The organism is Rahnella sp. CJA17(1/100), from assembly GCF_963881615.1.
In the GTDB taxonomy this organism is placed as follows: domain Bacteria; phylum Pseudomonadota; class Gammaproteobacteria; order Enterobacterales; family Enterobacteriaceae; genus Rahnella; species Rahnella aceris.
This window is the reverse complement of the sequence record NZ_CAWOJA010000033.1, coordinates 57672-115342: the sequence shown is the minus strand read 5'-3', so window position 1 is coordinate 115342 and position 57671 is coordinate 57672. Positions and strand designations below refer to the sequence as shown.

Here is a 57671-nt window from a genome sequence, read left to right as displayed (position 1 = left end):
CCACCAGACCGATGGCGATCATCCAGCCAAAATCGGCATTCATCTGCGACGCCAGCAGCATCGGGACCGGCCCCGGAAGCAGGAAACACGCCGCTGCCGCGACACCGGCAAATAACGGGATCGCCAGCCTGACGATGTTGCCGTCAGTACGGCGCGCCACCGCGAACACGATGCCAATCAGCAGCACAATCGCCACATCGAAAAACAGCGGCAAGGCGCAAACCAGCCCGGCAATCCCTAGAGCATAATGGGCTTTGTTTTTGCCAAAACGATTCAGTAAATGGGCCGCAATTTGGTCAAGTGCGCCGACTTCATGCAGAATCTTGCCGAACATCGCGCCCAGCGCCACCACAATCGCCAGAAAACCCAGCGTGCTGCCCATGCCTTTCTGCATGGTGTCGGCAATGGTATTGACCGGCATGCCGGAGAAAATCCCGGCGGCAATCGACACCAGCATCAGCGCGACGAACGCGTGCATACGCACTTTCATCACCAGGAAAAGCAGCAGCAACACGGAGCCCGCTGCAGTACCGACTAAAGTCACTGTATTCACGCGCAATGCTCCTGTTGCTGAAAACTACGGATGTGTTGCAGGGTCTCTGCAATCACCGCATCAAGCGGCTGATGAATGCCGATGGTGATCACGTCACTTTCTTCAGCGCCAGGTTGTTCGAGTGCTGCAAACTGTGAGATCAGCATCTGCGATTTAAAAAAGTGCCCTTTGCGTGCGGCCATGCGTTCTTCAATGACCGGGAATTCACCCTGTAAATAGATGAAAGACAGGTTGGCGTTACCTGCGCGCAGACGATCGCGGTAACGTTTTTTCAATGCCGAGCAGATGATGACCGACACACTATTGGTACGCTGCATGGCAAACGCGGCATCATTGAGGGCGGCCAGCCACGGCGCACGGTCGTCATCATTGAGGGCGTCCCCGGCGGCCATTTTCAGGATATTACTGCGGGGATGTAAGAAATCGCCGTCAAGAAAACCGGCGGAAAGCTGGTGTGCCACGGCGTTGGCGACGGCTGATTTTCCGCTGCCTGATACGCCCATAAACACATAAATTCGGTTCTGATCATTGTTCACGGCTGCGCTCCTCGACTGGTTAAAAAAACGCGAAAGACGGGTCAGTGGTTTTATTCGTTACGTCCACCCTGTTCATGTTTATCCGCAATGTTACCGGTAACATGTTATCGGTAACATTATCAGAGGCTTTTTCACCCGTGACAATCTGCCTGTGCAGGGGAAAAGCATAAATGTGATCTGCTTCAAAGTTAATTATTAGCAATGAAACATATTTCGGACGGGGGGTTAACAGATGGATAACATGCGCAGGCGAAACGAAAAATATGTGATTGCTATTACTGTGTACAAAACCTCCCGGCACAAAAGACTAAAAAACGCACCGGTTGCTTAATTTTTTCTTTCCGCCTTGTAATTATTGACTTCCTTGTCTATTACTAAATGGCAGTGATAACTCACTCTTTTAAACAGTGAGTTATTGATTAACAGGGTTTCACTAAATAAACAGCTTTCTATTACTTTCTTTCAATTTACTGGGCAATTTAAAATCTGAGGCTTACATGAAAATATCTAAAGCTCTGCTGGCAGTGGCTGTGATGGGTTGTGTCTCTTTCAGCACTTATTCTGCTGAATTAATGAAGAAAGTAGATTTTGAAAAAGTGGCTTCTGAGTATACCAAAGTCGGCTCTGTGACCACCTCAAATAAAACCTCGCAGTCCGGCGCCATTGAAGATCTTTCTAAGAAAGCCGATAAAAAAGGCGGCGATGTGTTTGTATTAACCTCCGGTAATACCAACAATAAAATTCACGGTACTGCTGACGTTTATAAGAAAAAATAAGTATTTTGTTTTCTGCACAATAAGCAATAAAAAGAAGCCTGCAAATTTGCGGGCTTTTTAATGGACGATTATGCTGATAACAGTGTCTTGTTTCCGGCTGTCCGCCGGACTTTTGCTTCCTCTTAATGAAAGGGAAATATTATGCTGCTGTCGGCTCCGCTGATGCTGGTTATTATCGGGCTGGGATCGTTACTCGCTCAGTGGCTGGCCTGGTTGCTGAAAATCCCCGCCATTCTGCCTTTGCTGCTGCTCGGCGTGGTGCTCGGACCGGTGACGCACCTCGTTATGCCCGATGTCCTGTTTGGCGAGTTACTGTTTCCGCTGGTATCGATATCAGTGGCGATCATTTTGTTCGAAGGCGCGCTGACGCTCAGACTTGATGAAGTCCGCGGTCTCGGCGGCGTGGTTCGCAATCTGGTGACGACAGGCATGCTGGTCACTTTCGCGGTTATCAGCCTCGCCTGCTGGTGGCTGCTCGGGTTTGAGCCGGAACTGGCCGCGCTGGTCGGTGCGGTAACCGTGGTGACCGGCCCGACGGTGATTGCGCCGTTAATGCGCGTGGTACGCCCGAACGCAGCGATTAATCAGGTTCTGCGCTGGGAAGGGATTGTGATTGACCCGGTGGGCGCGATTTTCACGCTGCTGGTATTCGAATTTATCACCCTGCGCCAGCACGCTGAATCACTGATGCATCTGCTCTGGACGCTCGGCGAGACCCTGGCTGTCGGTCTGGTGCTCGGCCCGGTGTTTGGTTATGTGCTCGGCGTGGCCCTGCGCCGCGTGTGGATCCCCGCCTATCTGCAAAACCTTGGCGTACTGGCGGTCATGCTGACGGCTTTTGGTCTGTCCAACGCCATTGCCGATGAATCGGGCATGCTGACCGTCACCGTGATGGGCATCTGGCTGGCGAATATGCGCGATGTGGATACCACCGACATTCTGGCGTTTAAAGAGGAACTGTCGGCAATCCTGATTTCCGCGCTGTTTATTATTCTGGCCGCCCGGCTGGATATTGAGGCGCTGATTGCCATGGGCTGGCCGCTGATTGTTTTGCTGCTGGTGGTACAATTTGTGGCTCGCCCGCTGTGTATTGCCGTGTCGACCTGGCGGTCATCACTGCACTGGCGCGACCGGCTGTTACTGTGCTGGATAGCGCCGCGCGGCATCGTCGCCGCCGCCGTCAGTTCCCTGTTCGCCCTCACCCTGCAACGCATGAATTACCCGCAGGCCGACAAACTGGTGACCGTGGTATTTGCGGTGATTATCGGCACCGTGGTGCTGCAAAGCCTGACCAGCCGGGCGATTGCGCGCGGGTTACGCGTTCAGCAAAAAGCCCCGCGTGGCGTGCTGATCATTGGTGCGAACGGCGTGGCCAGAATGCTGGCAAAAGTGCTGATGAAACAGGATATTCCGGTGCGGCTCACCGACAGTAGCTGGGAATATTACCGGCAGGCGCGGATGGACGGCATTCCGGCGTATTACGGTAACGCCTGGTCTGAACATGCGGAAAATTACCTGGATCTGAGCAGCACCGCGCAGGTACTGGCACTGTCACCGAACCGCCATCAGAACGCGCTGGCGGTATACCATTTCAGCCATATTTTTGGCCGGGAAAAGGTGTTTGCCGTGCGTTCAGGTGCGGCGCCCAAAGGCGGACGCTCCAGGGAAAGCAGCCGTTTTCAGCGCCACGAAGTGCTGTTCAGCACCGAAGCGACCTATTCAAAACTCAGTTCTTTGATTGCCAGAGGCGCGGTGATTAAGGCCACGCAACTGAATGAAAGTTTTGGCTGGATTGATTATCTGGAGAAGAACAGTGGCGTGCTGCCGCTGTTTGCCGTGCGCGAAAACCATTCGCTGACAATTTTGAAGGAAGGCAATATTCCGCCGGTGCCCTGCACCCTGATTGCGCTGGTGAACGGCGAGTCATAAGAAAATCCACGCTTTCACGTGGATTGAGTTTTGCGGGAAACCGGATGTCAGAAAGGCCTGATTATCGCCAAAATACCAATGAGGATCACACCGACAATAATCACCGCGCTGGCGTTGCGCACCAGCGCGAAATCTTTCACCGGCTGACCGGTGGCGCGACGACGTAAATCGCCGGAAAGCAGCCCGTGCAGCGCGGAGAGAACCAGCACCACCACCATTTTTATCAGCAGCCAGGCATGGGGGAATTTGCCATAACTGACGATCATCACGATGCCCGCCACCCACAGCAGGATCATCGCCGGGCTGGTGACACTGCGCGTCCATTTGCGCACGGTTTCCAGTAACAACGTCTGCCCTGCACTTCCCGCAGTACCGGATGTCCGCGAACAGGCCATCGACACCAGCGCCATCGCCAGCATGCCGCCAATCCACAATACGCCCGCAATCACGTGCAAGGCGTTGAGCCATTCATGAAGCATTTTTATCCCTCCGGAAGTTAACAATAATTCTGCCTGCCGCAGATGACCTCAACCTGCTGTCTCTCCACAACTTTTAGCGGATTATGGCGGTTTCCCACACGAAAGGCACGGTTAAGTCGTCACTTTTTCTTATTCTCAGCCGGTGTTTACATTGAGTAGGTAGACTGGTATACCTACCAGCAAGATGAACAACACGAGTAAAAAAGATGTCCACCACAGACTCCTCTCCTGAAAGCGCCCGCGACCGGCTTCTCGGTGCCGCCCGGGTTCTGTTTTATAACAACGGCATTGCTGCGACCGGGATTGACGCAATCATCAAACGTGCCGGTGTCGCCAAAAAAAGCCTCTACAACAATTTCGAATCCAAGGCCGAACTGGTCGCAACGTACATTGAAATACGTCATGACGAATGGCTGGAGCTGTACGCCCGGCGTGTTGAAAAAGCCAAAACACCGAAAGAAAAAGTGCTCGCCGTGTTTCAGGCGTATGACGATCACGCTGAATTTGCCTATGAGCACGGCTTTCGTGGCTGCGGGTTACTGAATGCCGCCGCCGAACTGCCCGCCGGAGCGCCCGGCAGGCAGGCCGTGCGCGGGCATAAAGAACATGTTGAAGCTATCGTGACCACGCATCTTCTCGAACTGTTCCCCACTGACGAGGCCAAAGCCCATCTGATGGCGCGGCATTTTTCATTTTTACTGGAAGGCGCGATTTCGCGTGCAGGTCTGGAAGGCAACGGTCAATGTGTCCGTCAGGCGATGGACATGGCGACCTCAATGATGGAGGCGCCATGACGATAACGCCTCGTGAACGCATGACGGGCGTACTCGCCGTGGTATTTGCTTCCGTTCTGTGGGGATCGACCGGCACGGCGGCGACATTTGCGCCCGACGTCAGCCCGCTGGCGATCGGCGCAGTGGCCATGGGGCTGGGCGGATTGTTGCAGGCGCTGATTTCCGCCAGAAGGATAGTCACCAGCCGGGTAACTCTGGTGAACAACGCACGCATGTTATTTACCGGCGCACTGGCGGTCGCGGTTTATCCGCTGGCGTTTTACGCCTCGATGCACCTGGCGGGCGTCACGGTCGGTACCGTGATTTCCCTCGGTTCTGCGCCGCTGTTATCCGCACTGATTGAATATTATCTCGACGGACAACGTCTCACCCGCCGCTGGATGACCGGCGCCGCCATTGGCGTGGCGGGTATGGTGTTACTTTGCGTCGGTGAAAGTGGCAGTCACTCCACCGCCGGTCAGGGCGACCACGCGATAGCCGGTGTGGTACTCGGGCTGATTGCCGGACTGACCTACGCGCTTTATGCCTGGGCGGCGCGTCATTTAATGCAGCGCGGCGTCCCTTCCCGCGCGGCAATGGGCGCCACGTTCGGGCTGGGCGGTTTACTGCTGATGCCGGTGCTGTGGGTGACCGGCGCGCCCCTTCTGGCGTCATGGAATAACGCCGCGGTCGGCGCGTACATGGCGCTTATCCCGATGTTTGTCGGTTATGTCTGTTTTGGTTATGCCCTGGCACGCATTCCGGCCAGCATGGCCACCACCATCACCCTGCTGGAACCGGCGGTCGCCGCCGTGCTGGCGGTGGTAATTGTGGGCGAACGCCTGCCGCCGCTGGGCTGGACAGGTATCGGGCTGGTGGTTGCCTGCCTGATTTTTATCACCGTGCCGCTGAAAAGACGCGCAACCTTACCGGTTTCTGCCTGAAAAAATGGCTCCCGCAGGAGCCACTTTTGTCTTCATTGCTGCGACAGATTACACCGCCGCAGGCGCGGTCAGGGAAGCCATATCAATCACAAAACGATAGCGCACATCGGCTTTTTCCATACGCTCAAACGCTTCGTTAATTTCATCCATGCGGATCATTTCACAATCCGGCAGAATGTTTTTCTCAGCACAGAAATCGAGCATTTCCTGCGTTTCACGGATGCCGCCGATTGGCGAACCGGCCACGCGACGACGGCCTAACAACAGCGGTACGGTGTTGAATTCTTCCATCGGCCCGACCTGCCCGACCAGCACCAGCGTACCGTCCACATCCAGCAACGGCAGGTACGGCGTGACGTCATGTTTGACCGGCACGGTATCGATGATCAAATCAAAATGATCGTGTGCCTGCGCCATCGCGTCGCTGTCGGCGCTGACCAGCAGACGGCTTGCACCTAATTCCAGCGCATCGGCTTCTTTGGCATTTGAACGGCTCACCACCGTAACATCTGCACCCAGACCGACCGCCAGTTTGACCGCCATATGGCCCAGACCGCCCAGACCAATCACGCCCACACGGCTGCCCGGCCCGACGTTCCAGGTTTTCAGCGGCGACCAGGTGGTGATACCGGCGCACAGCAGCGGCGCGGCTTTGGAGAGATCCAACCCTTCCGGCATACGCAGACAAAACTCCTCGCGCACCACTAAATGCTTGGAGTATCCGCCCTGCGTCGGCTCTTTGGTGAAACGATCATAACCGGCGTAAGTCCCGGTGTTACCTTCGCGGCACAACTGTTCTTCACCTTTTTTACACTGATCGCATTCCTGACAACTGTCTACCATGCAACCGACGGCAACATGATCGCCTGGTTTGTAGCGGGTGACGCCTTTACCGATACTGGTGACACGTCCGACGATTTCATGGCCGGGAACAATCGGATAATAGCTCCAGCCCCAGTCATTTCTTGCGGTATGTAAATCGGAATGGCAAACGCCGCAATACAGAATTTCCATTGCGACATCGTTATCACGCAGGCCGCGGCGTTCAAACGTAAACGGCGCCAGCGGTTTTTTAGGATCGTAAGCAGCAAATCCAACAGTTTTCATCAGTAAACTCCTGAGTCGTTAATGACCCGTTAACTATAGAATTTACCGCTGAAGTCACAAGCCACAGTCCTCCTGAATCCTTGCCTGATCCTGTTCAGTTTATTTCTTAAAGCTGCCGAACATTTTGTAGCGCCCGCCCGGATACAACAGCCGGGCGCAGGTCACCACTTTTTCATGGTGCCAGGTGCGACGCAGGGTTTGCAGGCACGGCTCGGTCTGATGAATATTCAGCAGGCGCTGTTCGTCGTGACTGGCCATCACCGCTTCAATGGTATGTTCGCCCGCCGTCAGCGGTGCCAGTTGGGTCAGATAGGCGAAAGGCGTGGTTTTAGTGAAATCCTGGTGTAAATACAAGGGGGCGATGTCCGGATTCACCAGCCGGTCTTCCAGTTGCACCGGAATGTCATTTTCGTAATGCACAATCACCGAATGAAACAACACCACGCCGGGCAGCAGCATAAATTTCATCGCCATGCTGTCACCGGCACTTTGCTTACCCAGTTGCAACACGCGGGAGGTATGAAAGTGCCCGCGGCTCTTAATTTCGTCAGAAATGTTATTCACTTCCAGCATCGGCGTGAACGCTTTCATTTCATTGACAAAGGTGCCGACGCCCTGCAAACGCAGCAGATAGCCCTCCGTGGTTAACTCGCGCAGTGCCCGGTTTATGGTCATCCGGCTGAACCCCAGCTCGGCGACCAGTTCACTTTCTGACGGCACGCGCTGATGCGGTTGCCAGTGTCCGTGCAGGATCTGATTAATGATCCCCTGTTTCACCTGCTTATACAGCGGAGAAGGCTCGTCTCCGGCGTCCGCAATGATTTCTGATAGCGTTCTGTTTAATGACATTATTCCTGCCTTGTATGTCGCACGGCGCACGGCGGCTCGCGTATTTTACCGGACGTTATTTACCGGTAAACGCCGCCAGTTCTTTCGCCGCCAGTGCACGCATGCCTTCGCTGCGGTCGTCACTGGCCGCTATCAGGGCCGACAACGAACGTTCATAACTGATGCCCGCCGTTAAGCCCATATCGAAACTCGCCAGCACGGCTTTTTTGGCCATCTTAACGGCGAGCGGTGCGGCACGGGAAATATTCTGCGCAATCTTTAACGCCTGTTCCGTTAACGTTTCCGGCGTGGTGATACGGCTGATCAGTCCGGCGGCCAGCGCTTCTGTGGCGGTGATTTTTCGCCCGGCGAGGATGATTTCCATTGCCAGTGATTTCCCCACCGATTTAACCAGCCGCTGCGTGCCACCCGCGCCGGGGATAATCCCGATGTGCGTTTCCGGCAGCCCGATGATGGCCGTGTCATCGGCAATCACGATATCGCACAGCAACGCCAGTTCCAGCCCGCCGCCCAGTGCATAACCGGATAACGCCGCGACAACCGGCGTTTCAATGGCGGCAATCTGATCCCACTTTTCACTGAAACCACTGGTGTAAAGGGCTATCGCTGAGGCGGTGGCCAGCGTGCCGGTATCGGCACCCGCAGCAAACGCACGCGCGGAGCCGGAAATCACGATGGCGCGGATCTGTTTATCACCGTCCAGTTCGCGCATTTTCTCCAGCAATTGCGTCAGCATTTCTGCACTCAGCGCGTTAAGTTTTTCCGGCCGGTTAAGAATGATATGCGCCACGCCCTGATGACGTTCACAGCGGATAAGTTCGCTCATGGTTTTTGCATCCCGCTGATGGCAAGGATTGTGGCGTTTCGGTGCGCGAGACCTTCTTCAATAGCCTGCGCCGTCCACGGATAAAACCCGGCGCCGGTTTTGGTGCCCAGATTGCCCTGCTCAATTTGCGCCAGCAACCACGGCGGCAGCTCCTCGTCGCGCGATAAGGCTGGCAGTAATATCGCGGCGACATTTTTCACCGTGTCCAGTCCGGCAAAATCCATCAGCTTCATCGGCCCCATCGCCGACCAGCGCGGGGCGAGCGTACTTTGTACAGCGAAGTCCACGTCTTCGATGCTGGCAATTCCGGCTGTGACCAGATGCAACGCCTCACGCAGCATGGCATATTGCAACCGGTTGACGATAAAACCCGGCGCTTCTTTATGAATGGTCACCGTCTGTTTACCCAGTTGCTGACAAAGCGCATCGGCCTGCTGACGCGTATTTTCATGGGTTTGCGGTCCGCAGACAATTTCCACCATCGGCATCACATCCGCCGGATTAAACCAGTGCAGGCCGATAAAGCGCGACGGCAGCGCCAGTACGCTGGCAATCTGCCCGACCGGGACGCTGGAGGTGTTGGTGGTCAGCAGACAGTCGTCGCTGACATGTTTTTCGATCTCCTGGAAAATCTGCTGCTTAAGCGCCAGCACCTCAGCGATATTCTCCGAAACAATCTTCGCGTCTTTCAGACATTCCGCCATGGATGTCGTAAACATGACCGACGCCGCCAGCCCGGCGTCGATACTGTCGATCACTTTGGCCGCTTTGTGCAGCGAGTTTTCAGTGCGTGAATAAAGCGCCACCTTAAAGCCGCTGGCGGCAAATACCGCAGCGATCCGCGCGCCCATCGTGCCCGCGCCAATGACTGCAACCTGCGTTGGTTCCATATTATCTGCCTCCGGTTAAATGACGCCCTGTTGCGCAAGTGTGTCCATCTCCTGCGAAGACAGCCCCAGTTGTGCACTGAGAATGGCGCGGGTGTGCTCGCCAAGCTGTGGCGGCATTAAATCGGGTAGCTGGTTCATGCCGCTCAGCTTCACCGGCTGCGGTAAGATACTGATTTCACCGGCGACCGGATGCATCACCTGATGCAGTAATCCGCGTTCGGCGGCATGCGGGCTTTGCAGCAGTTCATCCAGCCCCCAGACCGGTGCGGCGGGAATACCACCGGCATCGAGCAGGGCGAGCGCCACGACCACCGTTTTGTCGTGCAACCACTCTTCAATCAGCACCCGTAATTCGTACTGATGTTTCAGGCGCTGCGGATCCGTCGCAAAGCGCACATCCTGTACGATTTCCGGTTTGCCAATGGCCTGTGCCAGACGGAGGAACAGGCTGTCATTGGCGACGGCAATCACCAGATAACCGTCTGCCGCACGGTAGCTGTCCATGGGGGCGCTGATCGGATGTGCATTGCCCAGTCGCCCGGCCAGCGGCATACCGCCCAGCAGTTGTGTCAGCGAGACCATTTGCATCGACACCATCGCATCAAGCATCGCGACATCCACATGTTGCCCGAGGCCGGTAATGCCCCGTTGCAGCAATGCCGCCAGAATGCCCCACGAACAGTACAGACCCGACACCACATCACCAATCGCATCCCCCACCCGCGTCGGTTCGCCGTTTGCCCAGCCGGTGACCTGCATAATGCCGCCCATCGCCTGGATCACATGATCGTAAGCGGCTTTATGCGCCAGCGGTCCCTGCTGACCAAAACCGGAAATACTCGCATACACCAGCTTCGGATTGAGCTTCTTTACGGCGTCATAATCAATGCCCAGTCGGGTCGTCACACCGGGCCGGAAATTTTCCACCAGCACATCCGCGCTTTCGATCAGTTGCTCCAGCACGGCCCGGCCTTGCGGTGATTTCAGGTTCAGCGTCAGGCTTTTTTTGCCGTGATTAAGCAGCATGAAATAGGTGCTTTCGCCATTAACATGCGGGGTGAAATCACGGGAATCGTCACCTTTACCCGGCATTTCAATTTTGATCACTTCCGCACCCAAATCATTGAGCAACGAAGCGCAGTAAGGCCCGGCCAGCACGCGGGAAAGGTCGAGCACTTTGATCCCTTCCAGCGGCCGGGATGTCGCTGATACACTCATGCGGTTTCTCCCTCAACGGTGTCTGCGAAAATCAAAGGTGTCAGCGCGCGCAAGATATCGCCCTGTTTGATGAGCTGGCGGATGGCCAGCATATCCGGATACATTTCCTCGTCACTCTGCCGGAAGGCCACCTGCTCACGCACCAGAGACAGCACGGTTTCCGTGCCCGCCGAGGCGCGCAGTGGCCGGTGGAATTCCACCGCCTGCGTGGCACACAGGATTTCTATCGCCACGATATCAATGGCATTTTCAACGGCATCAATAGCATTGCGTGCCGCCGTCACGCCCATGGAAATATGATCTTCCTGTCCGGCACAGGTGGACACGGTATGCACACTGGCCGGTGCTGCCAGCGCACGGTTTTCCCCTGCCAGCGCGGCCGCTGCATACGGCGGGATCATCATCCCTGAATGCGCCCCGCCATTGGCCACCAGAAAAGCCGGCAATCCGCTGAGATGGCTGTTCGTCAGACGGTCAGAACGGGCCTGCGAGCCGGTGCTGAGTTGTGCAATGGCAATCGCCAGCGCATCCAGACACAGCGCCACCGGCGCACCGTGCCCGTTGCCGCCCGGCAGTACATTCAGCTCGCCGTCTTCGACCATAAACACCGGATTATCCGTGACAGAATTCACTTCCGTGGTCAGCGTTTTCAGGCAATAACTCAGCACATCCCGCGCCGCGCCGTGCATTTGCGGAATACAGCGCAGGCTCAGCGCGTCCTGCACGCGAAAATCACGGTATTTATCGAGGATCTCACTGTCACGCAGTAAACTGCGCAAAATCCGCGCGGTTTCCTGCTGACCGTCGTGCGGGCGCAGCGCATGAAGGCGGGCGTCATACCCGCGGATGTTCCCCTTCAGCACTTCCAGGCTCATGCCACCCGCGGCATCCGCCACCGGCAGCAATTCGCGGAAAGTTTCCGCCGCCAGACAACCCAGGGCAGTGATTTCATACGTACCGCTGACCAGTGCATGGCCTTCGCGCGGGCCGGGAATGCGCACGGCAATCCCCGCCCGTTCCAGGGCTTCCCGTGCCGGTAACAGTTCGCCCTGATAGAACGATTTTCCATAGCCGAACACCGACAGCCCGATATGTGCGGTGGCAATCAGATAGCCGACCGATCCTTTGGCGGGTGACCACGGCGTCACCCCCTTGTTGAGCATATCGGCCATCGTCTGCACCAGCGCCGGGCTGACGCCGCTGAATCCCTGCAACAGGGATTTCATCATCACCGCCATCATCGCCCGCACTTCATGCTGCGCCAGAACCGGCCCTGTACCGCAGGCATGGCTTTTCAGCATATTGAGTTGCACGTCGGAAATTTGCTCCGGCGACAGGCGCTGAGTGACCAGGTCGCCCACGCCGGTGGTCAGGCCGTAAATCACTTTATTGTCAGCAATTGCCTGCCTGATTTTCTCGTGCACGATCAGCATGGCGTCTGATGCTGACGGGTCCGGCAGCACCGGCGCCCCGTAAGCGATATCGGCGATGTCACGGACGGAGGTTTCCGCCGTGCCTAAGATGACAGTGCGCGTCATCATTTATTCAGCCCGTGCCCGGTCAGCCACTCTTTTGCCACAGCATCCACGCTTTCGAAATTCGCCAGTTTGCCGTTCATCACGATCAAATCGCTGGTGGTCAGTTGCCTGGACACATTGTTCAGCGTGGTTTCAACCACTTCGCTGGCTTTGTCTTTTGCAATCAGCGGCACGATGTTTTGCGCCGGGAATAAGTGTTTGGAATCTTCCAGTGCCACCAGATTCTTGGTTTTCATCGCCGGATCGGTTGAGGTCATGTCCGCGACCTGAATCTGATTGTTGGTCAGCGCTGACAGCGTCAGCGGACCCGCGACGTCGAGCACTTTGAAGTTCTTAAAGGTCAGGCCGTAGACTTCGTTCAGCCCTTTCACACCTTCACGACGGGTTTTCCATTCTGCCGGGCCGCCCAGTACCAGCGTTTTCGCCACCGGCGCCAGGTCACTGATATCTTTCAAATTGTATTTTTTGGCAGTTTTTTCAGTCACTGCCAGCACATCGCTGTCCTGCGCCGCAGAAATATCCAGCATTTTGATTTTCTCAGGCAGCGCTTTCGCCAGCGCCGCCGCCACATCTTCAGCAGAATGCGCCTGGGTTTTTTCGTCGAGATAACTCAGCGTGGCACCGCTGTATTCCGGGATCAGGTTGATTGAGCCGTCAAGCAGTGCAGGCATATACACCTCACGGCTGCCGATATTAAGTTTGGTTTCCACCTTGACGTTTTTCGCCGCCAGCGCCTGCTGATAAATAGTGGCAATCAGCTGGCTTTCCGGGAAGTCCGCCGAACCGATAATAATGGTGCCACCCGTCTCAGCCGAGAAAGCGGCAGGGGCGTGCACGACGGCAGCAGAAAACAGGGCAACGGCGAGCAGATTTTTCAATTTCATTTTTGTCAGGCTCCGGAATGAGTGAGTAGATAATTCAGTTATTCGATAAAGGAATTGTTTTTTTACGGCGGCGTTCACGCTGCCGTAATCCTGGTGAAACAATGAAACGAATTAAAAAAGAGAAAAATACATCAACCAGTAACGCTAATATTCCCACCATAAAAGCACCCGCAACCATTTGCGGATAATCGTTCTGCGCACGGCCATCAATAATCAGCCGTCCTAACCCCCCAAGCGAAACATACGCAGCAATCGTAGCCGTAGACACAATTTGCAGCGCAGAGCTGCGGATGCCGGATAATATCAGCGCCATTGCACAGGGTATTTCCACCGTCAGCAGTAATTTCAGCGGTGAATATCCCATGCCGGTTGCGGCGTCAATAATCGCCGGATTAATCGCCCTGATGCCGGAATATACCCCCATCATGATGGGCGGTAATGCCAGAATGATCAGCACAATCAGACAAGGCACAATAAAAGCCAGGTCTGATTCAAATACCGGCCCGAACAGAATTACCAGTAAAATGATCAACCCGAATGAAGGCAATGCGCGCATGGCATTGGCGCTGCCGATTAATAACATCGCGCCTTTGCCGGTATGACCGACATAACATCCAATCGGGAAAGCAATAATCACCGCAATAAACAACGCTTCAAAGCTGTAAATCAGATGCTGAAATATCAGCACCAGCAAGCCGTCATCGTTGAGCCAGTGACCGGAGTCCAGCAACCAGTTAATCATTTCGCATTCCTTTTCGGTTGCCAGGTGGTCATTTTATTGCCGGTGCGCAGCACCAGATTATCCAGCAGCAGCGCCAGCACAATGCACAGGAAAATACCGGCAATAATCGGCGTCAGAAAATGTAGCTGGAAACCCTGGGTAAATAACGCCCCCAACTGCGGCATGCCGACCAGTGCTGATATCGACACAATACTGACGTTCGATACCACCACCACCCGCATACCTGCGGCGATTACCGGCACAGCCAGCGGTAATTCCACGCTCAGGAAACGCTGTAATGGCCGGTAGCCCATGGCGACAGCGGCCTGATGGGTTTCATGTGGAACAGAATCCAGCCCGTCGCACACGGTACGGATCAGCAGCGCAAACGCATAAAGTGTCAGGGCCACCACGACATTCACGGTATCCAGAATTTTCGTGCCCAGCAGACCGGGTAATAAAACAAATAATGCCAGGGAAGGAATGGTATAGAGCAATCCTAATACATTGAGAATGCCGTCTTTAAATTTTCCGCAGCGGTGCAAAACACCCCCGACCGGAATAGCCAGTGCCAGACCGATTAATACCGGAATAACAGACAGGTAAACATGCCAGCCGAGCAGCGTTAATATATTTTCCCGCTGCTGAAATAACCAGTCAAAACGCATGACATTACCTCACAGCACGGGAATGAGAAAGTGAAAACACCTGTTCGATATTTGCTGTACCCATAAAGCGCTGCTGTTCATCAACCACGATACCGCGCTGACAGGGAGAACTTAATACCGAATCCATTAACTGACGCAGCGTGCCATTTTTCGGCGCAAAGGTGCTGCCGAGATTAATATCTTCCGGATCCACGGTGGTTTTATTTTGTGTCACATCATACCAGCCGAGCGGACATTCATTTTCAACCACCAGTAACCAGGCACTTTCTCCGGCAAGGGATCGGGCTTCGCTGACGGAAATACCCGGCGCGATAACAGGTTCTTTCGTCAGGCTGATATTATCAGGGATCATATCGAACGAAAGTTTACGGTATCCGCGGTCACGGCCAATAAAGTCAGCGACAAACGCATCCTCCGGTTCATTAAGTAATTTCACCGGTGACGCGATTTGCGCCAGACGACCACCGGGGCGGAAAACCGCAACCTGGTCGCCTAATTTCATCGCCTCATCAATATCGTGCGTGACCATAATAATGGTCTTGCCGATTTCACGTTGTAATCTTAAAAACTCATCCTGTAACTGTTCGCGCACCACCGGATCGACGGCGCTGAAAGGTTCGTCCATCAGCATAAATTCCGGGTCCGATGCCAGCGCACGCGCCACGCCGACCCTTTGTTGCTGACCACCGGACAACTGCCACGGATAGCGCTCCGCCATCGTCAGCGAAAGCCCGACCATTTCAAGTAATTCGAGGGCTTTTTTACGCGCTGCCGTGCGTGTCGCACCGTTGAGCAGCGCGGTGACCGCAATATTGTCCTGCACGGTTTTGTGCGGAAACAGCCCGGCGTTCTGGATCACATAACCTATTTTGCGGCGCAGTTTAACCAGATCCATCCCGGCGGTCGGCTGTCCGTTCAGCAAAATGTTGCCTGAAGACGGCTCGGTTAACCGGTTGATCATGCGCAGTGAAGTGGTTTTGCCGCAGCCCGAAGGCCCGACCAGCATAGTAATTTGTCCCGTCGGCGCACTGAACGACAGCCTGTCTACAGCCACCGTCCCATCTGCGTAAAATTTGCTTATGCTCTCAAATGAAATCATTACGTTTCCAGCCACATTACGGAGTGTTTTTCATAAGGCGCCTGCGTGTGATTATTTTGCAGACCTGACATGTACTAACTTGTATGTACAACCTAGCAAGCAGGATGCCAACTTCTCTGTGCGGGTGAAAAGCCACGGATTACGGCGGATGGGATGTGCCGGGGGGTAAAAAGTGAACGGAAGATGCGGTTTTTTTGCACCAGAAACAAACACTCCGCCCCATTGCGGTGCGGAATGTTTTACTTTCTGGCTACAGGCTGTTTACGACTTTCGCTCTGACAACTGACTCAGCCACTGACTGCGATATTCAGAAGGCGAACGGGCGGTGCTTTTGCGGAAAACCCGGCAGAAATAGTTGCTGTCAACGAAGCCGCTGCTGGTCGCCACTTCTTTGATTTTCAGTTCATAACCTTTAAGCAACAGTTTAGCCTTTTCCAGGCGGACGTGATTCAGATACTCGCTGAAGCCGATATCTCCGGATTTACGAAACAAATGAGACAGATAATTCGGCGTGATATGGAAACGCTTTGCCACGTTTTCGCGCGTCAGCGGCAGTGAGGCATTCTCTTCAATATACTTTTTGATTACTTCAAACAGCGCCCCGCTGCGGGTAAGGATCTGCGCCCTGTTAGCGAGTTGTTCCTGACAATGACTTAACAGTCCCGCTACAACGCAGCGCGCGGTTTGCTGGTCGTCAGGACTGGAGACAATTTCATTCATCGCCTGCAACAGAAACGAGCCTACACGCGGGCCAAGGCGGGAAACACTTTGTTTATCCGTGCCGGTAAATGTCACGCCATCCCAAAACTGTAAACTGAACCCCAGTTTTTCTTTGCTGAACAGAACACTCAGCACAATCGCGGGCTTGTCCCACACCATCAGATTCCATTTTCCCCCCGGAATATACAGCGCATCACCCTGCCTGAGCAGCCCTTTGCCTGCGGCAATGCTGCGATCGCGGACTTCGCCTTCAACGACAAATTCAATACGGGGAAAACTGACCACGGAGGCCAGTTCAGGCGGCGGCTGGGAATTATCAGGAAACCTGACAGCAAACACATCACTGCCGGACACCGATCGGAACAGTGTTTCTATCACGTCTTGCAGCATGGCAGTCTCTCAGAGGTTTTCTCTTCATCATAACATACACGTAACACATACGCGGTGATGCGGCCAGCCACACTGTGACCGCCCTCTGATGTCCGTTATAAAGGCCAGTAAAAATGCTATAAAAAAAGCCTGACCGGCAGGCCAGGCCTGGGGAAAACAGAAATTCAGAGCACGTCGAGCAACCATTTCTGCGCAGGCGTCAGGCGGCTTGCCGTTTCCGGCTTCAGCCATTTACGCTGATCCTGCTGCTGCGCATCCGCGCGGTCGATATACAAACTGTGCAGCACGCGGCGACGGGTGCCGATACGGTTATTGGTGCCGCCGTGCCAGGCGTGAGCGTTGTAAATCATCACGCTGCCCGCCGGTGCTTCGAACACCACTTCATCAGGATGCGGTAATTCAACATCCGCCAGCACATCCTCCGGCAATTCCGGGCGGTGATGAGTGCCGGGAATAATGCGCGGTGCGCCGTTGGCGGCACTCAAATCGTCAATCGCCACGATGGCATTGACCAGATGGACTTTCGGAAAATCCGGACGCGGCTTTTTCCAGTCAGCATGCAGCGGCTGATGGCCGCCCCGGTGCAGCGCTTCGCGTCCGTTGAGGCTCGAAACCTTAAACGCGCCACCAAAAATATGATGACAGACGGACAGGATCAGCGGATGCGACCACACTTTTTCCCACACGGTACCTTTGTTGATCATGTTGGCGATACGGGTCGCGGTGGCTTCCTGATGGTGTTCGACGGCGAGATTATCGCCCTCTTTGTCCACCAGCATGTCAAACGCTGCGCGCATCTCTTCCAGCCAGTCTTTGTCGATAACATTATGAATAACAAGGTATCCGCGCGTCTCCAGCTCGTCAGCCTGCGCCGGAGTTAACGGTTGTGTTGCGCCCAGCGCTGCAAGATATTGCTCAGATGAATGATTCATTTTCCGCCCCTTCAGTTAACGTTTGCGTAACATAAAAGTACGGCAGTTTTTATAGGAAAAAACGATGCAAATCCTACAAAACACTGGATTTATGTATGATCGCCCAAAAAGTGTGACGCAGGTCTGCTAACCTCTCCGGTGCTTATCTCAGGCCGATACCAGCAGTTGTGCCTTTAGCCTTTCCTGTAAAAAGTCGAGAAATACCCGGGTGACTTCGCTGCGCTGACGGTGCTGCGGATAAATGGCATGCAGGCTGAGTGAGCCGGGATGAAATGCATCCAGTACGCGAACCAGTGCGCCATATTGCAGCGCCGGTCCGACGATAAATTCTGGCAGTAATACCAGCCCGAGTCCGGCGACGGCCGCATCGCGCAGCACTTCGCCGTTATTGCTGACAATTGGCCCGCGCACATCAAACAGACGACGTTTGCCCTCCAGCTCCAGCTCCCAGCCGGTCTGCCCTTCGCGCCCGTAACGCAGGCAATGATGGTTGAGCAAATCCTCCGGCGTTTCCGGCGTCCCCTTACGCTGAAGATATTCCGGGCTGCAGCAGATCACCCGCTTCAGTTCGCCAAGCCGTCGCGCCACCAGCGAGGAATCCGCCAGATTACCAATGCGCAGCGCGATGTCGAAACCTTCACCCACCAGATCGACATAGCGATCGACCAGTTCTACCTGAAACTGAATCGCCGGATGCTGACCTAAAAACTCGGCAATCAGCGGCGAAAGGTGGCTGATACCAAACGACATCGGAATGCTGATGCGGTAAGTTCCCTGAAGCGCCTGCCGCCTGGGCGACACCGCCCGTTCGGCCTCTTCGATATCGTCGAGGATGCGCTGTGCATGTTGCGCGAACAACTGGCCGGACTCGGTCACCGACAGCTTGCGGGTATTGCGGTTGAGCAGCCGCGCATGTAAGCCAGCCTCCAGCGACGCCATGCGGCGACTGACATATTGTTTTGAAAGCATCAGTTGTTCAGCCGCCGTGGTAAAACTCCCCGCTTTTACCACGGCAATAAAAATACGAAGATCTTCTGTCTGCATCTTATCCGCACCCTTTATTCTCACGCCATTTATTGTCAACCAAAACGTGACAGTGATAGTCAAACAACCGCATTGTTGAGCAAATTAGTTTACGTGTATTCTCTGTTCATCGGAAGGGCAAACGCACTTCCCCCCTGACAAACTGAGGAGCACATCATGATCGAACAACGTCTCTCTGAACAACGCGGATTGGGTGACCACGGCTGGTTGCATTCACGTCACACCTTCTCCTTCGCCAGTTACTGGGATCCAAAACAGGTCGGCTTCTCAGACCTGCTGGTCATCAACGATGATCAGGTTGCACCGGGGCGCGGCTTTGGGGCGCATCCGCACAGCAATATGGAAATTATCTCTTATGTGCTGGAAGGCGCGCTGGAGCATAAAGATTCAATGGGCACCGGTTCTGTGATTGTCCCCGGCGACGTGCAGCTGATGAGCGCCGGTTCCGGTGTGACGCACAGTGAGTTCAACCACTCCGGTGACGAAAAGGTGCATTTCCTGCAAATCTGGATCGTGCCATCTGAAAATGGGACCAAACCGGGTTACCAGCAGGTGTCTGTGCCTGAAGCGGAAAAACGCGGCCAGTTCCGCCTGATTATCTCGCCAACAGGTGACAATGGCTCACTGAGCGTGCGTCAGGACATGAAGATTTACGCGGGTTTCTTCGACGGTGCGGAACAGGCCACGTTCGACCTTGACCCTGACCGTTATGCCTATGTCCACGTGGCACGCGGCAGCATCAAAGTGAACGGCATTGAATTCAGAACCGGTGACGGTGCACGTATCCGTCAGGAAGATAAACTCACCTTCACGGACGGCGACCAGGCAGAAGTCTTACTGTTTGATTTGCGTCCGGTGGAAGTGAATCATCCGACCCGCTGATTGTCTGACACGCTAACTGAAAGTGTTTAAGCAGGCGTATTACCGGTTTTTCGGCAATGCGCCTGCCCTTTTATTATCTTCGTCCTCACGGACAAAAAAAGCCTGCTGTAATCCTCTTCTACAGAGGGTTTTCTCTGGAAAGCATCTCCCATCTATGTCGTTATCCAGTTGGTTTATAACCCTTCCTTACGTTATATTCGCCTCGTCGCGTCAAAAATACGCGGCTAGGTTTCGCAGCCTGAATACCACATCGGAAATACATATGTAATAATTATGTATTTGCCTCCGTACACCTGTCAGATACAGATGCTTGTAATTTGTACATCCTATGGTGACTCAGGCAAGGCAGCCTCCGGGCTGGCCGGCTTCCGATGTGACCGGTACTGCGAACCTTGTCTGAGCCACCACCAAAAGAGTTTCGCAGCTCCGGTGGTGGTTAACTATCACATCGGAGAATACCTATGAAACTGCCCCATAGTCCGACTTTCCTGCCGTTTCCTACGTCGTACATCCAGCAGCATGAGGGAGAAATCCTGATTAATCAGGACTGGCACCCCGCTGACATCATTGCTGCACTGCGCAAAAAAGGCACCACCTTGTCTGCGGTTTCACGCGCTGCGGGTTTATGTTCAACCACATTAGCCAATGCGCTTACCCGCCCCTGGCCAAAGGGGGAATTGCTGATAAGCCAGGCTATCGGCGTGCCACCTTCGATTATCTGGCCAAGCCGGTATTTCGATAAGCGCACAATGCAATTTGTTGAACGTCCATTGCGCACGCCCGGTAAGAAACCCCCGTCAGACGAATAGCATAAACATCTCCGGGCGTTGTAAAGACGCCCTTTTTCTTCCTCTCCCTGCTAACTCCCTGAGTTCGGCACATCGCAGCCGTGATTAACGTCAGGCTCGGGCAGGCTGTTATGGCTTTCCATCAGCCCCCTGTCGGATCAACCCCCATGCCACACAAACGCAATCCTGCGGCCTGACGGTAAAAAACCCGGTAAACAAACTGCACATCATCTGGTTTATGACTGCGCCATGCAGGCGTTTGAAAAACAGCCATCTTTTAAAATTGTTCTGCTTGCACATCCGGTGCTGGCGGCCAATATTACTGAACGGGATCTTGACCACTGGTGAGATCCGGCTCATTACACCGGCCGCGCCGCGCAAAAAGTTGATGAGGTCATCCGCTTTGCCGTGCAGTCCGGTCATCTGACTTCTTCTGAGGGATCCGGGTTATGACACAACATTTCAGGCGGCTGACGCTGGATGATAAACACGATTATCTGGCGCTGATGCTGGACGCTTATGCGCCAATCAAAGCACTCGGGATTCAGTTTGATGCTGCCACCGCCGATCTGGCAAGCGTGACACAACATCTCAACGATCATGCAGTGTTTGCGCTCTTTGATGACCAGCGGATGGTGGCTTCGGTCACCCTGCGCTTCCCGTGGGGTGCAATGCCGGGACTCATAGGCCTGCCGCATATTGGCTGGTTAGGCACGCATCCGGATTACGCCGGTCAGCGTCTCGGCAAAAAGCTGCTGGACTGGCTGGAAGACAACATTCTGATCCGCGAACTGAAAGCCCCGGCTTACTCGCTCGGCACCGCCACCAGCCATCCGTGGCTGCGTGACATGTACCTGAAACTGGGTTTTCAGCCGGTCTTCGAAAGAGACATCGGCAAAGGACACACCACGCTGTACATGAAAAAAATTCTCGATGAAAAAAGCCACGCCCGCTGGCTGGAACGTCAGGAAAATTTGTTATGAGCCGCACCGCCATGCTGACGAAACGGATTGTCAGCGCGGTTTATAACCTCGTCCGGCGGTATTAGTGAAAGAGCCCGGGGGATCTTGGGGGGCGGCGGCAGGCCGCCCCCCAAGTCGGTGTGGGCCGACGCCCACGGTTTTGACTTTGAAGTTAACGCCCGTATGGGCGGCCACCCCACCCCCTATTCCATCTCCCGCAACTGCATAGCAACTATTGTTGTTTTACATCCTTTGTTCCTGACTTTAATAATCGTTGTTAACGATGTGTTGTGAACAACAGGAACTGGATATGAGCCACGTGATCCGCCTTGCTCAGGAGTCTGAAGCAGCGGCGCTGCACAGCCTTTTGCAAAAGGCTTACGAGCCGCTGCTGGAACATAACATTCATTTCACCATCACCCGCGCCAGCGTTGAAGACGTGCGGGATGTTATCCGCAATGAAACCACCTATGTGCTGGAAAACGACGGCGTACTGACGGCGACGCTGACCACCCTTTTTTTGTGGACACCGGCAAAAAATCATCTTGCACCGTGGCCGTTTGTGCACTGGTTTGCGGTGGCAGAACATGCCAAAGGCCAGGGATTTGGCAATGAAATTATCCGCTACGTGGAAGAGACGTTTTTGCGTGACACGCTGAAATCACCGGCGGTGTATCTGGCAACGGCGGTGAAACATCCGTGGCTGACCGGGTTGTATCAGCGACGGGGTTATGAGCCATTTCATACCGCGACCAACCCGCTGGGTGTCGAACTGGTCTATCTGCGCAAAATTCTCAACCAGCAGGCATTCGAAGCACAGGAGCAGGCGCCGCTGGTGCGCTCCATCGCTGAATTACGCACGCTGGTTTAACGGCGGCTGAATAATATATTCTTAAGGATGAAACAATGAGTCAGAAAAAACAAATACGCCTGGGTGCCATTATTCAGGGCGCATCCGGAAATATGTCTGCATGGCGTCATCCGGATGCGGTTGCTGATGCCAGTATTAATATTCAGTTCTGCCAGCAATTAGCGCAACGAGCTGAACAGGCTAAATTTGATTTCTTATTTGTCGCCGACGGACTTTATATTACTGAGAAATCTATTCCGCATTTCCTCAACCGTTTTGAACCGATTACCCTGCTTTCTGCCCTGTCGCTGGTCACCCGCAAAATCGGACTGGTCGCCACCTTATCCACCTCCTACAGCGAGCCGTTTACCGTCGCGCGTCAGTTCGCCAGCCTCGATCATCTGAGCGGTGGCCGGGCGGGCTGGAACGTGGTGACCTCGCCGCTGGAAGGCTCGGCGAAAAACTTCTCCCGCGATAAGCACCCGGAACATGACGAGCGTTACCGCATCGCCAGTGAATACGTCAGCGTGGTGAAAGGGCTGTGGGATTCCTGGGAAGAAGATGCATTTGCGCGCAACAAAGCCACCGGCCAGTTCTTTGTGCCGGAGAAACTGCACACACTCAATCATCACGGCAAATACTACTCGGTGCAGGGGCCGCTGAACGTCGGACGCTCCCCGCAGGGCCGTCCGATCGTCTTTCAGGCCGGGGCGTCGGAACAGGGCAAAGCCTTTGCTGCCGAAGCCGCTGACGCCATTTACACCCGTCAGGAAACCCCCGAACTGGCCCGCGCATTTCGTCTCGATGTACAGCGTCAGCTGGTGGAAAACGGCCGTGCCGCCGAAGACATCCGCGTCTTTCAGGGCATCAGCGTGATTATCGGTGAGTCGCCTGCCGATGCTGAACGTCGATATCAGGAAACCGCCCAACTGGTGACGCTGGAAAGCGCGCTGGATTATCTTGGCCGCTACTTTGAGCATCACGATTTTGCGCAATACGACCCGGATGCGCCATTCCCGGACATCGGCGATTTGGGGCAAAACAGCTTCCGCAGCACCACAGATGAGATCAAACGCAACGCCCGCGAACGCGGATTAACCCTGCGTCAGGCCGCACTGGAAGCCGCGACACCACGACCGACCTTCTCCGGTACCGCCGAAGATGTCGCCGACGGTCTGGAACACTGGTTTACCTCAGGTGCGGCCGACGGTTTTATCGTCCGGGGCGGCACCCCGACGGCGTTTGATGATTTCACCGACCGTGTGATCCCGATTTTGCAGGCGCGGGGATTGTACCGGACGGACTATGAGGCACAGACCCTGCGGGGGAATCTGGGGTTAAGTGAGCCGGAGAATCAGTTTGTTTCTGTGCGGGACGCCGCACTCGCGTCTTAAAATCAATCTTCACATAAAGACCTTGGGTTGCCACCCAAACCGGCCCTAAGGTCAACACCTTGGGTTGCCACCCAAACCGGCCCCAAGAGGCGCCTATCGCCGCGCCTCTTAGGAATCTCCGGCTCTTTCACTGCGCGCTCCGCTCGCTGGCTATGTTTCAGGTATCGCAGCGACAGGCTGGAAAGCTTGCCGCTTTGCGGTTCCTTCACTCGGTCCTGGAGCCTCTGGTCTCCAGGCCGCTCCGTTCAGCAAGCTTTCTGAATCGCCCGCACGATCTTAAATTCAAAGACAGAATGTTGTGATCTTTTAGAAAAGTGGATTGGCGTGATCAAAATTCAGCTGAACGGAGCGGCTTCAAGACCTATGGCTTGAAGACCGAGAGAAGGCAGTGCGAAGCACCTGAATTTGCGCCACTGACTAGTGCACCAGAACATGTCCGTCATACCCGCGACAGCGCGAAGTGAAAAAAGCGCGGAGTCCAGAGGCCCGCGCGTTACCGGGTCTCTGGTCGGTGTGGGCCGACGCCCACGACCTTGACCTTGAGGCCAGTTTGGGTGGCAACCCAAGCTGTTGACCTTTGAGCCCGAGTGGGCGGCGATCCCAAGGTTCTGTCGGTGTGGGCCGACGCCAGCAACCCTGAATTTGAGGCAGTCACTCAAAAAACAGATATCGATAGCGAATTATATTCTCCTTCATTTTATTTCGGCCATGCCACTCATTTACTAAGTCATTTATTGTTTCTGATAAGCAAATATTGTGATTTTACAACTTAGCAACCTGACATTAATAATCCCTTCAGCCGCGCAGAATAACGCGGCGCTATTTATTGAGTTCATTCGAATAATTCATGGCTTATTACCTGACGGGAAATGTATGAAATCCTCTGTTAATGTTCGTTCTCTTTCTGCGCTCGCGCTGTTAGTGCTTTCCTCCGGCCAGTCGCTGTATGCCGCTGAACAACCTCAACAAGGCGGGAATCTGACGTGGGGCGTGGAAACCGAACCCAATACGCTCAATCCACAGCTAAACGGCCAGTCAAAAGCGGAACTGATCCTGCGTGTGGCCTATGAATCGCTGTTAGCGCGCAAGCCCGACGGTTCGTACATTCCGTGGCTGGCGACCGGTTATCAGGTGTCTGACGACGGCAAAACCTACACGTTTACCCTGCGCGATGACGTGAAATTCTCTAATGGCGAGAAATTTAACGCCGCCGCCGTGGCCGAAAACTTTCGTCATGCACAGGATCCTGCGTACTGCGCAGGGTCAAGTATTTGCGCGCTGGCCGGGCGAATTGCCAGTGTTACCACACCGGATGAGCACACCGTCAGCATTACGTTGAAAGACGTTTACAGCCCGTTCCTTTCTTTTGCTTCCGGCCTGAAGCTGATTTCGCCTTCTTCATGGACTTCACCGCAGCTGAAATCCGGTGGTACAGACATCGCGGGTACCGGGCCATTTATTCTCAAACGCTATGAGAAAGGCCAGCAGATTGAATATGTGCGCAACCCGGATTACCGCTGGGCGTCGGCGAATGCGAAACATCAGGGTCCGGCGTATCTCGAAGGGATCACGTACCGTTTCCTGCCGGAATCCTCAGTGCGTACCGGCGCGCTGCTGTCCGGTCAGGTGGATGTGATTGAAGGCGTTTCCGGTAACGATGCCGGTGAGTTCAAAGACAATCCTGATTTTTCTTATCAGCACGCACTCAATACCGGCACGCCGTATTCTCTGTTCCTCAACGTCAAATATGGCCCGACGCAGGACGTCAAAGTCCGTCAGGCGATTTTACAGGGTCTGGATATTTCACCGATTTTGCAGTCGATCTATCGCGGCGAACGGACGCGTGTCTGGGGCATTACGTCGCCGGTCGATCCGTTGTATGACGCCAGCCTGAGCGGTAAATATGGCAATAATCCGGCGCTCGCAAACCAGTTGCTTGATGAAGCAGGCTGGAATACCAAAGGCGCTGACGGCATCCGAACCAAAGACGGCCAGCCACTGAGCATTGAGATTATTCAGGCGCAGGCGACCGTCCGTGACCAGCGCGACGTGTTGTTGCAGGCGATACAGGCGCAGGCGCGGCAGCGGCTGGGCGTGGATCTGAAAATCCGTTATGTCGATTCCGGCACCTATACCGAAGTGCGTAAAACCGGCCAGTTCGGATCGATTGCCAACTCCAATACCGACACCGACGGCATTGATATCGAAAATCACTATCTGCCCGTCAATGGCGGCGGTGCGATCAACTACAGCCGCACCGATGCACCGGAAATTATTCCGCTGCTCAAAGGCGCGTCGCTGACGCTGGATAACGCACAGCGCAAAACCTTCTACGGTCAGTTGCAGAATTTTGCGGTGTTGCAACAGGCACTGGCGATCCCGCTTTACGAGCCGGAAGACCAGATTGCGGCAGCGTCTTACGTTCACGGTGTCGGCTTCAGGCCTTTCAAACAGATGCCTGAAAACGCCTATGACGTCTGGCTGAGCAAGCATTAATCAGAAGTAAGGAATCAGAATATGTCGGCTGAAACTGCATTTATTTCTCCCCGTCGCCCTGAGGCCAGACCGTCATGGCGCGGGCGGATCATCCGGCGGATACTCACCGGCATACTGGTGCTGTGGGCAGCGGTTACGCTGTCGTTTATCAGCGTTTACCTCGCGCCCGGCGATATCGTCAGTTTGCTGATGGGCGAACAGGTGCATACACCGGCGATTGAGGCGGCGATCCGCGCCGAATGGGGTCTGGATCAGCCGTTGTATCTGCAATATCTGCATTACCTGTGGCGCGTATTGCACGGGGATTTTGGCCGTTCGTACATGCTCAATACCGACGTCAGTTCGCTGGTGCTGTCGCAGTTGTGGCCGACGCTGAAACTCACCGGTCTGGCGCTGGTGGTCAGTCTGGTGTTTGCCGTGCTGATGGCGGTCACGACCGCGCATCGTCGCCGGGGGCAACGCATCGCCGGTTTCATCGAACTGGTTCTGGCGTCCACGCCCTCTTTCTGGCTTGGCATCGTGCTGCTGTTTATCTTCAGCTTTACCTTGCGCTGGTTTCCGGTCGCCGGTGACCGCAGTTTTTCGTCGCTGGTGTTACCGGCGTTCTCCCTCGGACTGGCGCAGGGCGCGGTGGTGTCGCAGGTGCTGCGACGCGGGCTGGAAGATGCGCTTGATGAGCCCTTTGTTCTGACGCTGCGCGCCTGGGGTCTGGGCAACACTGTCATCCGTTTACGCCATGCGCTGCGCCACGCCGCGCTGCCTGCCGTCACCCTCACCGGCTGGCTGATTGGCGGTCTGCTCAGCGGTGCGGTGATCACCGAACAGGTGTTTGGCCGTCCGGGGCTGGGCAAAATCACCGTCGATGCCGTGCTGGGTAAGGATTTGCCGGTGGTGCTGGCGGTAGCGATTTTCTCGGCGCTGGTGTACGTGGTGCTCAGTACGCTGGTGGATATTTTGTACCTGTTTATCGATCCGCGCTTGCGCGACGCGCCCGCTGCCGGGGAGGAAAACGCATGAGTCAGATTCTGCTTTCCGGGCGCAATACACGCCGTTTCTCTGCCGGTGTTTTGCTGGCAGCCGGTTTTATATTTCTGGTACTGCTGGCGGTTGTCTTCCCCGCGTTACTCACGCATTACGATCCGCTCAATGCCGATCCGGTTAACGCACAGCTTGCACCTTCCGCCAGTCACTGGCTGGGCACCGATCAGTTAGGCCGCGACGTGCTGGCGCGTATCATTTATGGCAGCCGTTATTCCCTGCTGATTAGCCTGGCGGCGATGGTTGTCGCGGTCAGTATCGGCACCCTGCTTGGCCTGCTGGCGGGTTTATTCAAAGGGCCGCTGGATGAGCTGATCAGCCGCGCGGTGGACGTGGTTTCAGCCTTTCCGGATTTGCTGCTGGCGCTGATGCTGATTGCCTTTACCGGTCCCGGCACCACCAATCTGATTTTCGCACTCGGCGTGGCGTCAGTGCCCCGCTTCACCCGCGTAGTGCGCGCGCAAACCTTTCTGGTGATGTCTTCTGGTTATGTCGAACAGGCGCGCACGCTGGGACTGAAGCGTCACGTTTTGGTCTGGCGGCATGTGTTGCCGCACGCCATTGCGCACGTTCCGGCGCTGGCGACGCTCGGGCTGGGCACGGCGATTATCGGCACCGCCGGGCTGAGTTTTCTCGGTATGGGCCCGCAACCGCCGACCGCCGAATGGGGGCTGATGCTGGCCGAAGGCCGTAATTATCTGCGTAATGCCTGGTGGATTGGCGTCTGGCCGGGCGTGGCAATCACCCTGACCGTGATTTCAGTCAACACACTCGGGCGTTACTGGCAGGCCACTTTTGAAGGAAAACGTCCATGAGCGACGAACTGTTTATTGATATCCAGAACCTGTCGATTTTCTTTCCGTCGGCAAAGGGTGAAAAAGCCGCTGTGAGCGGGCTGAATCTGCAACTGCGTCGCGGGGAATCCGTGGCGTTTGTCGGTGAATCCGGCTCAGGGAAAACCGTGACAGCCCGCAGCCTGCTTGGCTTACAGGATGGCAAAGCGCGTATTACTGCCGATCGTTTTGTGATTGGCGGTGAAGACATGCTTGGCGCCAGCCAGCGGCGCTGGCGTAAAATTCGCGGCAGCCAGATTGGCTATGTATTGCAGGACGCGCTGGTGTCGCTCGATCCGTTACGGCAGGTCGGGCGGCAGCTTCGCGATGCGCTGACCGCCAGCCGCAAAACCGATCCAACGTTGCTCAGCGGGCAGGTGATCACCTCCCTGAAATCGGTCGGATTTCCCGATGCGCAAAACCGTCTGAGTGCCTATCCGCATCAGCTTTCCGGAGGGTTACGTCAGCGGGTTTTGATTGCCACCGCACTGGCCGGAAATCCCGGTTTACTGATTGCCGATGAACCGACCACCGCGCTGGACATGACGGTGCAAAAACAGATCCTGGATTTGCTGCAACAGCGGCGCGATAAAGGCGAAAGCCTGCTGCTGATCAGCCACGATTTGTCGGTGGTCGGGCAACTGGCCGACCGTATTCTGGTGATGCATCAGGGCAAAGTCGTTGAGGAAGGTCGCGGCGAAAAGCTGCTGTCCGCGCCGGACCATCCCTATACGCAACAGCTACTGGCGGCGGTTCCGAGTCCGGCGACGCGCGGGTTTAAGCTTTCCGGCAAACGTGGTGAACCGCTGCCTGCACGCAATATTTCCGTCACAAATCCGGTGCTGGAAGCCCGACACCTCAGCAAAGCGTACGCCGGTAAAACTGTGGTCAGTCACGTCAGTCTGCAACTGTTTGCCGGTGAAACGCTGGGCATTGTCGGCGAATCTGGCTCAGGGAAAACCACGCTGGCGCGGATGATCCTCGGGCTGACCGAACCGGTATCCGGCACGATAGAAATTCAGGGGCAACGCTGGAGCCAGGTTCCGGAAGCGCAGCGCAGACTGCAACGGCGCGGTATTCAGCTGATTGCTCAGGATCCGCTGAGTTCATTTGATCCGCGCTATAACGTGGAAAAAATCATCGGCGAAAGCCTCGACAGCGTGGGCATTTTTGGTGAAGAACGGCGCAACCGCGTCCGTCAGTTGCTGGATGAAGTGCAGCTTGGCGACAGTTTTCTGCACCGTTATCCGCGTGAACTGTCAGGCGGACAGCGTCAGCGTGTGGCGATTGCCCGTGCCTTTGCGCCAAATCCGGCGCTGCTGGTGGCCGATGAACCGGTCAGCGCGCTGGATGTTTCGATTCAGGCGCAGGTACTGGATTTGCTGGCAAAAATGCAGGCCGAACACCGCACCGCACTGTTGTTTATCTCGCATGATTTAGGCGTGGTGCATCATCTGGCTGACCGGGTGATGGTAATGAAAGACGGCAGCGTCGTGGAGCACGGAAAGGTCGATGATGTGTTCCACCGCCCGGTGCATCCGTGGACGAAAAAGCTGATTGATGCGCTGCCGGTTGTCAGTTCAAACCGGCACAATAAAGATTATCCGCTCCGGCATTACGCATAATGTCAGCAAAAGACAATAACCGCATTGTCACCGTAGTTTTCCGCTGCAAAACCCCCGCCCGAAACAGGCGGGGTTTTAGTTTACGTCCGCAAACCCTGACGACGTTTTATCGATTTACCCGCCAGATACGCCAGCGTCACACACAGCAGGTAATACATCAGCCCGACCAGCAGGAAGATTTCTGCCGGGTAAATTTGCACCCGGTTGTTCACCTGTCCGGCCACCGTGGTGAGTTCCGGCACGTTGACGATAAACGCCAGCGACGTGTCTTTCACCAGTGAGATCAGCAGTCCGAGATAGGACGGCAGCAGATTCGGCCACGCCTGCGGTAACAGCACGAACAACAGCACTTTGCCGTAGCTCATGCCTGACGCGATCCCCGCTTCGGTTTGCCCGCGCGGCAAGGCTTCCAGACCCGCCAGCGTCGAATGCATCACCGCCGCCGAGGTAAACCAGGCCAGTGCCAGAATCACCGTCAGCGGACCGGGGATCGATCCGCCAAACACCACCGGCAGCAGGAAATACAGCCAGAAAATCACGAAAATCAGCGGAATTCCGCGGATAAATGACGCCCAGATAAACAGAATTTTTCGCGTCCTGCCGCCGAAACGCCACGCCAGTGCCGCCATCAGAACCCCGGCCAGTAACGCCAGAACGCCCGCCGATGCCGCCATGATTAATGTGAGCAACACCCCGCCCGGCTCACCGTCAGCCAGTCTTCCCCACAGCAGATAAGTGAAATTATCCTGCAAAACAGACCCGTCAAATTCCATCGCGGGTTTCCTCCGTCATTGCCGCCTGCGGCCTGCGCTGCGGACGTTTCGGACCAAACGCCGTCATCAGCCCGCCGAGGATCAGCCCGAGCGCCAGATACAGCAATGTCCCGACCGCAAACCCTTCGAAGGCGTGTGCGTTATAGCTTTCAATCTGACTGACCTGATACGTCAGTTCCGAAAAACCGATGCCGGTCGCCAGCGAGGAAAGCTTCATCAGATTCAGATACTGGCCGGTGACTGGCTGCCACGCATTGGTCAGCGCCTGCGGCAAAAGAATGGAAAGCAGCAATGTCTTGCGGCTAAACCCCTGCGAAATCGCCGCTTCAGTCTGGCCTTTGGGCACGGAATTCAGACCCGCCTGCACTTCTTCCACCAGAAACGCCGCCGTGAACAGCGCCAGCCCCCAGGCCGCACACAAAAATTCCGGCGTCAGCCAGGCAATGTTGCCCGGAAACGTCGCCCACGGATGATTGTCGCCAATGTAAAAACGCCAGCTTTGCGGCAGCGCGCCATACGCCGCGAAATACCAGAACAGCAGTTGCACCAGCAGCGGCGTGTTACGGAAAACAGAGACAAACGCCGCCACCGCGCCGCGTGCAATACGCGAGGTACTCAGGCGCAGCGCAATCAGCAGCACAGTCAGTAACGTAGCGATCAGACTGCCCGCCAGGCTGACATACAGCGTGGTGAGAAAGCCGGAGATAATCCATTGCAAAGGCTGACCGCTCAGCACACCCGCCCAGTCAGGATGCCAGATCATCGCTCTGCTCCTGCCTGCGGATGCAGCGGAAACAATACTTTCTGCAAAAACCGCTGCGCGCGCGGATGTTGCGGACGCAGGAAGAAATCTTCCGGCTGCGCCTGTTCGAGAATTTCTCCGCCATCCATGAAAATCACCCGGTCGGCGATTTCACGGGCAAAACTCATTTCGTGCGTCACCACAATCATGGTGATGCCACTTTTCGCCAGCTCCTGCATCACCAGCAGCACTTCGCCGATCATTTCCGGATCGAGCGCTGAAGTCGGTTCATCAAATAAAATAATGTTCGGATCGGTGACCAGCGCCCGGGCAATTGCCACGCGCTGTTGCTGACCGCCGGATAGCTGCTCGGGATAATGCCGCGCTTTATCCCCCAGCCCGACACGCGTCAGCAGCGCCCGCGCCTTTTCCCGCGCTTCACTTTTCTTCCAGCCATGCACTTTGATCAGCGCCAGACTGACGTTGTCTTCGGCGGTGAGATGGGCATACAGATTGAACTGCTGAAACACGAAACCGATATGCGTGCGTAACTGGCGTAATGCCGCGCCTTTGAGGTTTCGCGTCGGCAGATTGTCGATCAGGATCTCGCCGCCTGAGGCGGATTCAAGCTGATTAATCAGGCGGATCAGGGTGGATTTTCCGGAGCCGGAAGGCCCGCAAACGGCCACCACTTCGCCGCTGTCCACACGCAAATCAATGTTGCGGATCACTTCATGCGGACCAAAAGATTTACTGACCTGACGAAATTCGACGGCAGCGGTTTTACCGGCGGATGAATGTGAAAAAACCGCAGACGTTGCTGCGGTTGAGTAAGTGTCTTGCGGCATGTGCCTTACCTTGCATAAAACAGATTATTTGGCTTCGATTTTGAACAGACGCGGCTGAGGAGATTTGGTCTGCGGGCCGAACCAGACGTTATAAATGCTGACCGCCTGACCGTTTTTCTCCAGATTCAGCAGCTCGTCGTTGACCACTTTCAGCAGGCTGGTTTCGCCTTTTTTCACGCCAACGCCAATCTCTTCCTTGCTCAGCAATTCAGGCAACACTTTGTATTTCGCCTTGTCCGGCGCGCCATCCAGCAGACCGGCCAGAATGGTGCTGTCCTGAGTAATCGCCTGCACGTTGCCGTTACGTAAAGCGGAAAGCGCCAGCGGAATATCGTCATAAGACAGCACGCGCGATTGCGGGAAGCGATTATGCAACTCCTGCTCACCGGTGGTGCCTTTCACCGCACCAATGCGCGCCGTGGCATACGCATCGAGCTTATCCGGCGATCCGGCGGGCACCAGGAACTGCTGGCCGGTGACGAAATAAGGCACGGAGAAGTCGATTACTTTCGCGCGTTCCGGCGTGATGGTGATATCAGCCACAATCAGATCCGCCTTGCCGGACTGCAACAACGGAATACGGTTGGCCGGATTGGTCGGTACCAGTTGCAATTTCACACCCAGGGTTTTCGCCAGCGCTTTGGCGAAATCGACGTCATAGCCGACAATATCGTGAGTTTTCGCATCCACAGACCCAAACGGCGGATTGGAATCGAAAGTCGCGACTTTCACAACACCGGCTTTTTTAATATCCGCCAGTTGGTCAGCGTGGGCGGCAAAAGTAGAAAGCGTGCTGAGTGCCAGAACCAGACCGGCAGCAATTTTGCTTGTTGTCATTTGACGTTGATTAAACTGAATAGCGGCCATCGTTTTTCCTTATGAATAGTCTGCAGAGGGCTTGCGCCCCAAATTTACAAAGCAGGAGATTTAATTTTTTTTCTTTTGTGAGTCAGAGAATTGCATAAGGAATGAGGTCGATGCCACTAACAAAAAAGGATATAGATGGATCAATTAAGCATAAGCTTTTCGGATGATCGTGCGGGGGAGTTGTGCGTGCTGCCGATTCAGAAATCTTGCTGAACGGAGCGGCCTGGAGACCAAAGGCTCCAGGACCGGGAGAAGGGACCGCGCAGCGGCAAGATTTCCAGCCTGTCACTGCGGTAACTGAAGCATAGCCAGCCAGCGTTAGCGCGCAGTTAAAAAAACGCAGGATTGCAAAGAGGTTCGGTTAAAACCCTTTGGGCCGGTGTGGGTGGCAACCCACGGTCTTGACGTTGCCCCTCTCCCCGGTACATCCCCACCACCTCACCGACAATCAGCAGCGCAGGCGTTTGCACCTGTCCGGTAAGGATCATGTCTGCCAGTGTCTCCAGCCTGCCGGTCAGCACCCGCTGTTCCGGCCGGGTGCCGCGCTCAATGACGGCGACCGGGGTCGTCCCCGGTAAGCCATGCGCCATCAGCTGGTGGCTGATGCTTTCGCTGTTGGCAATGCCCATATAAAACACCAGCGTCTGACGCGCTTCGGCCAGCGCCCGCCAGTCAACATCCGGCTCCCCCTGTGCCCCGTGACCTGTCACAAACCGCACGGACTGCGCCAGACTGCGGTGGGTCAGCGGAATACCCGTGGATGCCGCACACCCCATCGCCGCCGTGATGCCGGGCACGATGTGGCACCTTACGCCGTGCTGCTGGCAATGTGCCATCTCCTCGCCGCCGCGACCGAACACAAACGGATCCCCCCCTTTGAGGCGCACCACGCGATGCCCGGCCAGCGCCAGACTGACCAGCAACTGATTAATTTCTTCCTGTCCCAGCGTGTGATTGCGCGTCGATTTACCGGCATCAATGCGCAGCGCCTCGTCCGGGATCAGCGCCATCACCGGCTCAGACACCAGCCGGTCAAACACCACCACATCCGCCTGCTGGATCACGCGCAGCGCTTTCAGGGTCAGCAGCTCGACATCCCCCGGCCCCGCGCCGACCAGCCAGACTTCACCGCGACACACCGGATTACGCCGGTGGGCACCCGCCAGAATTTGCGCGATCTGCTGCATCTGTAATGTTCTTTCGGGAATGTTGTTCATTGGCTGTCTCCCGCCGTCAGCGTGGCGAGCTGACCGGCAATGATTTTTTTGAGTTCAGGAATGCATGAGCCGCAATTTGTGCCGCATTTGAGTTTTTCGCCAAGCTGTTGCACGCTGTGACATCCCTGGCGGACGGCTTCAGTGATCGGGATTTCCCCCACGGAATAACAGCTACAAATGATGGCACCGGCGGGCGCTTTATCACGGCCTGCACGGCCTGCCAGCAACGCCAGACGCTGTTGCGCCGTGTGCGGCGGTGTGGTGAATGCCGCCAGCACCGCCTGCCGGTCGGGTGACGGCGGCCTGCGGCGGGCATAGAACGCCAGTTGTAACGCGCCGTCAGACCAGGCCAGCAGGCTGAAACCGTCATCGCCCAGTTGCGCGGTCTGGCAGAGCAGGTTGTCCGTGGCGTAAGACTCCTTCAGCCACGCCATCCAGTCTGCCGGTAGCGAAGAGTCGGCAAGCGTAAAGTGGGTCACCCCCGGCTGGGTGATCAGGCTCCAGTAAGTGGTCACCGGTGGTGTAATATTTTCACCACGCACAAACAGTTCGGCCTGCCACGCGGCAGGCCAGCGGCTCAGGCTGACCGGCATATGTTTGCTTTCCGGCTGTCCCGACAGCGGATCAACATGCGCTTCAATCAGTGCATCGACCCGCGCCTGCTGGCTGAACCGGCTGTTCCAGTGCATCGGCACAAACACGCTGCCGCGCGGTTGCAGATTGTCGGGTTGGGCGCGCAGCAACAGCCAGCCGTGCGAGGAGGCAACGCGTACCAGATCACCGGACTGGATCTGCGGCCCGTCATCAGGATGAAACTGACAAAACGGCTCGCTGATGTGCTGCATCAGCCGCGCTGACTTACCGGTGCGCGTCATCGTGTGCCACTGGTCGCGGACCCTGCCGGTATTCATGATCAGCGGATACGCCGCATTCGGCAGATTTACCGGCAGCCTTGGCGTGATGGCGATCAGTTTCGCTTTGCCGTCAGGATGAAAGAACCGGTTATCCGTAAACAGCCGCGCCGTGCCCTGCGGATTGGCGGCATTCACCGGCCACTGCACAGGCTGCAGGGTGTCCCACTCCTCATCCGAAAGCTGCGCCAGCCCGCTGATATCAAACGCCCGCGAACCGTGATTTTCAAAACCGGAAAGCGCGGCATGTTCGCGGAAAATTTCTGCCGGATGCTGATACGAAAATGCCTCTGCAAACCCTAAACGCTGCGCGACCTGACTGAGGATCCACCAGTCCGGTTTCGCCTCACCCGGTGCAGGCAGAAACGCCCGCTGGCGTGAAATACAACGTTCAGAATTGGTCACGGTACCGTTTTTCTCGCCCCAGCCCAGCGCGGGCAGGCAGATATGCGCGGCACGGGTGGTATCGGTGTCACGCATAATGTCGGAGACGATCACCAGCGGGCAGCGCGCCAGTCCGGCCCGTACCCGGTCGGCATCCGGCAGCGACACCAGCGGATTGGTGCCCATGATCCACACCGCTTTTATCCGGCCTTCTTCCACTGCGCGGAACAACTCCACGGCGTTCAGCCCGGCTGATTGTGTGACGTTGTCACTCTGCCAGAAACGCCCCACACGGCTGATATCTTCCGGCGTAAAGCCCATGTGCGACGCCAGCTGATTCGCCAGTCCGCCGACTTCCCGTCCGCCCATCGCGTTCGGCTGGCCGGTGATTGAAAACGGTCCGCACCCCTCGCGCCCGATATGGCCGGTCGCCAGATGCAGGTTAATAATGGCGTTGCATTTATCCACGCCGGAACCGGACTGATTGATCCCCATCGAATACAGCGTCACCAGCCGCTGGCTGTCGCCCAACATCTGATAAAACGCCAGCAACTGATCCACAGGTAATCCGCAATACGCGGCGGTACGCGCCACTGTCCAGTCCCGCGCCGCCCGCAACGCATCTTCAGCACCCTGTGTATGGTGTTGCAGGAAAGTGGTGTCGAGTTTTCCGCTCTCCGCCATCGCGTTCAGCGCACCACAAAACAGCGCCGCGTCACTGCCGGGGCGTAACGCCAGGTGTAAATCGGCGATATCACAGGTGGCGGTCTGGCGCGGATCGATAACAATAATGCGCATCTCCGGCCGGTCCTTTTTGGCCTGCGCCAGCCGCTGATACACCACCGGATGTGCCCATGCCGTATTCGAACCGGTCAGCAAGACGCAGTCGGCCCGTTCCAGATCCTGATAACTGCACGGCACCGCGTCGGCCCCGAACGCGCGTTTGTAACCCACCACGGCAGAGGCCATGCACAGCCGCGAATTGGTATCCATATTTCCCGCGCCGATAAAGCCTTTCATCAGTTTATTGGCGACATAATAATCCTCAGTCAGCAACTGGCCGGAACCGTAAAACGCCACAGCCTGCGGACCCTGTTCGTCGATCACCGCCTGTAACCGCTGCGCGACCGTATCAAGCGCCAGCGTCCAGCTTACCGGCTGGCGGTCGATTTCCGGCTGTAACAACCGCCCCTGCAACCCCAGTGTTTCTCCCAGCGCACTGCCTTTTACGCACAGTCGTCCGTGATTAGCCGGATGCGTTTTATCACCACGGGCGCTGAAACTCCCGGTCTGCGGTTCCATGCTGACGCCACATCCCACGCCGCAGTAAGCGCAGGTGGTCAGCGCCGGTGCTGTTGCCGGAGGTCTTTTCATACGCTGACCGTCGCAATGGTTTCAGCGGTTTTCACCCCCGGCTGTTCCTGCACCCAGACACGGCCATTTTCGACTTTCACCGGCCAGACACTCAGCGCCAGTTGCGCGTCGTCCACGCTGCGCCCGTCGTGTAAACGGAAACGCTGTTTGTACAGCGGCGAAATCACCACCGGCTCGCCTTTCACATCGCCTACCAGCCCGCGTGCCAGCACATTGGCATCGCTGTCCGGCTCATGGTTACTCAGCGCGAAAACCTGCTGCGGATGCTCCGGCAAATGGAACAGCGCAATCTGCCGGTTAGCCAGCCGCGCCGCCATACCGGCATTGGCCGGAATGGCGCTGAGATCGCACAACTCCACCCAGCCCTGCACCGCCATCACCGGCTGAGAAACGGCGCTGATGGAAATACCGGCGCGTTCCTGCGACGTCGCCGGGCGCAGTTGCTGACGCTCCGTCACCATCACCACCGCTTCATCCGGCTCGCTGCTGTTGACGAACGGACGGAACAGCGCCAGCCGGTCCGGATCTGCCAGCGTGGTTTGCCATTCGCACTGATATGTGCCGACCACCGCGTTCATCTCACTTTCCAGTTCTGCGCCGATGTGCAGGCTGTCTTCCAGCACCACCTGACGCAGGTAATCCATGCCGCCCTCGAGATTATCCATCCAGGTGCTGGTACGTTGCAGGCGGTCAGCGGTACGGATGTAAAACATCAGAAAGCGGTCTACGGTGCGGATCAGATCTTCCGTGCTCATGTCCTGCGCCAGTAAATCAGCGTGGCGCGGTTTCATGCCGCCGTTGCCGCACACGTACAGGTTCCAGCCCTTTTCGGTGGCAATCACGCCCACGTCTTTGCTCTGTGCTTCGGCGCATTCACGGGTACACCCCGAGACCGCCATTTTGATTTTGTGCGGGGAGCGCAGCCCCTTGTAGCGGTTCTCCAGTTGCAGCGCCAGGCCGGTGGAATCCTGTACACCGTAGCGGCACCAGCTTGAGCCGACACAGGATTTCACCGTGCGCAGCGATTTGCCGTAGGCGTGACCGGTTTCAAAACCGGCGTCCACCAGTTGCTGCCAGATTTCCGGCAGTTGTTCGAGGCGGGCGCCGAATAAATCCACCCGTTGCCCGCCGGTAATTTTGGTGTAGAGGTTGTAGCGTTTGGCGACCAGACCGATGGCGATCAGCCCGTCGGGCGTGATTTCACCGGCCGGAATGCGCGGCACCACGGAATAGGTACCGTCTTTCTGAATATTGGCGAAATAACGATCGTTGGTGTCCTGCAACGGCAAATGCTGCGGTTTGAGCAGGTAATCGTTCCAGCAGGACGCCAGAATGGATCCCGCCAGCGGCTTGCAGATTTCACAGCCGCTGCCGTGACCGTGTTTCTGAATCAGTTCGGCAAAGCTGCGGATATTGCCCATGCGCACCAGGTGATAAATTTCCTGACGGGAATAAGCAAAGTGCTCGCAGACGTCTTTTTTTACTTCGACACCCATTTCGGTGAGTGCGAATTCCATCACCTGTTTGGTCAGCGCTGCACAGCCGCCGCAGCCTGTCGCCGCCTTAGTGCAGGCTTTGACCGCCGCCATATCGCCGCAACCGCCCTTCACCGCGTCACAGATATCTGATTTGCTGACGTTATGGCAGGAACAGATTTGCGCACCGTCCGGCAATGCCGCGACGCCCGGCGTTTGTGGCGCTGCACCGGCGCTGGCGGGCAGGATCAGGTTTTCCGGACTGGCGGGCAGCGGCATATCGTTAAGCATCATCTGCAAAAGCGTGCTGTATTCGTTGCTGTCGCCGACCAGCACCGCGCCGAGCAGGCGTTTGCCGTCCTGCGAGACCACGATTTTTTTGTACACTTCCGCCGGACCGTCGACCCAGCTATAACTCTGACTGCCCGGCGTGCGGCCATGCGCATCGCCGACTGAGGCCACTTCTACGCCCAGCAGTTTCAGTTTGGTGCTCATGTCCGCGCCTTTAAACGCCACCTCGCTGCCGGAAAGCGTATCGGCCAGCGTGCGCGCCATCTGGTAGCCGGGGGCGACCAGACCGAAAATCTGCCCGTTCCACAAGGCACATTCACCGATAGCAAAAATGGCCGGATCAGAGGTACGACACTGATCGTTAATCACGATACCGCCACGCGGCCCGACCTCCAGCCCGCACTCTTTTGCCAGCTGATCCCGCGGACGGATACCGGCGGAGAACAGCACCAGATCGGTCTCGAGATGACCGCCGTCGGCAAACTCCATGCGATAACGACTGGCTTCTCCGGCCACGATCGCGCGGGTTTCTTTGCCGGTATGGACCTGCACATCCAGCGCTTCAATTTTACGGCGCAGCATCGCCGCACCGCCTTCATCAAGCTGAACGCCCATCAGCCGTGGGGCGAATTCCACCACATGCGTTTGCAGTCCGAGATGTTTCAGCGCGTTTGCGGCTTCCAGCCCCAGCAAACCGCCCCCCACCACCACACCGGTTTTGCCGGTGGCAGCGCAGGCCTGAATCGCCGCCAGATCGTCCAGCGTGCGGTAAACCAGGCAGCCCGGCGCATCGTTGCCCGGAATTGGCGGGACAAACGGGTAAGAACCGGTCGCCAGCACCAGCAAATCGTAAGCCGTCTGCCGCCCCTGATGATCGACCACAAAACGGTGACGGGTATCGATATGACCGATGCTGTGCCCGAGGCGCAGTTCAATGCCGGTCGACGCAAAGAAACCCTCTTCTACGACCGACAGCGACTCCGCGCTGCGACCGGAGAAAAACTCGGACAAATGCACCCGGTCGTAGGCTGGTGATTTTTCTTCCGCAAACACAATTACCTGATATTGCAGATGCAGTTCACGCTCGACCAGTTGTTGCAGAAAATGATGGCCAACCATGCCGTGTCCGGCCATGACTAATACGGGTTTCGACATTGCAGTGCTCCTCGTTACCTCGGCGGGTAACTGTTCTGATTTAATAGCCGGTTCATCGCCGGGGCTGAATATGCTCAATGGCGTCTGGCAGTTGGCGGGATGGCTGATGCGGGCGAAATATTCCGGCCCGTCGCTGATATCACCCCACAGCAACACGCCGGTGAGCCGGTTATCACGCAGCAACAGGCGGCGGTAATGACCGTCAACCGGGTCAGATACCGTGTGAATTTGTGCGCCGTCGCCGCCGTGCAGTTCACCGGCACAGAACACGTCAATGCCGGTCACTTTCAGGCGCAGCGGCACCGTGTGCATCACCGGAGAAACCACCGGTGCACCGGCCAGACGGGCCGCCAGCGCCTCAGCCTGTTGCCAGCACGGCGCGACCAGACCGGCGGTCAGTTCCCCCTGCTGACAACATTCGCCAATGGCCGAAATAGCCGGGTCGGAGGTTTGCAGCGTGTCGCTGACCAGAATGCCGCGATCACAGTCCAGTCCGGCGGCCTGCGCCAGGGCAATCTCGGGCCGGACACCGGCGGCTACCACCACGCGTTGCGCGGGAATTTCACGCCCGTCGCTGAGCCTCACCGCCCGGACATTCCCGGCGGGGTCACCGGCATAGGCCACGGTCTGCGCCTGTAAAAGGGTCGTAATGCCGCGCGTGGCGAGGCTGGCGCGAAGCAGTTCTGCGCTATGTTCATCGAGCTGGCTGTCCATCAGATGGTTGCCGCGATGCAACAGGCTGACCTGCATGCCCCGCAGCGCCAGTGCGGCAGCGGCTTCCACGCCTAATACGCCGCCGCCCACCACCACGACCGGCTGTCCGGCGTAATCTCCGCTGAGGATGTTTTCCACATCCTGCTGCTGACGGAAACCGTGAATACCGCGTAGTTGTGCGCCCGGCACCGCCAGCATAAAAGGCCGCGAACCGGTGGCGAGCACCAGATGGTGATAGTCAAACATCAGCCCGCCAGCCCGCACCCTGCGGGCAGTGCGGTCAATTTCTGTCGCCGCCGCACCGGCGATAAACGTGACGTTGTGACGTTTGTACCACTGCGCATCATGGGTCACGATGTCATCAAACTGTTTTTCACCGGCGAGCACCGGCGTGAGCAGAATGCGGTTATACGCAGGCTGTTTTTCTTCGCCGATGATCACAATGCGGTAACGCTCCGGCGCACGCTCGCACAGCCGTTCCACCAGCCGCACGCCCGCCATTCCGTTGCCAATCACTATCAGGGTGGGTTTATCCATTGCGCTTATCCCGCCTGCTGAATCAGGCAACTGACCGGTGTTTTTCATACAGGAACTGCAGCACCTGCTGACGGTACTGGTGGAACAGGTGATCGTTCGCCAGCGCCAGCCGCGAGCGCGGGCGCGCCAGTTCTACCTGCAACACGTCGCCGACTTTCGCTGCCGGGCCGTTGGTCATCATCATTACGCGATCTGAAAGCAGTACCGCTTCGTCCACGTCGTGTGTGATCAGCAAAATCGTGGTTTTCAGGCGCGACTGAATCTCCATCACCGCATCCTGCAAATGTGCACGGGTTAACGCATCGAGCGCGCCGAAAGGTTCATCCATCAGCAACACTTTCGGTTTCATCGCCAGCGCACGGGCGATGCCCACCCGCTGTTTCATACCGCCGGAAATCTCACCCGGACGTTTGTCAGCCGCATGCCCCATGTGCACCAGATCGAGGTTGTGCGAAATCCAGTCACGCATTTCACTTTTACTCATCACCCCTTTAAATACCTGATTTACCGCCAGCGCCACGTTCTCAAAAGTGGTCAGCCAAGGCAGCAGTGAATGGTTCTGAAACACCACGCCGCGTTCCGGGCCGGGGCCGGTGATTTCCTGGTTATCACACAGCAACACGCCTTCCGTCGGGCGACTCAGCCCGGCAATCAGATTCAGTAAGGTGGATTTTCCGCAACCTGAATGACCAATCAGGCTGACCGTTTCGCCCTGCGCAATATCGAAGCTGACGTTGTCGAGCGCCAGAAACTGCCCTTTCGCGGTCGGGAAACTCTGGCTGACGTTCTGCACGCGGATAATGGCTTTGTCATTTTTCATCTCAGGCTCCTAACGGTTGTCGTAACTGAATCGGCGGGCAATGGCCATCAGCCCCTGCTCCAGCACCATGCCCACCACGCCAATCAGCAGGATGGCGATAATGATGTTTTCCACGTTGAGGTTGTTCCATTCGTTCCAGATCCAGAAACCAATCCCGACACCGCCGGTGAGCATTTCGGCGGCAACAATCACCAGCCAGGCGATACCAATCGACAGACGCACACCGGTGAGGATGTTAGGCAGTACCGCCGGAAACAGGATCTTACGCATCACGGTGAATTCGCTGAGTTTCAGCACCCGCGCGACGTTGAGATAGTCCTGCGGAATACGCATTACGCCCTCAGCCGTATTGAGGATCATCGGCCAGATCGAGCAGATAAAAATGGTCCACGCCGAGGCGGGTTCCGCGCGCTGGAACAGCAGTAAACCGATGGGTAACCACGCCAGCGGACTGACCGGCCGCAGCAATGAAATGATCGGATTGAGCATGCTGGCGATAAAACTGAAACGCCCGATCAGGAATCCGGCAGGAATGCCGATCAGTGCCGCCAGCCCGAAGCCCATCGCCACACGTTTGAGCGACGCCAGTACGTTCCAGCCAATGCCCATGTCATTCGGTCCGGCGATGTAAAACGGATCGGCGAAAATCACTTTGGCCGCTTCCCAGGTTTTCAGCGGCGTCGGAAACCCTTTACTGCTGAGCGCGGCAATCTGCCACAGTGCGATCACGACGATGGCGCCCAGCAATGCCGGAATGGCTTTTTGCAACACGCGGTGCATCACCACGCGCAACCGGGCGAGATAAGCCGTTTTGGCGGCGCGGACCGGCAGCGCTGCGTTCTGCGTTACCGGGGCGATCGGTACAATTTCTGCACTCACCGGTTCGGTCAGCGCGATAACATTAGGTTTTGAATTCATGGACATCGGCGACCTCACTTAGCGTTTCATGGCAAAACTGTTGGCGTATTCAGCAGGGTTACTGCCGTCCCAGACTTTCCCGTCCATCAGCGTGCTGCTGCGCATATCCCCGGACGGCAGGTTGATGCCGCCGACCGCCGTCGCCGCCTGTTTGTAGACGTCAATACGGTTGATTTTTTTGGCCACCGCCAGATAGTCCGGATCTTTGTCCAGTAATCCCCAGCGTTTGTGCTGGGTCAGGAACCACATGCCGTCGGAGAGATACGGGTAGTTGACTGCGCCGTCGTTGAAGAAGCGCATGCTGTGGGTGTCTTTCCACTTTTTGCCCAGTCCGTTTTCGTAATCACCGAGCATCCGCCCCTGAATCGTTGCCACCGGCGTATTGATGTAGGCGCGTGCGGCGACGACCTGCGCGGTTTCAATGCGGTTGGCATCGGAAGTGTCAATCCAGCGTGAGGCATCAAGCACGGCAGCGGTCAGCGCACGGGCGGCATTCGGATTGGCTGCGACCCAGGCTGACGTCGTTCCGAGAATTTTTTCCGGATGATCCGGCCAGATCTCCTGTGACGTGGCGGCGGTGAAACCGATATCGTCCTGTATGGCGCGCTGGTTCCAGGGTTCACCGACGCAGTAACCGCTCATGTTGCCGATCTTCATGTTCACCACCATTTGCGGCGGCGGCACGACCACGTTGCGCACATCGTTAAACGGGTGAATACCGGCGTTCGCCAGCCAGTAATACAGCCACATGGCATGCGTGCCTGTGGGGAATGTCTGCGCAAAGGTGCAGGTGCCTTTGGCGCTGGCATCGACCATTTTTTTCAGCGAAGCCGCATCGGTGACACCGGCCTGTTTCAGCTGATTTGAAAGCGTGATCGCCTGCCCGTTATTGTTGAGCGACATCAACATCGCCATGTCATGCTGCGGGCCGGACACGCCCAGTTGCAGGCCATACACCAGCCCGTAAAGCACATGCGCGGCATCAAGTTCACCGGACACCAGTTTGTCGCGTACCGACGCCCAGCTTGATTCCTTGCTGGGGATAATTTTGATGCCGTACTTCTCATCAAACTTTTTCACTGCCGCCATCACCACGGACGAACAATCGGTCAGCGGAATAAACCCGACGCGGATATCTTTTTTCTCGGGCGCATCTGAACCGGCTGCCCAGACGCTGTTCATAAAGCCCGGCATCATCATGCTGCCGCCCAGCACCGCACTGCCGGCAATAAAGCGGCGGCGGGAGAATTGCCCCGGAGTTTTTTTATCGTCTTGCGTCATTGCGGCTTCCTGTAATGTTGAAAAATGAGCAAAAAAAAAGCGTCCTGTCAGCGCTCAGTTTCCTGAACGCTGACGGACGCCTTTATCCGTAATCCTGACTAAACCGCCATTGGTTTAGTCCTTATGTGGTAAAACAATGCAGCTTGTATGCCAACTTCGCGCATCGCAATAAAATCAGCCGGTTAGCGCATTTCCCGCACTCGCCTGACCGCCTGGTGCACCGCCACAGCACGCAGTGCACATCACAATGGCACACGGACAGTGCAGATACTCCTTAGGGATTAGTCGCCTTTCTTCCCTAATACAGCCGACACCGCAAGCATCGCTTCGGCAATCTCCGACAGCTTCTTGTTCTGGTTCATCGCCATATCACGCAGAGTTTTATGCGCCTGCGGTTCGGTCAGTCCGTGGTGTTGCATGAGCAACCCTTTGGCGCGTTCCACCAGTTTTCGTTCAGCCAGTGTGGCGCGAAGCCCGGCCAGTTCGGCATCAAGCGCCTGTAACTGACGGGATTGCTGCTCGACCAGCTCCAGTACGCAACGGCTGAGCTGCGGCGGCATCAGCGCCGAATAATGCGACTCCTGCTGCGGCATTTCTCCGATATCTTGCTGCTGAAGGGCAAGCGACGCCTGCGCTTCGCGGATCCGCTCACGGCAGCACTCCATCAGAATGTCTTCCAGTAAATCTTCCACCACTTTCATGCCGTCAATACGCACGGTGGTCACCTCAAACCAGCGCAGCGCAGCATCCGGGCCGTCATCTGCCGGGGTGGTTCGGGTGCAGGCAATCCGGCGCAGGCGCTCGAACTCGCTGCTGTCGGCGCTCAGTTGTTGTTGCCACAACGCCAGACAGCGGACATCGGCAAATTCCCTGAAGGTTTGAAAACACCGCTCCTGACCTTCGATCAGATCTAAAAGCAACTGATGCGCCACGTCATCGAAGTGCCGCGCGGCAAACCCTGCAGCGCCCGATGCACGCTCCTGCCCGGCCAGTTCCTTACCCTGCATAAAGCTAAACATCGCCAGTAACGCCCGTGAAATGGACGGATCACCCGAAATATCGGCAGCTTCAAACACCAGCGCCAGGTGCGTGCGGATAACCTCGCTGTACTGACGCATGGCTTCCGGCTGGCTGATATCCAGTGCCCGCACCTGACGGCGCAGCACCGGCAATGTGCTGAGGCTGTGTAAGACGGCAGCGATACGGCTGAACAGACGCGGCGCATTGCCCATGCTCTGTCCGTTAAGATCCCGCGCAAGCAACTGCTGGTCCACCGCCTGTTCCGCCATCTGGACCTGTAACGCCCGCTCACTCAGTTGTTCCGCCCACATTTCGCCGTGCGAACATAAATAGATGTTCGCCGTGCCCCGCTCACGTTGCAGCACATGGATCAGCTGGCTGACCGCGCCGACCAGCTTGCCCATCTCCAGCAGTTGTTGCAGGCAGATGATTTCACTTTTTTTCGAGGCCAGTACGAAACTAAGGGCAGAAAGGGACATGGAGGAACCTGATAGCAGACAGAAGTTGATCAGGTTAAGCAAGAAGTGTGCCGGAGATGAGTATGTCATTTCATACCGGTTGCGGCGAACTTTAACCGCTGATCCGGCAGGAGGGTACGGTGCTCAGCCCCGGCGATGAAATACCGGTGCAGGTAGCCTGTCCCCGCGCGTATTGATGATTACAACGTCTCAAGTACGCGGCAGGCTATCTGGTTGAGTTCTATAAATTCAGGCCAGCTATATTGCTGCTGATAATTCAGTAAAAACTGTTTTTCGACCTGACATATCAGCGGGCGCTGGTCATAAACCTTACATTGTCGGCGGGTATCATCGTAGTGACGGCAGGCACCGTCACCGCGATCGAGATAGCGCGTTTCCTCTGCCCGATGAACATGGCGGCAACAGGCACCGCACTGATTACAGGGAAAAGATGGCGTCAGACTCATAAAGAACTCAGCCAGCTTCGGGTGGATTGTGCATTTCCGGCCTCAAAAGGCAGGCTGATATTGCGTTTCTCCGCCTCTGCTTTCAGCAGCAATCCGCGGCAAATTTCATCATTGATCAACCCTAAATGTCCGGTAAATGCGGCAAGTTCATCCGCATCCATAGCAAACTCAATCCGGGTTAATTCCAGAATATAACGATCAAGCTCCGCATTCACATTTTGGAAATAGTCTACCGCTTTCTGATACTTATCCTTGAATCTGTCGAGGAATGCCCATAGTTTTTGCATCAGAGCACTGCTTTCCAGAAAATAATTCATGGTCAGCGTGAGGATCCCCGTCGCCAGTGCGCTGCAAAATGCAGCAAGTTCAGGGCCGAACGGGAACAGAAATACGCTCGCCAGATATTCATTAATCAGCACACCCGTTACGACGGCAATTCCCGCGGCTATCACGCGACTCGCCGCTTTGGCCTGCTGGCCTGGCGGCAGATTATCCGGATTGAACACCATGATTTTGAATGCCTGAACCAGATTATTCCACATCTCGCGGATCAATCTGACCAGCATCTTTTTCGTAGTGAAAACAATGTTAAACAACGTCGTGGTGATAGCCGACAGCACGCCACCCAATACGCCGTCTTTAAAGGCCGTGAGAAAATCACGAAATTTTGCTTTTACCCGTTCCCATGCGGCGACCAATGTTTCACCGATATCACCCAGGAATTCTCTGGCATCAAAGCGTTTACGCTGGCGGGCATAGAGGGAAGGGATGCGTTCGTGAACTTCAAACCAGACCTCTGCGAGGATAAGCCCCAGCATCTGACGGCTTCCCATCCGCAATCCGGTTGATAACGACGCACTGGCGACATTCAGGGCAAATTTGCTGCTGGTGTAATAGCTGAGGTTGACTTCTGATTCATAACGCCCCCGTGCTTTTTCATCTGCTTTCTGCATCCGTTCAAAATCTGCTTTAGACTTATTTTCCAGACTTTGCAGACGCTTCTGCTGTTTCTCCGTCAGCACCGGCTGACTTTTTAAGGTCGCGATTTCCTGCTGATTAACCTGATATTCCTTTTGCAATTTTTTCACGAAATCCGACATCGGCAGTGCTTTTTTAGAGGTGTTTAGCGTTGCTCCGGTCGGCGTCAGATTGCTGTCATCATTGGCCAGATCGGCTCCGTTCAGTTCTGACAAGATCCGACCCGCATCATGATGAATTTCGTTGGCGGCAATAATATGGTCAAGATGCACTTTGTCATTGTGCTTTAGCGTTTCGCCCGTGTAGCTGTCCGTTAATGTCCCGGCTTTGCGCTGCGCACTGACGCTGGCATTGTTTTTTTTATAGTTTGCATGTTGATGGTAGACATCAGGATCATAGGCTGCACGGTTTTCATACCGCGTGCGTTCTTCTTCAGTAGCGTAAATCCCCTTTCGGACATTTTGAATCGTATTAACATCACCGCCGTCCTGATCTTTAAGCAGCAGAAAATCAAGGCCAAATGATGTTGCGAGACTTTTCACCACAGTCTCATGTAATTCCTTTCCCCAATCTATTTCCTGCGTCGCCATAGGATAATGCCACCTGTTGTATAAATAGCCACTCTGAAAAATACCGGGCACGCAGGCCCGGTCAGTTTTAAGCTTTTAAGGTATATTTCGCGCTATCCACTTCGGATTTAGCCAACGCCTTATCCAGTGCGTGTTTATTCAGCACGTTGATCCCATCCGTATCGGTCTGCAATTGCACGACACCGTTCTCAATAACAGCTTCATTTTTTTCATTGGTCACTGGTTTAAATAACGGCGTGGTAATGACATCGGTCATAATAGCCGCCAGCATGTAACCATTCTCAATCATACGCAGACATTCTTCAGAGTCTTCAATAGCATCCTGAATATTGTTATTACGACGCTCGAGAATTTTCTGATGCATTTCTTTCAGCGGGGTGAAATAGGTCGCAAAAAGGGTGTGAAGCTGAGACAAGGAAGTATAAATAGAATCAACATATTTATTCACCACTTTAAGATGCGACTCGGCCAGATTCATTTTATCTACGGCAGATCTCACCTGACGGGCGACATCCTGTGCATTTTCCAGTGCTTTCTCCGCATGTGCCGCATAAGCCCAGCCGGCGATCATCAGGATGGGTGCAACCACCGCGCCGCCCAATACCATCGCCCCACCGGCCATACCCCAACCGCCTGCCGCCAGCGAGCCTCCGCCAATGGCAGCCATCGTGGCATTATAGGCTGCTGCACCTGAGAGTGCTGCGATAGGTGTGCCGGTGGAGGCCGCCGCAAACGCCACGACACCACTGTAAACAGCGAATCCGGCCGCTGCACCTGATGTTCCGGCCCCCACAACAGTTCCGAGATATTCGGTCGCCGAAATAGCCAGCTTCTCAATCTTGTTTAAACGATGCTGTGGTATTTCCAGACGCAACTGGGTATGGCCGTCTTGCTCCATTTTTGCCAAAAGTTCTTTAGCTATGGTGTCAAACTCGCGGAATTCCTCGCCAATTCTTAATTCTTTTTTACCCAGGCGTTCAAGTTTGCTGGAAGCGTCATCATTGACGATATCGAAGGCTTTCTTGCGACTGTCATAGCGATTTTTAGCCCCCTCAAGGATCTCATTGGCTTCAGATTTGTCCTGATAGCCTTTGTACGCTTTTTTACCGCCGACGGCAGTTGCAATTGCTGCGGCACCTAAAATGATTAGAGGAATTGCCATAATACATCTCCATTGTTATTTAAATTATTTTGCCTCTGCGGGCAGTAAGGATTTTTCAGCTGAAGACAGGTAGCCTTTTAATAAACGGAAAAGCGCATCCCTGAGCCAGAAAGGTTCAAGAATTTCTATCTCCGGCAACCAGAAAAGTATCAGCGGTAATATTTGATTTTCATGCGCAGCCCGGCAACTCACGACAACACCATTTCCGTCATCCTGAAGCATTTTCTGTTCAGGCAGTAAGTCACGTCTTTTGAAATAATGAGCATGGCGTCCTTTCACATGAAGTTTCACGTCAAAGCCTTCCCGGCTAATCCAGGGATCCTGACTGCTTTCCAGTAAAGCCATTACCGTAATATCAGGAATAAAGGTTTCTTTTTTAATATCCAGCCACTCGATCTGACTCAGTGAAAAAGATTTCAGCTTCCCTTTATCTGTCGCCTGTAAATACCAGATATTGTGCTGATTGATAAGCCGGTACGGGTGGAGTTCCCGGTCTTTACCTTTATAGGTCAGTTTACAGAGATTTCGCTGTCTGATGGCTTTCTCGATGGCCGGGAAATGACGACGAAGATCGGCCTTTAACGTATGTTCAGGGCTGGCATTCTGAATGCTGATATGTTTTTCGTTCAATCGGGCATCGAGATACTGCCAAAAATCATTTCCACGTTCGGGGAAGTAACTGTCAGCCTGCAAAAATTTTGCCAGCGAATGATGCAAATTTTCCGTTTGTGTCGATTGCAGGGCGGATGAAAGCCGGTATTCACCTTCGCCACAGTGCTCAATGACCGTCGACAGTGCATTCAAATCACGATAGACCGTCCGTTCAGTGATTGAGAATTTCTCCATAAGCGAATTGCGTTTAACAACGCCATTCAGGTGTAGCTCCGTTAATATATCAACCAGCCGCTCCGCCGAGCGGCACTTTACGCGACGCGCCATCGTTTAATCCTAAAGCTACAGTGAGGTGATGTGGTGATTATCCATAACTCACTGACAGGGTTTGTCAGTCACCCATTCGGTACTTCTCTTTTATCGCCCGTTTTTGACAAAACTTAAATTTTTAGGGGAATTCATCACGAAAAAATATGAACAACTTAATGAAGTAAAAAAAGTCCGTCAGCACGCAGTTTCCCAGATGCCAACGGACGCCTTTTCTTTCAAATTTCGGCCTGTAACGTGGAAACATAATGCTGTTTCAGCAGCATAATAATTCAGCATGTCAAAACCTGAATAATCAACCTGTACTCTTAATGCGCGTTAAACGGCGGACCAGCTCCATTTCGGCGCGCCGGAACGGAATGCCGTATTCGTCGAGCACATCGTGAAACCATAAATGGGCATAATCGTGATTGCCCTTGCGCACAGAGGGCCACGGCAGCGTGGTCTGGGTTTTACCGCGCACTAATCCCCACTGATAACAGCCCGCATTGAACGCGCTGAACAGCGGCAGTTGCTCCTCAAAAACGCTGCCGACATGGCGCGCCAGCCATTCGGTACATAACATCGGGCGGTTGAATTTCTGCCAGAAACGCAGTGTCTGTAAAAGTTTCGGCGTGGCGACATACGCGTGAAAACTGATGACGTCAGAAAGTTCAGCCGCCGCCATATCAATAGGATGGGTGAAAAACTCGCTTTCCGGCTGGTCCGGATCCTGTGAACAATGCCAGGCACCGACGGTCAGCGGCTGGACGGGATCTTCCCCGCGCGCCCAGACAAATGCCTTATGCATCAGTTCCAGCGCAAATCCTTCCAGTTTTTCGTCATACATCGTTTCTTCCAGTCCGGTGGCGAACGTGCCACGGTTACCCGGTTCGTTGTACAAATCCCAGATGGCAATGCGGTCGTCGGTGCGGAAATGACGGATGATGTCGCGCACATAACGCTCCACTTCCGGCCACATATCGCGGTTACACACCACATCGCGTCCCGGACTGGCTGCCGCCTGGCTGTTATGTTTACCCGGTTCCGGCGCTTTTTGCGGCCCGAGGAACGGCTCATCGCCGGAGAATCCGCAATCGTCCATCAGCGTGAGCATGACCCTGATGTCATGACGACGGGCAATACTGAGAAACTGATCGATGCGCGCCAGCAAACCGTCGCGATCGGCCTGCCAGACGATAAACGGCAGATTGATACGCAACTGGTTATAACCCGCTTCCTGTGCCCAGCCGAGTTCCTGATCAATCACCGGCGCATCAAAAGTTTCACGCTGCCACAGTTCGGTCCAGTTAACCGCCGTGCGCGGCAGATAATTAAATCCGCAAATCCAGCCCTGTTGCTCACTCCACGCAGCCGCCTGTTCCCTGCTCCATTGCTTTTTCATTCATCACTCCTGATGTTAAAATGCATTAACTCATATTATTCGCTGCTTTTTATTACCTGCGAACAATAGCTGCAATTTGCATGCTCAGGTTCTGCAATTAAGATCACACTCTTTTTACCTAATTTGCTGAGCCAACAGGCAAATTTTCCCGCGTGACAGAGGGTGAAATTAAAATAGAATTAATGGAGAAGGAGAAAAAAATAGCAGAGTGGATGCAAGGGGATAATTATATTGCATGTTTGTTACAGGAAATAATAACGTTAAAACTATAATAAATAATGACGAAAATAACTTCAGTAAATGAAATGATTAATTAATACCTTCCGGTAACGGGGAATACCCGGTCTGCGGATATTCCCCGTTGCGGCATCAGTCCAGATCCCCTCCGTTACTGGCAATCACTTTCTTGTACCACCAGAACGATTTCTTTCTCTTTCTTTCCAGCGTGCCACTACCGGCATCGTCGCGGTCAACATAAACGAAGCCATAGCGCTTGCTCATTTCACCGGTCGAGGCGGAGACCAGATCGATACAACCCCATGAGGTGTAGCCGATCAGCGGTACGCCATCGGTGATCGCTTCACCCATCGCGCGGATGTGCTCACGCAGATAGCTGATGCGGTAATCGTCATTGATTTCGCCCTGCGCGTTGATTTCATCTTTCGCGCCGAGGCCGTTTTCGACCAGGAATAACGGCTTCTGATAGCGGTCGTACATCATGTTCATGGTGATGCGCAGACCGAGCGGATCGATGCCCCAGCCCCATTCGCTGGCCTCGATGTACGGATTTTTCAGCGATTTAACAATATTCGCCGCGCTGCTGTTGTTGTCGTTCATGTCTGCTGACGCACAACGCGACGCATAGTAACTGAACGAGACAAAATCGACGGTGTTTTTCAGGATGTCGTCATCGCCCGGCTCAGTCACGACGTTAACGCCCTTTTCGGCAAAGACGCGGCGGGTATATGACGGATATTCGCCACGCGCCTGCACATCGATGAAGAACAGGTTCTCGCGGTCTTTTTGCAGGGCCGCCCAGACATCAGCCGGTTTACAGGTTTGCGGATAGAAATTCCCGCCAGCCAGCATACAGCCGACCTGATTCTCCGGGTTCACTTCATGGGCAATTTTGGTCGCTAAAGCACTGGCCACCAGCTCATGGTGCGCCGCCTGATATTTCACCTGCTCCTGATTTTCGCCCTCTTCAAAGACTAAACCGGCACCGGAGAACGGGCTGTGCAGCAGGATGTTAATTTCGTTGAAGGTCAGCCAGTATTTCACCAGCCCGTCGAACGCTTCAAAACAGGTACGCGCATAGCGGGCGAAAAACTCCACCATTTTGCGGTTACGCCACGAGCCGTATTCGATGACCAGATGCATCGGCACATCAAAATGGCACAGCGTCACCAGCGGTTCGATGCCGTACTTTTTGCATTCCGCAAATACGTCACGGTAAAACGCGATACCTTCTGCGTTCGGCACCAGCTCATCACCGTTCGGATAAAGACGGCTCCAGGCAATTGAGGTACGGAACACGGTAAAGCCCATTTCTGCCATCAGCGCGATGTCTTCTTTGTACCGATGGTAGAAATCAATCGCCTGATGCGCCGGATAAAACTCGTCGTCTTTCAGGGAGAAACGTTTTTCCTGACCGGTTTTTACCGCCAGACGGTGCGCGCCATGCGGGATCATATCTACCGTGGTCAGCCCTTTGCCTCCTTCAAAACTGCCACCTTCGGCCTGGTTTGCGGCAATCGCGCCGCCCCATAAAAAACCTTCAGGAAATGCTGATGCTGACATGTAAAATCCTCTCCTTTAATTTATTTAACTGCGCTTTGCGAAACCGCAAAGGCGGCGGAAGCCGTTGATTCCGGCGCTGTATTTTTTGGCGCCACGGTTTCCACCGGAATATCTTCAAATCCGAGCAGCAAGGTAGTGAAGAAGGAGATCACCACCGCGAGGACCATCACGCCCACCACCCAGACAATGCTCATCGGATTCGACGGGTCGAAGAACTGCACGCTGGTAAACAGCCCAGGCGACGCCATCGAATGGCTGGCGAGTCCGCCTAATCCCGCCACGCCACCGCAAATAAAGCCGCTGATTAAGCAGGCGATCAGCGGACGTTTCAGCCGCAGCGCCACGCCGTACAAGGCGGGTTCGGAAATCCCGGCGACAATCGCTGAAGCCGCTGCGGCCAGCGCAGTCTGACGCAGTTCCGGGTTTTTGGTACGCCACGCGACCGCTAGTGAAGAACCGCCCAGTGACAGGTTCGCGCCAATTTCCGACGGCATCACCATGCCCTCTTTGCCGGTTTCCGCGATGGTCTGAATAATGGTTGGCGTGAACACGCGGTGCATGCCGGTCATCACCAGCAGCGGCCAGGCCGCGCCCATAATGGCGACAGAAAGCCAGCCCAGATAACTGTGAACGGTATACACCACCGCTGAAATCCCGGTACCGATCCAGATGCCCAGCGGACCAATCAGCATGATGGCGATCGGTGCGGCAATCAGCATGATCAGCATCGGTTTGAGGAAGTTTTTGGTGACGACCGGTGTAATGCGATCGACCCATTTTTCAATGTAAGACAGCAGCCAGGTCATGCACAGCGCCGGAATAACGGTGTAGGTGTATTTCACCGCTGTGACGGAAATGCCGATAAATTCGACTTTCTGCCCCTGTGCCGCTTTCGCCATTAAATCGATAAACGCCGGATGGACAAGGATCCCGGCAATCGCAATCGCCAGCGACATATTGGTTTTAAATTTCACCGCTGCCGACGCCGCCACCATCACCGGCAGGAAGAAGAACGCACCGTCGCCGATGGTATTGAGGATCACCAGCGTGGAAGCGCCCTTGTCGAATACGCCGGTCATATCCAGGATCATCGCCAGCAGTTTCACCATTGAACCACCGATAATGGCCGGGATCAGCGGCGACATGGTGCCGATCAGCGCATCCAGAATGCCGGAGCCGATACGTTTCAGGGTGATTTTATTTTTCGACGGTGCAGCGCTGTCGTCACTGGCTGAGAAGCCTTCCGGCAGCAGTTTCAGCACTTCAGCGTACGCCTGAGAAACGTTGTTACCGATGATCACCTGGCACTGTTTTTCGTTGCGCACCACGCCCATCACGCCGGTAATGGCTTTCAGTGTGGCGGCATCAACAACAGATTCGTCATTCAGCACAAAGCGCAGGCGCGTCATGCAGTGTGTCACTGCCGCAACGTTCTGTGCGCCGCCGATGGCATCCACAATCGACTGTGATATTGCTGCAAAATTTTTAGACATGTGTACAACTCTCTCAGATTCATAGGGTTATGAATGTTTTTCAGAAGCCCTGGCTCCTGTGAAACCACTTTTTTATGAACGTTATGCTTTTTTATGAAAGGCTGTGAAACGATAGGTAACCGGTTTCATACGAGAATGTGCAGTTCCCTCTGTAACTTCAATAAAAAAATGCAACGTTGTTTTATTTTTGTGATGACGATCTCTCACTGCCGTTCTGTTATGCCAAAAACATCGTAAAACGGCTGAAATGTGTAGAATGACGCATCATTTTTCACTTTCAGGAAGCCCTGATGTCGACAATGCAGGAAGTGGCTAATAAAGCGGGCGTCTCCAAAGCCACCGTTTCCCGTGTACTTTCCGGTAAAGGTTATGTGAGCCAGGAAACGAAAGATCAGGTATTTAAAGCCATTGAGGAAGCGGGATACCGGCCAAATTTACTGGCGCGCAATCTGGCGACCAGCAAGTCGATGTGCATTGGCCTGGTGGTGACCAACACGCTGTACAACGGCAATTATTTCAGTGAGTTAATTTCTCAGGCGGCAAAAAAGCTCGACGCCAATGGCCGTCAGTTGATCCTGGTCGATGGCAAACACAGCGCCGAAGAAGAACGGGAAGCCATTCAGTTTCTGCATGATTTACGCTGCGACGGCATTATTATTTATCCGCGCTTTTTATCCGTTGATGAAATGGATGAGATCATCGATAAATATAAAAAACCGGTGATGGTGGTTAACCGTAAATTGCGCAAACATCAGAGCCATTGTATTTACTGCGACCACAAAGGTTCCGGTTTTAATGCCACACAGACCCTGATTGAACACGGTCACCATAATATTGCGTTTATCACCGGTTCCCTGGATTCCCCGACGGCGATAGAACGTCTTTCGGGTTATAAAGAGGCGCTCGCCGCAGCCGGATTGCCGGTCAGGGAATCGCTGATTGCGCAGGGAAAATGGTCGCCAGCCAGCGGTGCTGCCGCCGTGGAAACCCTGCTGATGACCGGTCAGACTTTCAGCGCAATTCTGGCCAGTAACGATGAAATGGCGATCGGCGCGATGAAAAAACTGAACGAAGCCGGTATTGCCGTACCTACACAGGTTTCGGTGATCGGGTTTGATAATATCCCGACCGCGCCGTTTCTTATTCCGGCATTATCAAGCGTGAAAGATCCGGTCAGCGATATGGTCAGTGAAGTCATCAGTCAGATTATTTCCATGCTCGATGGCGGTTATTTATCCCAACAGAATAAGTTTGTGTCTGAACTTATTTTGCGGGATTCGGTGATTAACGGGCCCTGCGCCTCCATCAGCTTTCCCTAAACGCGGTTTAAATTATCCGTTAAACACAGCGGATTCAGCTTTATCCTGATTGTTGTTTCAATCCTGAGCGCCTTTAAGCGCCAAAGACTCAGCCGCACATTGTTGCGGCTTTTTTACATGCTGATTAACTGCTTGTAACGCATGAACATTATGTGCCTTTTTATTAAAGCCCCGAACTTCCCTGCCGATAACACTCCCGTTAGTTAAAACCCAAATAACAGATTTCACTTAAGGCCGATCTTTTTGCTAAATACGCTTAAATTTAAGCACGTTAGAAGCAAAATTTGGCGAAGTAAGAATTTTCTTATGCTAACGTTTCACGGGCACATCACAGCAAAAATGCGTCGGGAACAGGCGCACTATTTAGCCGGACTCTGATTTGGACGGACCCCGTGCAGAGACGGCCAGCTATCAGGCAAAAAATATGAGTGAAGATTCTGATGTACTTTATCGATTGCTGGTTCAGCGCGTAGAAGACTATGCGATTTATATGCTGACTCCCGATGGCCATATTGCGAACTGGAATGCCGGTGCGCAGCGGGCGAAAGGTTATACGCCTGAAGAAGTTGTCGGTAAGCATTTTTCCTGTTTTTACACCGAAGAAGACAGACAAAACGGCTGGCCGCAACGCGGGCTGGAAACGGCGCGTTCCACTGGCCGTTACGAATCCGAAGGCTGGCGACAGCGTAAAGATGGCTCGCGCTTCTGGGCGCACATTATTATTGAAGCGTTGCGCGAAGCAGGGGAAATCATCGGATTTGCCAAAATCACCCGTGATGTCACGGAGCGTCGTGAAACGGAAAAGGCCCTGTTGCAGGCCAAAGAACTGGCCGAATCCAACAGCGAGCAGCTCTCGTCCCTGTCACATTTTCTCAATACCGTGATCGCCAATATCCCGTCCTCGGTGATTGTCGAGAATGCCGTCTCGCGCGAAATTCTGCTGGTCAACCGCCAGGCAGAGCGTCTGCTGGGGATTCCCCGCGACAAAATGCTCGGTAAGCGCCCGCAGGATTGTATGGGCATCGGACTGAGCACCTTTATTAATAAGCAATCGGATGAATGTTTGCGCGCAGAAGGCCTGCACCGCAGCGAGCAGCAATTACTGACGGCTATTGGCGACCGGACGTTGCAGACCACCAGTTCGGTGATCCGCGGGCACGATCCTCAGACCAGCTACGTGATGATGATTGCTGATGACGTGACGGACCAACAGGCCGCCCACGCCCGGATTCACCACATGGCGCATCACGACAACCTCACCAGTCTGCCGAACCGCATTCTGTTCAGCCAGCGTCTCAGTGAAGCCTTGCAGCGCGACAGCTATACTCACAGCCACACCGCCACGCTGTGTCTGGATCTCGATAACTTCAAGAACGTCAATGACGCGCTCGGCCATCAGGTTGGTGACGAACTGCTGCGCGCGATAGCCAAACGTCTGCGCATGACGCTGCGCGATGACGACACGCTGGCACGCATCGGCGGTGACGAATTTGCCGTGGTGCTGCCGGGGCTGAAAGACATTTCTGCCGCGCACCAGATTTCCAAACGCCTGATTGAATCAGTACGTCCGCCAGTCATTATCGATGGCCATTCGTTATCCGTCGGCCTGAGCATCGGTATTGCGCTCGCCGGTTCGACGGAAAACACCCCCGATCAATTGCTGCGTTGTGCGGACATGGCGCTGTATGAAGCCAAACGTAACGGCCGCAACCGTTATGAAGATTTCCGCCTTGAGATGGATGCCGCCGCGCGCAAACGCCGGGTGGTCGAAATGGATTTACGCGACGCCATTACCTGTAATCAGTTGCGTCTTTACTACCAGCCGATCACCGATGCCCGTCACGATGCCGTAATGGGTTACGAGGCGCTCATGCGCTGGCATCATCCGGAAAACGGGCTGATCATGCCGGTCGATTTCATTCCGATTGCCGAAGAAACGGGGCTGATCCACAGTCTTGGCTCATTTGCGTTGCACGAAGCCTGCCGTGAAGCCGCAAGCTGGAAAGGCAG

The 57671-nt window shown here is 55.1% G+C and carries 50 protein-coding genes (2 of these 50 cut by a window edge); 15 read left to right on the top strand and 35 right to left on the bottom strand.

The features are described 5' to 3' along the window. Together gntU and gntK are read right to left on the bottom strand one after the other, a co-directional pair. Nucleotides 1-553 carry the start of a gluconate transporter gene (gene gntU, locus AACU55_RS15240; RefSeq protein WP_015689979.1) on the bottom strand. 785 nt of this gene lie to the left of the window's left edge, so the window shows 553 of its 1338 coding nt (coding positions 1-553); its start codon is at nt 551-553; the stop codon falls past the left edge of the window. After that, entirely contained in the window at nt 550-1089 is a 540-nt protein-coding gene (gene gntK / locus AACU55_RS15235) for a gluconokinase (protein ID WP_037035692.1), read from the bottom strand. Before gntK ends, gntU begins: the two co-directional genes overlap by 4 nt. A gap of 497 nt (nt 1090-1586) precedes the next feature. Here gntK and yahO point away from each other — a divergent pair, with 497 nt between their 5' ends. Next, nucleotides 1587-1865, top strand: a complete 279-nt coding sequence (yahO, locus tag AACU55_RS15230; protein WP_134705673.1) for a DUF1471 family periplasmic protein YahO — start codon at nt 1587-1589, stop codon at nt 1863-1865. 141 nt (nt 1866-2006) lie between these two features. After that, the gene (locus AACU55_RS15225; protein ID WP_134705672.1) at nt 2007-3794 is read left to right on the top strand and encodes a cation:proton antiporter; all 1788 of its coding nucleotides are present in this window, start codon (nt 2007-2009) and stop codon (nt 3792-3794) included. A 47-nt stretch (nt 3795-3841) separates the two neighbouring features. On the opposite strand, the gene AACU55_RS15220 is transcribed toward AACU55_RS15225, so the two are convergent. Beyond that, nucleotides 3842-4273, bottom strand: coding sequence for a CopD family protein (locus AACU55_RS15220; RefSeq protein WP_134705671.1), 432 nt, complete (start codon nt 4271-4273; stop codon nt 3842-3844). Nucleotides 4274-4479: 206 nt separating this feature from the next. Here AACU55_RS15220 and AACU55_RS15215 point away from each other — a divergent pair, with 206 nt between their 5' ends. Next, nucleotides 4480-5067 (top strand): TetR/AcrR family transcriptional regulator, encoded by a 588-nt coding sequence (locus AACU55_RS15215; protein WP_134705670.1) that lies wholly within the window; start codon nt 4480-4482, stop codon nt 5065-5067. Then, nucleotides 5064-5990, top strand: coding sequence for a DMT family transporter (locus AACU55_RS15210; protein WP_119261689.1), 927 nt, complete (start codon nt 5064-5066; stop codon nt 5988-5990). Before AACU55_RS15215 ends, AACU55_RS15210 begins: the two co-directional genes overlap by 4 nt. A gap of 48 nt (nt 5991-6038) precedes the next feature. Here the strand turns inward: AACU55_RS15210 and AACU55_RS15205 are convergent, their stop codons facing one another. The 13 genes from AACU55_RS15205 to AACU55_RS15145 all read right to left on the bottom strand — a co-directional run bounded on the left by AACU55_RS15205 (nt 6039) and on the right by AACU55_RS15145 (nt 18876). Continuing rightward, nucleotides 6039-7097 (bottom strand): NAD(P)-dependent alcohol dehydrogenase, encoded by a 1059-nt coding sequence (locus AACU55_RS15205; protein WP_013575667.1) that lies wholly within the window; start codon nt 7095-7097, stop codon nt 6039-6041. Nucleotides 7098-7196: 99 nt separating this feature from the next. Continuing rightward, nucleotides 7197-7946, bottom strand: coding sequence for a histidine utilization repressor (hutC, locus tag AACU55_RS15200; RefSeq protein ID WP_134705669.1), 750 nt, complete (start codon nt 7944-7946; stop codon nt 7197-7199). Nucleotides 7947-8001: 55 nt separating this feature from the next. Continuing rightward, nucleotides 8002-8772: an enoyl-CoA hydratase-related protein gene (locus AACU55_RS15195; RefSeq protein ID WP_134705668.1), complete on the bottom strand. Its 771-nt coding sequence runs from the start codon at nt 8770-8772 to the stop codon at nt 8002-8004. Further along, entirely contained in the window at nt 8769-9662 is an 894-nt protein-coding gene (locus AACU55_RS15190) for a 3-hydroxyacyl-CoA dehydrogenase family protein (RefSeq protein ID WP_134705667.1), read from the bottom strand. Before AACU55_RS15190 ends, AACU55_RS15195 begins: the two co-directional genes overlap by 4 nt. Nucleotides 9663-9677: 15 nt before the next feature. Then, nucleotides 9678-10880 (bottom strand): CaiB/BaiF CoA transferase family protein, encoded by a 1203-nt coding sequence (locus tag AACU55_RS15185; protein ID WP_134705666.1) that lies wholly within the window; start codon nt 10878-10880, stop codon nt 9678-9680. Further along, the gene (locus tag AACU55_RS15180) at nt 10877-12421 is read right to left on the bottom strand and encodes an HAL/PAL/TAL family ammonia-lyase (protein ID WP_131637745.1); all 1545 of its coding nucleotides are present in this window, start codon (nt 12419-12421) and stop codon (nt 10877-10879) included. Before AACU55_RS15180 ends, AACU55_RS15185 begins: the two co-directional genes overlap by 4 nt. After that, entirely contained in the window at nt 12418-13302 is an 885-nt protein-coding gene (locus AACU55_RS15175; protein ID WP_013575673.1) for an ABC transporter substrate-binding protein, read from the bottom strand. The genes AACU55_RS15180 and AACU55_RS15175 overlap by 4 nt, the downstream gene beginning before the upstream one ends. A 34-nt stretch (nt 13303-13336) precedes the next feature. Then, nucleotides 13337-14044: an ABC transporter permease gene (locus AACU55_RS15170; RefSeq protein WP_013575674.1), complete on the bottom strand. Its 708-nt coding sequence runs from the start codon at nt 14042-14044 to the stop codon at nt 13337-13339. Further along, entirely contained in the window at nt 14041-14691 is a 651-nt protein-coding gene (locus AACU55_RS15165; RefSeq protein ID WP_131637747.1) for an ABC transporter permease, read from the bottom strand. Before AACU55_RS15165 ends, AACU55_RS15170 begins: the two co-directional genes overlap by 4 nt. A gap of 4 nt (nt 14692-14695) precedes the next feature. Further along, nucleotides 14696-15790: an ABC transporter ATP-binding protein gene (locus AACU55_RS15160; protein ID WP_037035704.1), complete on the bottom strand. Its 1095-nt coding sequence runs from the start codon at nt 15788-15790 to the stop codon at nt 14696-14698. Between the two features lie 261 nt (nt 15791-16051). Next, nucleotides 16052-16900: an AraC family transcriptional regulator gene (locus AACU55_RS15155; protein WP_015689991.1), complete on the bottom strand. Its 849-nt coding sequence runs from the start codon at nt 16898-16900 to the stop codon at nt 16052-16054. 164 nt (nt 16901-17064) lie between these two features. Beyond that, complete coding sequence (locus AACU55_RS15150; RefSeq protein ID WP_134705665.1) at nt 17065-17832, bottom strand: phytanoyl-CoA dioxygenase family protein; 768 nt, start codon at nt 17830-17832, stop codon at nt 17065-17067. Nucleotides 17833-17979: 147 nt separating this feature from the next. Next, nucleotides 17980-18876, bottom strand: coding sequence for a LysR family transcriptional regulator (locus tag AACU55_RS15145; protein WP_037035706.1), 897 nt, complete (start codon nt 18874-18876; stop codon nt 17980-17982). 156 nt (nt 18877-19032) lie between these two features. On the opposite strand from AACU55_RS15145, the gene AACU55_RS15140 reads away from it, so the two are divergent. Together AACU55_RS15140 and AACU55_RS15135 are read left to right on the top strand one after the other, a co-directional pair. Further along, complete coding sequence (locus AACU55_RS15140) at nt 19033-19758, top strand: pirin family protein (RefSeq protein ID WP_013575680.1); 726 nt, start codon at nt 19033-19035, stop codon at nt 19756-19758. A gap of 533 nt (nt 19759-20291) precedes the next feature. Next, the gene (locus AACU55_RS15135; RefSeq protein WP_223509806.1) at nt 20292-20567 is read left to right on the top strand and encodes a helix-turn-helix domain-containing protein; all 276 of its coding nucleotides are present in this window, start codon (nt 20292-20294) and stop codon (nt 20565-20567) included. Between the two features lie 108 nt (nt 20568-20675). On the opposite strand, the gene AACU55_RS15130 is transcribed toward AACU55_RS15135, so the two are convergent. Continuing rightward, nucleotides 20676-20969, bottom strand: a complete 294-nt coding sequence (locus AACU55_RS15130) for a hypothetical protein (RefSeq protein WP_167686140.1) — start codon at nt 20967-20969, stop codon at nt 20676-20678. Nucleotides 20970-20995: 26 nt separating this feature from the next. Here AACU55_RS15130 and AACU55_RS15125 point away from each other — a divergent pair, with 26 nt between their 5' ends. From AACU55_RS15125 to AACU55_RS15095, 7 genes are all read left to right on the top strand, one after another. Then, nucleotides 20996-21529, top strand: coding sequence for a GNAT family N-acetyltransferase (locus tag AACU55_RS15125; protein ID WP_013575682.1), 534 nt, complete (start codon nt 20996-20998; stop codon nt 21527-21529). 289 nt (nt 21530-21818) lie between these two features. After that, a complete protein-coding gene (locus AACU55_RS15120; protein WP_134705664.1) occupies nt 21819-22379 on the top strand; it encodes a GNAT family N-acetyltransferase in 561 nt (186 codons plus the stop codon). A gap of 35 nt (nt 22380-22414) precedes the next feature. Beyond that, nucleotides 22415-23752 carry an LLM class flavin-dependent oxidoreductase gene (locus tag AACU55_RS15115; protein ID WP_134705663.1) on the top strand — a complete coding sequence of 446 codons (1338 nt, stop codon included), beginning with the start codon at nt 22415-22417 and terminating at the stop codon, nt 23750-23752. 873 nt (nt 23753-24625) lie between these two features. Further along, on the top strand, nt 24626-26248 hold the full coding sequence (locus AACU55_RS15110; RefSeq protein WP_134705662.1) for an ABC transporter substrate-binding protein: 1623 nt from the start codon (nt 24626-24628) through the stop codon (nt 26246-26248). A 21-nt stretch (nt 26249-26269) separates the two neighbouring features. Then, nucleotides 26270-27265, top strand: a complete 996-nt coding sequence (locus tag AACU55_RS15105) for an ABC transporter permease (RefSeq protein WP_134705661.1) — start codon at nt 26270-26272, stop codon at nt 27263-27265. Beyond that, nucleotides 27262-28101 carry an ABC transporter permease gene (locus AACU55_RS15100; protein ID WP_134705660.1) on the top strand — a complete coding sequence of 280 codons (840 nt, stop codon included), beginning with the start codon at nt 27262-27264 and terminating at the stop codon, nt 28099-28101. Before AACU55_RS15105 ends, AACU55_RS15100 begins: the two co-directional genes overlap by 4 nt. Continuing rightward, nucleotides 28098-29744 (top strand): dipeptide ABC transporter ATP-binding protein, encoded by a 1647-nt coding sequence (locus AACU55_RS15095; protein WP_134705659.1) that lies wholly within the window; start codon nt 28098-28100, stop codon nt 29742-29744. The genes AACU55_RS15100 and AACU55_RS15095 overlap by 4 nt, the downstream gene beginning before the upstream one ends. Before the next feature lie 80 nt (nt 29745-29824). Here the strand turns inward: AACU55_RS15095 and AACU55_RS15090 are convergent, their stop codons facing one another. From AACU55_RS15090 to ascF, 18 genes are all read right to left on the bottom strand, one after another. Further along, complete coding sequence (locus tag AACU55_RS15090) at nt 29825-30517, bottom strand: amino acid ABC transporter permease (RefSeq protein ID WP_134705658.1); 693 nt, start codon at nt 30515-30517, stop codon at nt 29825-29827. After that, nucleotides 30507-31280, bottom strand: a complete 774-nt coding sequence (locus tag AACU55_RS15085; RefSeq protein WP_013575690.1) for an amino acid ABC transporter permease — start codon at nt 31278-31280, stop codon at nt 30507-30509. Before AACU55_RS15085 ends, AACU55_RS15090 begins: the two co-directional genes overlap by 11 nt. Beyond that, nucleotides 31277-32107, bottom strand: a complete 831-nt coding sequence (locus tag AACU55_RS15080; protein ID WP_134705657.1) for an amino acid ABC transporter ATP-binding protein — start codon at nt 32105-32107, stop codon at nt 31277-31279. The genes AACU55_RS15085 and AACU55_RS15080 overlap by 4 nt, the downstream gene beginning before the upstream one ends. A gap of 24 nt (nt 32108-32131) precedes the next feature. Then, nucleotides 32132-32944, bottom strand: coding sequence for an ABC transporter substrate-binding protein (locus AACU55_RS15075; RefSeq protein ID WP_371687420.1), 813 nt, complete (start codon nt 32942-32944; stop codon nt 32132-32134). A gap of 359 nt (nt 32945-33303) precedes the next feature. Next, complete coding sequence (cobA, locus tag AACU55_RS15070) at nt 33304-34161, bottom strand: uroporphyrinogen-III C-methyltransferase (protein WP_371687422.1); 858 nt, start codon at nt 34159-34161, stop codon at nt 33304-33306. Between the two features lie 26 nt (nt 34162-34187). Further along, nucleotides 34188-36860: a nitrate reductase gene (locus tag AACU55_RS15065; protein ID WP_134705655.1), complete on the bottom strand. Its 2673-nt coding sequence runs from the start codon at nt 36858-36860 to the stop codon at nt 34188-34190. After that, on the bottom strand, nt 36857-41032 hold the full coding sequence (gene nirB, locus AACU55_RS15060; protein WP_134705654.1) for a nitrite reductase large subunit NirB: 4176 nt from the start codon (nt 41030-41032) through the stop codon (nt 36857-36859). Before nirB ends, AACU55_RS15065 begins: the two co-directional genes overlap by 4 nt. 22 nt (nt 41033-41054) lie before the next feature. Further along, nucleotides 41055-41852, bottom strand: a complete 798-nt coding sequence (locus AACU55_RS15055; RefSeq protein WP_013575696.1) for an ABC transporter ATP-binding protein — start codon at nt 41850-41852, stop codon at nt 41055-41057. 9 nt (nt 41853-41861) lie between these two features. Beyond that, nucleotides 41862-42776 carry a nitrate ABC transporter permease gene (gene ntrB, locus AACU55_RS15050; protein WP_134705653.1) on the bottom strand — a complete coding sequence of 305 codons (915 nt, stop codon included), beginning with the start codon at nt 42774-42776 and terminating at the stop codon, nt 41862-41864. A 12-nt stretch (nt 42777-42788) separates the two neighbouring features. Then, the gene (locus AACU55_RS15045) at nt 42789-44051 is read right to left on the bottom strand and encodes a CmpA/NrtA family ABC transporter substrate-binding protein (protein WP_134705652.1); all 1263 of its coding nucleotides are present in this window, start codon (nt 44049-44051) and stop codon (nt 42789-42791) included. Nucleotides 44052-44332: 281 nt separating this feature from the next. Then, nucleotides 44333-45550 carry a nitrate regulatory protein gene (locus AACU55_RS15040; RefSeq protein WP_134705651.1) on the bottom strand — a complete coding sequence of 406 codons (1218 nt, stop codon included), beginning with the start codon at nt 45548-45550 and terminating at the stop codon, nt 44333-44335. Between the two features lie 179 nt (nt 45551-45729). Further along, nucleotides 45730-45996, bottom strand: coding sequence for a YkgJ family cysteine cluster protein (locus AACU55_RS15035; protein WP_013575700.1), 267 nt, complete (start codon nt 45994-45996; stop codon nt 45730-45732). Beyond that, nucleotides 45993-47564: a cobalamin adenosyltransferase gene (locus tag AACU55_RS15030; RefSeq protein WP_134705650.1), complete on the bottom strand. Its 1572-nt coding sequence runs from the start codon at nt 47562-47564 to the stop codon at nt 45993-45995. Before AACU55_RS15030 ends, AACU55_RS15035 begins: the two co-directional genes overlap by 4 nt. 67 nt (nt 47565-47631) lie before the next feature. Next, the gene (locus AACU55_RS15025) at nt 47632-48726 is read right to left on the bottom strand and encodes a chemotaxis protein (protein ID WP_134705649.1); all 1095 of its coding nucleotides are present in this window, start codon (nt 48724-48726) and stop codon (nt 47632-47634) included. Nucleotides 48727-48750: 24 nt separating this feature from the next. Beyond that, nucleotides 48751-49665, bottom strand: coding sequence for a helix-turn-helix transcriptional regulator (locus tag AACU55_RS15020; protein ID WP_134705648.1), 915 nt, complete (start codon nt 49663-49665; stop codon nt 48751-48753). 295 nt (nt 49666-49960) lie between these two features. Further along, entirely contained in the window at nt 49961-51049 is a 1089-nt protein-coding gene (locus AACU55_RS15015; RefSeq protein ID WP_134705647.1) for a cellulase family glycosylhydrolase, read from the bottom strand. A 369-nt stretch (nt 51050-51418) separates the two neighbouring features. Continuing rightward, entirely contained in the window at nt 51419-52849 is a 1431-nt protein-coding gene (locus tag AACU55_RS15010) for a 6-phospho-beta-glucosidase (protein ID WP_134705646.1), read from the bottom strand. A gap of 20 nt (nt 52850-52869) precedes the next feature. Continuing rightward, a complete protein-coding gene (gene ascF / locus AACU55_RS15005) occupies nt 52870-54342 on the bottom strand; it encodes a PTS cellobiose/arbutin/salicin transporter subunit IIBC (RefSeq protein WP_134705645.1) in 1473 nt (490 codons plus the stop codon). 290 nt (nt 54343-54632) lie between these two features. Between ascF and AACU55_RS15000 the strand changes: the two genes are divergently transcribed. After that, nucleotides 54633-55661: a LacI family DNA-binding transcriptional regulator gene (locus tag AACU55_RS15000; RefSeq protein WP_037034388.1), complete on the top strand. Its 1029-nt coding sequence runs from the start codon at nt 54633-54635 to the stop codon at nt 55659-55661. Nucleotides 55662-56085: 424 nt separating this feature from the next. Further along, nucleotides 56086-57671, top strand: partial view of a putative bifunctional diguanylate cyclase/phosphodiesterase gene (locus tag AACU55_RS14995; RefSeq protein WP_013575708.1) — the 5' portion only. It continues 499 nt past the right edge of the window; only the first 1586 of its 2085 coding nucleotides appear in the window; the start codon lies at nt 56086-56088; the stop codon falls past the right edge of the window.

What these genes read in the sequence shown, in the direction of transcription:
- ascF (WP_134705645.1), bottom strand. Translation starts at nt 54,342, where the DNA reads ATGTCTAAAAATTTTGCAGCAATATCACAGTCGATTGTGGATGCCATC.
- AACU55_RS15150 (WP_134705665.1), bottom strand. Translation starts at nt 17,832, where the DNA reads ATGAATCATTCATCTGAGCAATATCTTGCAGCGCTGGGCGCAACACAA.
- AACU55_RS15190 (WP_134705667.1), bottom strand. Translation starts at nt 9,662, where the DNA reads ATGGAACCAACGCAGGTTGCAGTCATTGGCGCGGGCACGATGGGCGCG.
- AACU55_RS15175 (WP_013575673.1), bottom strand. Translation starts at nt 13,302, where the DNA reads ATGAAATTGAAAAATCTGCTCGCCGTTGCCCTGTTTTCTGCTGCCGTC.
- AACU55_RS15130 (WP_167686140.1), bottom strand. Translation starts at nt 20,969, where the DNA reads ATGACCGGACTGCACGGCAAAGCGGATGACCTCATCAACTTTTTGCGC.
- AACU55_RS15020 (WP_134705648.1), bottom strand. Translation starts at nt 49,665, where the DNA reads ATGGCGCGTCGCGTAAAGTGCCGCTCGGCGGAGCGGCTGGTTGATATA.
- AACU55_RS15155 (WP_015689991.1), bottom strand. Translation starts at nt 16,900, where the DNA reads ATGCTGCAAGACGTGATAGAAACACTGTTCCGATCGGTGTCCGGCAGT.
- ntrB (WP_134705653.1), bottom strand. Translation starts at nt 42,776, where the DNA reads ATGTCCATGAATTCAAAACCTAATGTTATCGCGCTGACCGAACCGGTG.
- AACU55_RS15100 (WP_134705660.1), top strand. Translation starts at nt 27,262, where the DNA reads ATGAGTCAGATTCTGCTTTCCGGGCGCAATACACGCCGTTTCTCTGCC.
- cobA (WP_371687422.1), bottom strand. Translation starts at nt 34,161, where the DNA reads ATGCAGCAGATCGCGCAAATTCTGGCGGGTGCCCACCGGCGTAATCCG.
- AACU55_RS15045 (WP_134705652.1), bottom strand. Translation starts at nt 44,051, where the DNA reads ATGACGCAAGACGATAAAAAAACTCCGGGGCAATTCTCCCGCCGCCGC.
- AACU55_RS15110 (WP_134705662.1), top strand. Translation starts at nt 24,626, where the DNA reads ATGAAATCCTCTGTTAATGTTCGTTCTCTTTCTGCGCTCGCGCTGTTA.
- AACU55_RS15160 (WP_037035704.1), bottom strand. Translation starts at nt 15,790, where the DNA reads ATGATTTCATTTGAGAGCATAAGCAAATTTTACGCAGATGGGACGGTG.
- nirB (WP_134705654.1), bottom strand. Translation starts at nt 41,032, where the DNA reads ATGGATAAACCCACCCTGATAGTGATTGGCAACGGAATGGCGGGCGTG.
- hutC (WP_134705669.1), bottom strand. Translation starts at nt 7,946, where the DNA reads ATGTCATTAAACAGAACGCTATCAGAAATCATTGCGGACGCCGGAGAC.
- AACU55_RS15035 (WP_013575700.1), bottom strand. Translation starts at nt 45,996, where the DNA reads ATGAGTCTGACGCCATCTTTTCCCTGTAATCAGTGCGGTGCCTGTTGC.
- AACU55_RS15015 (WP_134705647.1), bottom strand. Translation starts at nt 51,049, where the DNA reads ATGAAAAAGCAATGGAGCAGGGAACAGGCGGCTGCGTGGAGTGAGCAA.
- AACU55_RS15080 (WP_134705657.1), bottom strand. Translation starts at nt 32,107, where the DNA reads ATGCCGCAAGACACTTACTCAACCGCAGCAACGTCTGCGGTTTTTTCA.
- AACU55_RS15195 (WP_134705668.1), bottom strand. Translation starts at nt 8,772, where the DNA reads ATGAGCGAACTTATCCGCTGTGAACGTCATCAGGGCGTGGCGCATATC.
- AACU55_RS15055 (WP_013575696.1), bottom strand. Translation starts at nt 41,852, where the DNA reads ATGAAAAATGACAAAGCCATTATCCGCGTGCAGAACGTCAGCCAGAGT.
- AACU55_RS15165 (WP_131637747.1), bottom strand. Translation starts at nt 14,691, where the DNA reads ATGCGTTTTGACTGGTTATTTCAGCAGCGGGAAAATATATTAACGCTG.
- AACU55_RS15215 (WP_134705670.1), top strand. Translation starts at nt 4,480, where the DNA reads ATGTCCACCACAGACTCCTCTCCTGAAAGCGCCCGCGACCGGCTTCTC.
- AACU55_RS15225 (WP_134705672.1), top strand. Translation starts at nt 2,007, where the DNA reads ATGCTGCTGTCGGCTCCGCTGATGCTGGTTATTATCGGGCTGGGATCG.
- AACU55_RS15180 (WP_131637745.1), bottom strand. Translation starts at nt 12,421, where the DNA reads ATGATGACGCGCACTGTCATCTTAGGCACGGCGGAAACCTCCGTCCGT.
- AACU55_RS15090 (WP_134705658.1), bottom strand. Translation starts at nt 30,517, where the DNA reads ATGGAATTTGACGGGTCTGTTTTGCAGGATAATTTCACTTATCTGCTG.
- AACU55_RS15030 (WP_134705650.1), bottom strand. Translation starts at nt 47,564, where the DNA reads ATGGCGACGCAGGAAATAGATTGGGGAAAGGAATTACATGAGACTGTG.
- AACU55_RS15185 (WP_134705666.1), bottom strand. Translation starts at nt 10,880, where the DNA reads ATGAGTGTATCAGCGACATCCCGGCCGCTGGAAGGGATCAAAGTGCTC.
- AACU55_RS15065 (WP_134705655.1), bottom strand. Translation starts at nt 36,860, where the DNA reads ATGAAAAGACCTCCGGCAACAGCACCGGCGCTGACCACCTGCGCTTAC.
- AACU55_RS15105 (WP_134705661.1), top strand. Translation starts at nt 26,270, where the DNA reads ATGTCGGCTGAAACTGCATTTATTTCTCCCCGTCGCCCTGAGGCCAGA.
- AACU55_RS15095 (WP_134705659.1), top strand. Translation starts at nt 28,098, where the DNA reads ATGAGCGACGAACTGTTTATTGATATCCAGAACCTGTCGATTTTCTTT.
- yahO (WP_134705673.1), top strand. Translation starts at nt 1,587, where the DNA reads ATGAAAATATCTAAAGCTCTGCTGGCAGTGGCTGTGATGGGTTGTGTC.
- AACU55_RS15085 (WP_013575690.1), bottom strand. Translation starts at nt 31,280, where the DNA reads ATGATCTGGCATCCTGACTGGGCGGGTGTGCTGAGCGGTCAGCCTTTG.
- AACU55_RS15120 (WP_134705664.1), top strand. Translation starts at nt 21,819, where the DNA reads ATGAGCCACGTGATCCGCCTTGCTCAGGAGTCTGAAGCAGCGGCGCTG.
- AACU55_RS15205 (WP_013575667.1), bottom strand. Translation starts at nt 7,097, where the DNA reads ATGAAAACTGTTGGATTTGCTGCTTACGATCCTAAAAAACCGCTGGCG.
- AACU55_RS15220 (WP_134705671.1), bottom strand. Translation starts at nt 4,273, where the DNA reads ATGCTTCATGAATGGCTCAACGCCTTGCACGTGATTGCGGGCGTATTG.
- AACU55_RS15115 (WP_134705663.1), top strand. Translation starts at nt 22,415, where the DNA reads ATGAGTCAGAAAAAACAAATACGCCTGGGTGCCATTATTCAGGGCGCA.
- AACU55_RS15000 (WP_037034388.1), top strand. Translation starts at nt 54,633, where the DNA reads ATGTCGACAATGCAGGAAGTGGCTAATAAAGCGGGCGTCTCCAAAGCC.
- AACU55_RS15170 (WP_013575674.1), bottom strand. Translation starts at nt 14,044, where the DNA reads ATGATTAACTGGTTGCTGGACTCCGGTCACTGGCTCAACGATGACGGC.
- AACU55_RS15210 (WP_119261689.1), top strand. Translation starts at nt 5,064, where the DNA reads ATGACGATAACGCCTCGTGAACGCATGACGGGCGTACTCGCCGTGGTA.
- AACU55_RS15075 (WP_371687420.1), bottom strand. Translation starts at nt 32,944, where the DNA reads ATGACAACAAGCAAAATTGCTGCCGGTCTGGTTCTGGCACTCAGCACG.
- AACU55_RS15010 (WP_134705646.1), bottom strand. Translation starts at nt 52,849, where the DNA reads ATGTCAGCATCAGCATTTCCTGAAGGTTTTTTATGGGGCGGCGCGATT.
- AACU55_RS15140 (WP_013575680.1), top strand. Translation starts at nt 19,033, where the DNA reads ATGATCGAACAACGTCTCTCTGAACAACGCGGATTGGGTGACCACGGC.
- AACU55_RS15025 (WP_134705649.1), bottom strand. Translation starts at nt 48,726, where the DNA reads ATGGCAATTCCTCTAATCATTTTAGGTGCCGCAGCAATTGCAACTGCC.
- AACU55_RS15145 (WP_037035706.1), bottom strand. Translation starts at nt 18,876, where the DNA reads ATGCAGACAGAAGATCTTCGTATTTTTATTGCCGTGGTAAAAGCGGGG.
- AACU55_RS15040 (WP_134705651.1), bottom strand. Translation starts at nt 45,550, where the DNA reads ATGTCCCTTTCTGCCCTTAGTTTCGTACTGGCCTCGAAAAAAAGTGAA.
- AACU55_RS15125 (WP_013575682.1), top strand. Translation starts at nt 20,996, where the DNA reads ATGACACAACATTTCAGGCGGCTGACGCTGGATGATAAACACGATTAT.